Genomic DNA, 57671 nt, shown 5'->3' on the forward strand with positions numbered 1-57671 from the left:
GATAGGAACTAAAACTATCTACTACCATTGCTGGAGTATCGCCAAGCGGTAAGGCAGCGGGTTTTGATCCCGCCATTCCCAGGTTCAAATCCTGGTACTCCAGCCATCTCTTCTAGAGATACCCTGTGCGGGAGTGGCGGAATTGGTAGACGCGCTGGATTTAGGTTCCAGTATCTTCGGATGTGAGAGTTCAAGTCTCTCCTTCCGCACCATGTTCTCGATAAGAACTAAACTAATCACTTACTCGAAAGAGTATTCGTTGGAGTATCGCCAAGCGGTAAGGAAGAAGAGAGAAGGTTTTGATCCCTCGCTCGTTCACCACCAGATTCAAATCCTGGGTTCAACATTGATTTGAGATTTTCGTTGGAGTATCGCCAAGCGGTAAGGCAGCGGGTTTTGATCCCGCCATTCCCAGGTTCAAATCCTGGTACTCCAGCCATTGGCTACGTAGCTCAGCTGGTTAGAGCACATCACTCATAATGATGGGGTCCCCTGTTCAAATCAGGGCGTAGCCACCATGTTTTTTAACATGACTACCAAAACAGTTAATCTGTTGAAAAATACCCATGTGCGGGAGTGGCGGAATTGGTAGACGCGCTGGATTTAGGTTCCAGTATCTTCGGATGTGAGAGTTCAAGTCTCTCCTTCCGCACCATTTTTCAATTATATTTCCCCTGTTATCTCTGTTATCAAAAGCTAACGCTATTCTGTTAACTGTCTAGTCTTAAAAATCAACGTTTACTTCCACCCCATAACGACTCGGTTTTAATTAGATTAAAAACGTTATGCAAAATACCTATTCTTTTGAGATTATGATCATACGTAGTGTTAGGTGAATAAGATTTGGGGTAAGCGGGCTTATCTAAACAGGCATTTTATCGCAAGCGAAAATCTAACGATATTCAGTCCAATAGTGTTTTCAGCGTGGTTAGGGAAATGTGCATAACCATAACGAATGTTACTCTCTAAGGCGCAAAAAATAATACGCCAAGCTAAGCGTAACTAGAACGTTTAATTAAATTTTGCCGAAAGAGAATTGACTTGCTAGTGTCTCTAAAGGACTCATCGAGCCTTAAAAACAAAAAGCATAAAAAAGGCCATTATAAATAATGGCCTACTGCGTATTTTAGCATCTGACTTTTTATCGGACTGACTTTATTGAGTCCAGCAATAGCACCTTGTCGCAGTAGCTTTAACGGTGTTAATTCATTAGAAAATGCAAAATAACACGCATCCATCATGCTCATCATAGCAAGATTAGGTAAACGTCGTTTTTTCTCATAATCTTTTAACGCACTCAATACATCAGCTTCTTTTGATAAACTGCTAGCTAATTGTGCCACATCTTTAAAACCTAGATTTACTCCCTGCCCTGCAAGCGGATTAATTGCATGTGCTGCATCGCCGACTAATACACATCGTCCTTTGCTGTAATTGTTTGCATGTTGACGTGTTAACGGGAACACCGCTGTGTTTAGAATCTCAAAATCCCCCGGTAACTCAGGGTAATGCGTCAAAATCGCGTTTTTAAGTGACGCTTTGCTGCCAGTCGCGAGCTTGTTTAGTGTATCTTCGTGGTTATACCAAATTAAATTCGCATAAGGTGCCTGCATCGGCAAAAATGCAACAGGACCCGTTGGTTGGAACTCTTGCCATGTAATGTCTTGCTCGTGTGCATCTAGCTTTATTAACACACCCATGCAGGCTTGTTGGTATTGCCAACCGGTAGTGCCAATACCCAACAGTTCTCGTGTTTTAGAGCGTGCACCGTCAGCAACAATCACTAAATCAGCGTCTATCGTCTGTGATGAAAAACACACACTCACAGTGTTACTATGTTCGAGTATTCCCTCTAACGGGCCTAAATCACTTTTTACTGAAATCGCTAAATCAGCAAACGCACGCCAGATACTCGCCTGAATAATGCTATTTTCAATAATGTGTCCAAGATGAGTCTCACCAATTTCCTCATTGGAAAATACTAAAGGTGCTTGGTGATGATCTTGTACACTCAAACGATTATACTGCACATTGCGCGCGGCCTTAACATATTGCCATGCGCCTAAGTCTTGCAACAGATTTTCAGGAAAAGATTAAGTGCAGACACGCGAATATCAATTTGTTCATCTTCGAGTGTTTTTACGGCATCTATTGGTTTATTTTCCACTAACGTTATGGTGTGACCTTTTTTTGCAAGCGCCACTGCGGCCGCTGCGCCCACCATGCCGCCACCGACAATACAAATAGATAAACTCATAAGACATAATCCTTCAGATTGATATGCGCCTATTCTAACGTAAGCCTCTAACAAAAGTTTGATTTTGATTCATATTTTTTGAGAAAAATCGCGTTAAATTTAACTCATAAATTGTTTTTCTAAATAAGCACTGATGATTTTGCAAACATATTTGAATCCACCTACGCTTAAGGATAAAATACGCGTCCTTTAAGCTGTAAGTAATTTGTTGAGGCACGAAAACATGGGTAAAAAGCTGCATATCAAAACATGGGGCTGTCAAATGAACGAGTACGACTCGCAAAAAATGGCAGACCTATTAGATGCTAGCAATGGTTATGAATTAACTGAAGAAGCAGAAAATGCAGATGTTATTCTTCTAAATACGTGTTCGATTCGTGAAAAAGCACAAGAAAAAGTATTTCACCAGTTGGGCCGTTGGAAACTGTTAAAAGATGACAACCCTGATCTTGTGATTGGTGTAGGTGGTTGCGTAGCATCACAAGAAGGCGACACAATTCGCCAACGTGCACCTTTCGTAGACATTGTTTTTGGTCCACAAACATTGCACCGTCTTCCAGAAATGATCAAACAAGTGCAAGAAGAAAGCGGCTCTGTAATTGATATTTCATTCCCTGAAATCGAAAAGTTCGACCGTTTGCCTGAGCCAAAAGCTGAAGGCCCAAGCGCGTTCGTATCGATTATGGAAGGTTGTTCTAAGTACTGTACGTTCTGCGTTGTACCATACACGCGTGGTGAAGAAGTAAGCCGCCCACTTGATGACGTATTACTTGAAGTTGCACAACTTGCCGAGCAAGGCGTACGTGAAGTAAACCTACTAGGTCAAAACGTAAATGCATATCGTGGTGAAACGCACGATGGTGAAATTTGTTATTTCTCAGATCTACTGCGCTATGTAGCTTCAATTGATGGTATCGACCGTATTCGTTATACCACATCTCACCCAGTAGAATTTACACCTGACATCATTGAAGCCTATGCTGATGTACCAGAGCTTGTTGACCACTTACACTTACCTGTACAAAGCGGTTCTGACCGAGTTCTTGCATTAATGAAGCGCGGTCATACGGCGCTTGAATACAAATCAACCATTCGTAAATTACGTAAGATCCGCCCTAATCTAAGTATGAGCTCTGACTTTATTATTGGTTTCCCAGGCGAGTCAAAAGCAGATTTTGAAGCGACGATGAACCTTATCAATGATATTGGTTTTGATATGAGCTTTAGCTTTATCTACAGTGCGCGCCCTGGTACGCCAGCCGCTGATTTACCTGATGATGTACCAGAATCTGAAAAGAAAGAGCGTTTATACATTTTACAAAACCGTATTACGCAAATGGCGCAAGATATCAGCCGTAAAATGTTTGCTACTGAGCAACGTATTTTAGTTGAAGGCCCATCGAAAAAGAATCCAATGGAACTTCGTGGTCGTACTGAGAACAATCGCGTAGTTAACTTCGAAGGCCCGCATTCTGTAATTGGTCAGTTTGTTGATGTAAAAATTACCGAAGCCTTACCAAATTCACTGCGTGGTGAGTTAATTCGCACTGAAGCTGAAATGGACCTACGTAAAGACGTAGCGCCAAGCGATATTTTAGGTAAAGCACAAAGCCAAGAAGCGAATGAGCTGGGTGTAGCAACATTTACACCCTAAATGTTAATTTGGTGTGGCAAATGCCACACCAATCAAGGAACCCATTTTGAGTAACCAGTTAAAAACGTTAGAAACTTACCTCGAACCCTCAGACAATAAACGTCTAGCATCACTTTGTGGTCCATTCGACGAAAATATAAAACAAATCGAACGTCGACTTGGTGTGGAAATCGCCCATCGTGAAAACCACTTTAAAATCACCGGCAACGCACATAATGTGATTGCGGCAACAGAGATTATTAAAAATCTCTACATCGAAACACAACCGGTTAAAGGTATCAGCAAAGATATCGAACCTGATCTGGTGCATTTAACGATTCAAGAAACCACGGTACTCGAGCAAGACGATGACTTATATCGTGACGAACTTGTTATCAAAACCCGTCGCGGCGTTGTAAAGCCTCGTAACCCAAATCAAGCAACCTATATTAAAAACGTACTGTTGCATGATATTGCCTTTGGTATTGGTCCTGCAGGTACAGGTAAAACCTATTTGGCGGTGGCTGCGGCAGTAGACGCCCTCGAACGTCAAGAAATTCGCCGTATTTTGCTTACTCGTCCTGCGGTAGAAGCAGGTGAAAAACTGGGTTTTTTACCGGGTGATCTAAGCCAAAAAGTCGACCCATACCTACGCCCACTTTATGATGCACTTTTTGAAATGTTAGGCTTTGAGCGAGTTGAGCGTTTAATTGAAAAGAATGTGATTGAAGTTGCCCCGCTTGCCTACATGCGTGGTCGTACTTTAAACGACGCCTTTATCATTTTAGATGAAAGCCAAAACACTACCGTTGAACAAATGAAAATGTTCTTAACGCGTATTGGTTTTAACTCAAAAGCAGTGATTACTGGCGACATTACGCAGGTCGATTTACCCCGCGGTGCACGCTCAGGGCTTCGTCACGCCATTGAAGTATTAAGCGATGTAGAAGCGATTAGCTTTAACTTCTTTAAGTCACACGATGTTGTGCGTCACCCTGTTGTTGCAGCGGTTGTTGAAGCGTACGAAAAACACGATGAAGTTGAACGCTTAAAGAAAATCGAAAAGAAAAAGCAGCAAGAGCTTGATAAAGCTAACGCGCAAAATGAGTCAGACGCAACATGATAGAACTGGATTTACAAATCGCCCATGAATGTGACAACTTGCCATCATTCGAGCAATTTGAACTTTGGGCAAATAAAGCGCTGGCAAATTTAAAGCCCGACGCCGAATTAACCATTCGCATTAGTGACGCAAACGAAAGCCAACAACTTAACCACGAATATCGCGGTAAAGATAAGCCAACAAACGTGCTGAGCTTTCCGTTTGAAGCACCACCAGGTATTGAGCTGCCGTTAATTGGTGACTTAATTATTTGCCCTGAAGTTGTGTTACAAGAATCTATCGAGCAAGAAAAAGCATTTCATGACCATTTTGCTCATATGGTAGTGCATGGCTGCTTGCATTTAATGGGCTATGACCATATAGATAGCGAAGAAGCATTAGAGATGGAATCGTTAGAAAAACAGTTACTTGCTGATTTAAACATCGACGATCCCTATCGCGACTAATTTTGTTTTTGAAATTCAAACTAAATTTGGTATAACAGGCTTGGATTAGCCAATAATTAATCCTTAATTTTATTTAAATGGAGCTAATAAAGCGCTTATGAGCGACGAAAATTCGCAATCTAGTCAGGGTTCTTCTGGTAAAACTTGGTTAGACAAAATCACCCAAATGTTACAAGGGGAACCCCAGAATAAAGAGCAGTTAGTCGAAGTTATTATCGACGCTGAAGAAAGAGATCTTATTGACCCAGAAACCAAAGACATGATGAAAGGTGTTTTGGGCGTATCGGAACTGAAAGTTCGCGATATTATGATCCCTCGCTCGCAAATGATTACACTGGATGTAGAACAAACAATTGCCGAATTGTTGCCAGTTATGGTCGAATCATCGCACTCACGCTTTCCTGTGGTATGCGAAGATAAAGATCATGTAGAAGGCATCTTACTCGCTAAAGATTTATTACCGCTTATTTTAAAAAATCAAGAAGAGCACCCACCACTTCGCGATTACTTACGCCCAGCTGTTGTTGTGCCAGAAAGTAAACGTGTAGACACCCTGCTCAACGAGTTTCGTCAACAGCGCTATCATATGGCGATTGTAATTGATGAATACGGTGGTGTTTCTGGACTTGTTACCATCGAAGATATTCTTGAAATCATCGTTGGTGAAATTGAAGATGAGCACGACGACGAAGAAGAAACACAAGATATTCGTCAAGTTGCGAAGCATGTATATTTAGTACAAGCGCTCACGCCACTTGAAGATTTTAATCAGCACTTTTCGACGTATTTCGATACCGATGAAGCCGGCACCATAGGTGGTATTATTTTACATGCCTTTGGTCATATGCCATCTCGTGGTGAAACCATTGAAATTGAAGGAATTCAATTTAAAATCACCAACGCAGATAGCCGCCGTATTCTTCAAGTACAGGTTACATTACCAAAAAGTGATGATACCAACGAAGACGAATCAACAGATAATTAAACGTGATCTCATCATCAATGAAAGACAAAATGCTGGCGCTTATCGCCGGCATTTTAATGGTATTTAGTTACTCACCGTTTAACCTTTGGCCAATCGCGCCCTTCGCTATTGCCACTCTTTTTTACCTTAATCGTAATGTCAGCGCTAAAACGGCTGCTAGCCATGGTTTTATCTTTGGTCTAGGTTGGTTTGGTGCGGGCATAAGTTGGGTACATGTATCCATTGCAGAGTTTGGTGGCTTACCGCTAATTGCATCACTCTTATTGATGGTGATATTGGTTTCGTACCTTTCGCTATACCCAACCCTAGCCTGCTGGCTTAGCCATAAATTCAGTAACAAAAACACCTTATCTATAACGTATTTGGCGCTTTTTATTCCGTTATTTATCTTAATGGAATACTTACGCGGTACGCTACTTACAGGCTTTCCATGGTTAAGCTTTGGCTATACGCTAACAGACAGTCCACTTAATAACCTTGCCCCTTGGATAGGTGAAACAGGGTTAACTGCGGTGAGTTTATTACTGGGTTTTGCTATTTACGCACTGAGCCAACGCAGTTTTAAGCCAGCGGTTGTGATTGCATCTGTGTTTTTATTGGCACTCGGTTTAGCGCATTTTTCACCTTCTGTAAGCTACCGAGACAAATCGATTGATGTCGTACTGGTGCAAGGCAATATCAAACAAGAGTTACGCTTCGCACCTGAAAACTTCTGGCCAACCATGGCGAAATATCAAGATATGACTCGCCCAAATTGGCAGGCTGACTTAATCGTTTGGCCCGAGGCTGCTATTCCTGAGATTGAAGTACTAGTAGACGATTACCTTGGTAATCTTGATAAAGCAGCGGCATTTAATAATACCGCGCTTATTACCGGCATTATTGATTATCAGCTCGGTACAAAAACGGTTTATAACAATTTAATTGTAGTAGGCAAAAAGCATGCTAATGACCAACAGGGCCATTACCGTTATTTGCATCACAATCGCTATAACAAGCACCAATTACTTCCCATTGGTGAGTTTGTACCGTTTGAAGAAATATTAAGACCGATTGCACCGCTGTTTGACCTTGACCATTCTTCATTCACTAGAGGCGAAGCGAAGCAAGCTAATTTAATTGCTAATGGTTATCACGTATTACCGGCGATTTGTTATGAAATTGCATTTAGTAGCTTAGTACGTGGTAACTATCAGCAAGATTCTGATATTTTATTTACGGTAAGTAATGATGCATGGTTTGGTAATTCTCACGGCCCCCACCAGCATATGCAAATTGCGCGCATGCGTGCCCTTGAATTGGGTATGCCCTTGGTTCGTGTCACCAATAACGGCGTGAGCGGCGTGTACGACCCAATCGCCAAACACGGACAATATTTAACCCCAATTTGAAGCGGCGTTAGAGCGTTTTACCCTGCCACTCACCACTGGTAAAACATTTTACAGCCAGTATGGCGACCGTGCGTTATACATCGCTCTACTACTTTGTTTTATTGCAAGTTTAATTACCCAACGGCAAAAACAAAAGAGCATGCCATAATCGATGACGACGTTATTGTGTTATCACGCGATGACGTCTAAATTTAATGTGTTACCTTTTTTGTCAGTTACTTAAGGCACACATTTGCTTAAACAGCCCAATTCGCCATTGCGCTTTAGTAAAACTATCGTCATTACGATTTTACTGAGCGCATTTATTCATCTGTTAACCTTTGCTCTAGCAAAGACCACCTTGTCTCAATGGCGTTGGCAACATATTCCATTTCACAGCGCAGTGGAAGTAATCGGTGGCGTTATTGCGCTATTAGTGTGTTTTCTATTAATCAATTTGGAACAAAGTAAACGCGGTACTAGCTTTAATTTAGTTATCGCTGCGGCGATTGGCGCGATGGGTGTCTTCGATATTGCCCATGCTTTAGTCAAACCTGGAAACTTATTTGTTTGGTTACATTCGTTAGCCACATTTTTTGGCGGGCTACTCTTTGCATTAGTATTGCTTAAGCCGAAATTTACAAATGCCATCAGCACACGTTTTGTCTTTGTGGTTTTGCTGTTAAGCCTCATTATTTCCACAGTTTCGATTATCTTTCCTCAGCAAGTACCGATTATGGTGCAGCAAGCGCGCTTCACCTCTTTAGCCACTTTTATGAACATGTTTGGTGGCATTGCCTTGTTATTCGCCGCAATCAAGCTTTTCTTTGTTTATAAGCAATTTAAGAAAAGTGACGACTTACTGTTTATTTTGCACTGCTCAATGTTTGGCTTTGCCGCTATCATGTTTCAGCAATCGTTCTTATGGGATGTTTCATGGTGGGGATGGCACTTACTGAGGCTATTAGCGTATGGCGTGGCATTATGGTTTGCCCTGCAAAACGAGCGATACTTGTTTCTTCAGTTGCAAAGCTCTAACGAGTCGTTATTACAGCAAGAGAAAGCCACACAAGCATCTCTCGACAGCGCAAAAAAACGTATCGCAATCACCGAACAACAGCAAGCCGCGGTACTTGCAAGTCTCTCAGATGCAATTATCGTTATTAACCAAAAAGGCCATATTAAACTCTTCTCAACAAGTGCCGAATCTATGTTTGGTTGGCAATTACGTGATGTGCTTGGCAAAAACGTTACCTTGCTAATGAATAGCGCGTTTGCAGAAAAGCACGACGAGTTTGTTGCCAACTATCGCGTTAAACAATCCCCCTCTGCTATTGGTAAAAACCGTGATTTAATTGCAAAACGTAAAAATGGCGATGAGTTTCCCATTGAATTAACGATTAGCCACCTTTTACTCGACGAAGAACACCACTTTGTAGGCGTAATACGTGATATTACTGAGCGCAAAGAGCAAGAGCGTTTAATAAAGCACGCAAAAGAAGTCGCCGAAAGTGCCAACAATGCGAAAAGTGCCTTTTTGGCCAACACCAGCCATGAAATACGCACACCAATGAACGGTGTGTACGGTAATTTACAACTGTTACATGAAATGCAACTCAATAAAGTAGCAAACGGCTATGTCAAAGACGCGCTCGATTCAACAAAAGCATTAATGACGGTGGTAAACGATATTCTTGATTTTTCTAAGATTGAAGCCGGTAAACTATCGTTAGAGCGCACACCATTTAAACTTAGTGAGCTACTCGCTAATTTACATGCAGATTTGGCCCAAACTGCGCTGGTAAAAAACATCGCGTTTAATATTTTGAATCAGGTAGAGCATGACCTATGGATTGGCGATCCAACACGTATTAAGCAAGTGCTACTGAATATCTGTTCTAATGCGATTAAATTTACCCAACAAGGCAGCGTTACTCTGTCTATTTTGCCAAATGCCAATAAACCATATATCACATTTTTAATTAATGACACTGGCATTGGTATGAGTGAAAAAAGCATTGATAAACTGTACCTGCGTTTTGAACAAGCTGACGATTCCATTACCCGTAAGTACGGTGGCACAGGCCTTGGTATGCCAATCGCACAATCGTTAATAAAACTAATGAGTGGCAGCATAAGTGTTACAAGTGAATTAAATAAAGGCACAAACTTTACCATTGATATTCCACTGACAAAGGCCAAAGAGGATGCACAAAATCAGCACTTGCAAGCCGAAGAAATTATCAACCTTAGTGAAAAGCGCTTATTGCTAGTTGAAGACAATCCAATTAACCAAGTATTAGTTAAGGCAATGTTACAGCCAACGCAAGCGCAACTAACAATAGTAAACAATGGTTTGCAAGCATTAGAGACTGTGAGCGAATCATTTGATTTAATTTTAATGGATATGCAAATGCCGGTTATGGATGGCAAAACTGCAACCACCAAAATCAGAGAAAACGATACCAGAACGCCAATCATCGCGCTTACTGCGAATATTATGCAGTCAGACATTCAAAGTTATCACGAGATTGGATGTAATGACTGGATTGGAAAACCAATAGAAAAAACCCTGTTGCTAGACAAACTACAGCAGTACTTAAAATAAAAAAGCAGCGATTCCGCTGCTTTTACCGTTTTATTAGCTAGGTGTTTATTCTTCAACACCGCCATTAATCACTTCAGCAAAATGGCTTAAGCGACGTAGCGCTAAGTCGTGAATGGTATCCTTACCATAAGTGCCTTTGGCAGAGAGTTCGCCAGCTTGTTTACCCAGTAAGATTTCAAACGCCTGATCAACTGTACTCACCGCATAAATACTAAACAGCCCTTTTTCAACAGCCTCCAGCACTTGTGCATTAAGCACTAAATTATGCACATTAGATTGCGGCACAATCACGCCCTGTGCACCATTTAAACCACGCATCTGGCAGAGCTTAAAGAAACCTTCAATTTTTTCATTCACGCCGCCAATTGCCTGCACTTCACCGTGCTGGTTAATTGAGCCAGTGAGTGCAATACCTTGATTAATCGGTAAACGCGTGATGGCTGAAACCAATGCGCACAACTCAGCAAGTGATGCACTATCACCGTCAATCGAACCATAACTTTGTTCAATGGCAATGTTCGCGCTCAAGGTCAGGGCAAAATCTTGCGCGTATTTATTACCTAAATAGCCCGTAAGTAACATTACGCCTTTACTGTGAATCGATTTACCGAGGTCAGCTTCGCGCTCAATATCAACAATGCCATCACTGCCTGCGTAGACAGTCGCGGTAATGCGCGCTGGCGTACCGAAGCTGGTATCTCCAATATGCAGCACTGTTAAACCATTAACACAGCCCACTTGTGTACCTTCTGTTTGTATAAGCACATGACCTTCTTTAATTTCAGTCATAAAGGATTCGCTTATTTGCCCGGTACGATATTGTTTACCAGCAAGCGCTTCGTCTATGTGCGTCGCTTCAATTGTGGTTTCGCCATCTTGCCGTGCAAAAAACGCGGCTTCGTTGGTTAATTCAATCACATCGGCAAAGCGCGCTGAAAGCTTGCGTTGGTGTTCAGCTTGGCGGTGGCTAAAACGCAGAAGCGCCGCAAACGCATGGGCCGAAAGTGACATTTTTAGTGTTTCTGTCGCATATTTTTGCACCCGACTGATCAGTTGGAACTGATATTTATCGGTTGCCGGAATATGGTAATCAAAATCGGCGAGCACACGAAAAAGTTCATTAAACTCATCATCATACTCTTGCATTACGTAATACAAATCACGAGAACCAAGCAATATTATTTTTACATCAAGCGGAATAAGCTGTGGTTTTAACGTGAAACTTGCACCCACACTTGAATCTTGTGCGGCAAGATCTGTTTTAATTTGCTTACTCTTTAAACTTAATTTTAGTGCGTCCCAAACTTGGCTATTAGCCATCAGTTTTTCCGCATCCATCACTAAGTAACCGCCATTAGCACGATGTAGCGCCCCCGATTGAATCGAGCGGAAACTGGTAACAATGGAACCTGATTGCGAAGTGTATTCTACTTTGCCAAAAATATTGCCAAACGTTGGATTTGGCTCATAGACAACAGGTGCGCCCTCTTCTTTGTGGCTCACTAAAATGTTTGGCGCAATGTATTCCGTTAGCATTGCGCGCTTATCTAAGTCTTCTTTATTATTTTCGTCGCTCTCTTCAGCCAGCCACTCTAATACCGCGTCTATTAACTCAGCTTTAAGGTCTTTTAGATACTTCACAATACCTAAATGGCTGGTGTATTTGTGCTCTAAATCTTTTAGCAGCGGCTTTATTGCGGTTTCTACCGTTTTTTGCTTTAGTTCGCGTAACTTTTCCGATGATTCACGTTTCCATCTTGGCAATTCAATTAGCGCTTCATTAAGTGCATTTTCTAAGCGAGATATTACATCGTAAAAATACTGCTTTTGCTCGTCATCTAGGCTTGAAAACTCAGCGTCATCTAACTGTTTACCATCAATTACCGGGGCAAAGCTGATCACGCCCGACTCTTCAAATAGCGCCACGTTATGTTGGTTAGCAATTTTTTCTACGATCTCGAGCGCTTCATCGTATTTCTCGTTGAAACTACTATCAATGGCTTTCTTTTGACGTTGATAATTAGGGTTATCAAATGCGGCTGGAAAGGTATCTAAAATCTCATCAATAAATGAATCGATATCATCACTAAATAGCTTACCTTCGCCTGCAGCCATAAAAATCGCACTTGGCTGACGATGCTCATCAAAGTTGTTTAAATAAAGCCAATCCGGTGGGGTTTGTTTGGTGCGACTTTGCGCAGCTAGTTTTTCTTGCACCATAGTAAAGCGGCCTAGAGCCGGTTCACCCATCACGTAAATATTGTAACCTGGCAGCTCCATTCCTAGCGCAAAATCAATAGCACTTTGTGCACGCTTTTGTCCAATAATTGTGTATTCATCAGGATATGCTTGCGCCATGCAAGTTTCTATTGCGTGCAATTCTATTTGCGGTGCAAGTACATCAACACCAAGTTTATTCTGTTCGCCAATTTTCATAATACTACCGTCCTTATTAGCGCTTGCTCGCTATAGCTTTTGTGTGAGTCTACTTAAGTCCTTAAAAAATAACATCAGAAAGTTAAAATATTTATGGCGCGCTGGCGATACGATGAAACTCAATGGCATCACACTCTATACACGCGCTTAATTGGCTTGGATGCGTGATGTGTTTCACTTCACCACAGGCTTTACATTGAAACTCACCAAACGATACCCACTCGCCTTGTTTGTAAACACCATTGTGCTCAAAGTCATCAAGTAATAGTGACCATTCTAATTGGGTTTTATCAACTAAATGTGACAGCGCTAACCACCACTCTTCATTAAATTCTTCATTTGCGAAGTCATTGTCTTTTTGCGCCTTTCTGAGCCGGTTAAACTCCTCAATATCGCGTTTTACGTAATAACTGTAATCTGCTATTTGCTCTTTTGAATATTTGCCAAGGGCTGCCAGCTCTTTTTGAAAGTCATAGAAGGCTTTTTGCACGCTTTTAAGCTCATGATCGTTTACATCCTGTAACCACTGTTGAAAGCGCTTTAAATAATTGTCGTAACTGTCTTTCATTTTATTCCTCCTTTTGCTCTTTCTATAAGTATAGTAGCGATATAAAAAATATCTTGTATCAAACAGTTAACTGCTTATTAAAACAACAATCAAGTAGCAAAATCAAATGGCGTTTAAGGTGCGATTAAAGACACAAAAAACTTACTTTTAATACACAGCTAAGGGTGTATTAGCGCCGCAATTTACGCTATGCTAAGCGCCAATTTTTATTTATTTTGCAAGTAGTTTGGAAATTAGAATGCAAGAGCAATACAGCCCGCAGGATATCGAACAAAAAGTTCAAAAATATTGGGATGAAAATCAAACATTTAAAGTAACTGAGCAAGAAGGTAAAGAAAAGTTTTACTGTCTCTCAATGTTCCCTTACCCAAGTGGTCGTCTGCACATGGGTCACGTACGTAACTACACCATTGGTGATGTAGTATCACGTTTCCAACGCTTGCAAGGAAAAAACGTAATGCAACCTATGGGTTGGGATGCATTTGGTCTACCTGCCGAAAACGCCGCAATTAAAAACAACACGGCACCTGCAAAATGGACTTACGAAAACATTGACTACATGCGCAACCAGTTAAAGCAACTTGGTTTTGGCTACGACTGGGATCGTGAAATCGCGACCTGTCACCCTGAGTACTACAAGTGGGAACAATGGTTTTTCACAAAACTGTACGAAAAAGGCCTTGTATACAAAAAAATGTCAACGGTTAACTGGGATCCAGTAGACCAAACCGTACTTGCAAACGAACAAGTTATTGACGGTCGTGGTTGGCGTTCAGGTGCCGTTGTAGAGCAAAAAGAAATTCCGCAGTGGTTTATTAAAATTACTGACTATGCGCAAGAGCTACTTGACGACTTAGACAAACTTGAGCACTGGCCTGAGCAAGTTAAAACCATGCAGCGCAACTGGATTGGTCGCTCTGAAGGGTTAGAAATCGACTTTAAACGTGCTGATAACGGTGAAACATTCACTGTGTACACAACACGTCCAGATACCTTTATGGGCGTAACCTATGTTGGTGTTGCAGCCGGTCACCCAATTGCACAAGAAGCTGCTAAAAATAATCCAGCGGTTGCTGCCTTCGTTGAAGAATGTAAAAACACCAAAGTTGCTGAAGCCGATATGGCAACAATGGAGAAAAAAGGCATCGACACTGGCTTTAAAGCAATTCACCCATTAACTGGCGAAGAAGTACCGGTATGGGCTGCTAACTTTGTACTAATGGACTACGGTTCGGGTGCAGTAATGGCAGTACCAGGTCACGACCAACGTGACTTTGAATTTGCTACCGCCTACGGCCTTGAAATCAAGCAAGTTATTGCACCTGTTGAAGGTTCTGAACTAACAGCAGATATCGCCAATGAAGCATTCACTGAAAAAGGCGTGTTAATTAACTCTGGCGAATTTGATGGCCTTGAGTTTGAAGCAGCATTTAATGCTATTGCCGATAAACTTGAAGGTATCGGCGCTGGTAAGCGTAAAGTTAACTTCCGTCTTCGTGACTGGGGTGTAAGCCGTCAGCGCTACTGGGGTTCACCAATCCCAATGTTAAACAAAGAAGATGGCTCTGAGCTTGCGGCTACAGAAGACATGCTGCCAGTACGCCTGCCGGAAGATGTGGTAATGAATGGTGTTACATCACCAATCAAAGCTGACCCAGAATGGGCTAAAGCAACTGTTAACGGCGAACAAGTATTCCACGAAACTGATACGTTCGATACCTTTATGGAATCGTCTTGGTACTACGCGCGCTACTGTAGCCCGCGCTACGATGAAGGCATGTTAGAGCCAGGTGCTGCTAACTACTGGCTTCCTGTAAACCAGTATATCGGTGGTATTGAGCACGCTATTTTGCATTTACTTTATGCGCGTTTCTTCCACAAGCTATTACGTGATTTTGGCCTAGTAAATTCAGATGAGCCGTTCGAGCGTTTATTATGTCAGGGCATGGTATTAGCAGAAACCTTCTTCCGTAAAGACGAGAAAGGCGGCGACGTTTGGATTGCACCAAGCGACGTTGAGAGCGAAAAAGACGACAAAGGTCGCGTTGTAAAAGCGTGGCACAAAGACGACGGCCAACCAGTTGAATCTGCTGGTATGAGCAAAATGTCTAAGTCAAAAAATAACGGTATTGATCCACAAACGGTAATTAACCAATACGGCGCCGATACAGTGCGTTTATTTATGATGTTTACCGCGCCACCAGAGCAAACGTTAGAATGGTCTGACTCAGGTGTAGAAGGTGCGCATCGCTTTATTAAACGTGTCTGGAAATACGCAACTGAAGTAATGGCAAATGAGCGCACAACGCTTGATAGCGCTTCGCTTTCAAACGAGCAAAAAGTGCTTCGTCGTGAATTACATAAAGCAATTGCGAAAGTGTCTGATGACTTAGATCGTCGTCAAACATTTAACACAGCAATTGCCGCGGTTATGGAGTTACTTAACAAGCTTGTTAAAGCACCATTAAACGATAGCAACGATATCGCGATTGGTTATGAAGCGCTTGAAGCATTAATCGTGATGCTTTCACCTATCACACCGCACGTGTGTCATGAATTATGGCTAAACCTTGGCAAGCAAGGTGAAGTCGTTGATGCACCATGGCCTGTGGTTGATCAATCAGCGATGGTTGAAGACGAAAAGCTCGTTGTAGTGCAGGTTAACGGTAAAGTACGCGGTAAAATTACCGTTGCTGCTGACGCAGACCAAGACGCGGTTGAAAAAGCAGCGTTTGCTGAACCTAATGTGACTAAATTCACAGACGGTTTAACTATTCGCAAGGTTATCTTTATTAAAGGTAAATTGCTAAACGTGGTTGCAAACTAATGTTTGCACCACGCTTTTTACAAAACACAGCATTATTGCTGTGTTTTGTGCTTTTAGTTGGCTGCGGTTTTAAATTGCGCACCGCATCAGTATTACCTGACGATCTGCAAAACTTAGTGGTCACGGCGACAAACCCTGACTCTCAGCTTTTTACCGAGCTACAAAACAGTTTAGCGCTGAGCAATATTAATACTGATTCAAAGCACGCTACCGCAGAGCTAAAGTTACTAAAAGACTCTCTTAACCGTCGTACACTAAGTTTATTTCCAAACGGCCAAGTAGCCGAGCATGAACTTATTTACACCGTCAGTTACCAACTTATTCGTGACAAGCAAAAGCCAATTACCAATAGCTTTGAGCTTACCCGTAATTATCAAGACGACCCTGATAACGCGCTAGCAAAATCGCGAGAAATGGAATTGATCCTGTCAGAATTGCGCCAACAAGCAAGTAACTTGATTATTCGTCAGTTAGGCCAATATTAATGCGTATTTATCCGAACCAATTAGTTGCTCAGTTAAAACAAGGCTTAGCGCCTTTTTACTTACTTTTTGGTGAAGAAGCATTTTTATTAAACCAAGCTGCAAACCAAGTTAAATCAATTGCAAAAGCACAAGGATTTGATGAAGTCATTCGCTTTGCCGCTTCTCCCCAGTTTGACTGGCAAGAAATTGTGCAAGAATATGCAAGCTTGTCACTCTTTGCTAATCGCAAAATTATCGAATTAGAACTTGGTGACAGTAAGCCCAATGCTGCAGCCAGCAAGTTATTACAATCGCTTGCGCAAAACCCAAACCCCGATTGCATTCTCGTTATCAAAGGCGAAAAAGTGGGTAACGATATTCAACGTGGTGCATGGTTTAAAGCATTGGATAAAAACGGGTTATTTGTGCCGTGTTACCCGCTTCAAGGAAAGCAGTTGTTTGCTTGGCTTGAACAACAGTGCCAAAGTTTGCATTTGCGATTATCTGCTGATGCTAAAACTTTATTGGTTGACTACAACCAAGATAATTTGTTCGCAATATCTCAAGAACTTGAAAAGCTCTCTTTACTCAATATTTCCGGTGAAATTAACGCCCAAACCCTAGCACCAACGCTAGTCAATCAGTCGCGTTTAGACGTATTTGACTTAAGCGACGCCCTATTAAAAGGCGACAGTGTTCAGATCAGCAAAGTAATGCTTAAGCTAAAACAAGAAAACGTCGAACCAACCATTATTTTATGGGCACTGGTACGCGAGTTTGAAAGCTTACAAGCAATGCAACAAGCAATAGCAAACGGCGAATCATTCAATGCAATTTTCAGCCAATTTAAGGTGTGGAAAAATAAGCAAGCCATTACAGAGCAAGCATTAAGGCGTTTAACACACGTTGAACTAAACGCGCTCGGTGATGTACTTGCCGAATTTGATTTAGCCTACAAGCAACACCAACATATTGATGCCTACCAACACTTGCTGCATATTGCTCTAATGTTTGTTGGTCCACTGCCCTTTTCTGTACCGTTTAACGCAAAAGTAGAACAATACGCCAACCTATGATTGTTATTTTAGGCGGCACATTTGACCCAATACACACCGGGCACCTTGCATTAGCGAAACAAGCGGCTCAAATACTGGCGCCAAGCAAAGTACTGTTTATGCCGTGCAAGCAACCTGTACATAAAGCCACGTCCGGCATAACAAGCGCGCACCGCATTAATATGATTAAACTCGCAATTAAAGATGAGGCCAACTTTGCGATTGATTTGCGTGAAATAAACCGCGAAACACCAAGTTATGCGCTAGAAAGCCTAATTAGCTTCAGGCAAGAATTCCCGCTAGTACCTTTATTTTTTATTATCGGAATGGATTCACTCAACACCTTGCATAAATGGCATAAATGGCAAGACTGTATCAGCAATAGCAACTTTTTAGTTTTTCAACGACCGGGCGAAACATTTCAACCGAACCCTCAAGTTGCGCCGTTTATTAGTGGCGATATTAACGACGCGTTAAAAGACTTACCGCTTGCCGGTCATATCTTTCTTGCACAGCACCAGCAAGTAGCCATTTCATCCTCGGCACTGCGTACAAATCTTACCCAATACAAAAATGATTTCCTGCCAGAAGCGGTTTCTGACTATATAAAACAGCATCGTCTCTACCAATAAACCCTCTGCACGTGTTAAAATTTAACAATTAAGCCAAATAAACCAATTACTAGGAAATACTTTTGGATCCTCGCGAGTTATTAGACTTTGTAATCGACAAAGCAGACGATATCAAAGCCGTTGATATCACCACGTTAGATATGACTGATAAATCATCAATTACCGACTATATGGTTGTGTGCTCAGGCACTTCAAAACGCCATGTACAGTCAATTGCCAACAACGTTGCACTTGAAGCAAAAGCACAAGGTATTCATATCATTGGTACCGAAGGCCAACAAGAAGGCGAATGGGTATTACTTGATTTAGGTGATGTAGTACTTCATGTAATGCAAGAAAGTGCACGTGAATTCTACCAGTTAGAAAAACTTTGGAGCTAATTCTGTGCGTATTCAGCTAATTGCTGTTGGTACGAAAATGCCAGCGTGGGTAGAAACCGGCTTTCAAGAATATCAGCGCCGGTTTCCGCGCGATATGAGCTTAGAGCTTATTGAGATTCCCGCTGGTAAACGCGGTAAAAATGCCGATATTAAGCGTATTTTACAGCAAGAAGGTGAAAAAACCTTAGCCGCAATTCCTAAAGGGAACAAAATCGTTACTTTAGAGGTCACAGGTAAAGCACTCGATACCCATCAACTTGCTAAGGAAATGAGTAAATGGCAACTTGATGGACGCGATATCAGCTTACTAATTGGCGGCCCTGAAGGTTTGGCACCTGAATGTATTGCCGCATCTGAGCAAAAATGGTCATTGTCTAATTTGACCTTGCCGCACCCACTGGTAAGAATAATCGTCGCAGAAAGCTTGTATCGTGCATGGAGTTTGAATAACAATCACCCTTATCACCGAGAATAAGAATAAAAACAATTAGATGCTAAAACAACGCGCTACTATCAGGGATCACTCAGCGGAGGCTAATTTAGTCGCCCGCCGCGCGTTTGTGGCGTTTGTGTTTGTCATGATTGTTATTGGCATCTTGTTTGTTAACGTGTTTAATTTACAAGTTAATCAACACCAAAGTTACCAAACTCGCTCCAACGAAAATCGCATTAAAGTCATTCCAATTGCGCCAAACCGTGGCCTGATATACGACCGTAACGGTGTACTACTCGCGGAAAACCGCCCTGTTTATAATCTTGAAGTAATCCCCGAAGAATCAGACGACCTCGAAAAAAGTTTAAACGAAGTCTCCGCTCTTTTTGATATTAGCCAAGAGCAGCAACAAGAATTTCTTAAAAACAGTAAACGCAAACGTCGTTTTAAAAGCCAAATTTTAAAGTCGCGCCTAACCCCAGAACAAGTTGCATTGTTTTCTGTTAACCAACACAAATATCCAGGCTTTAGCGTTGAAGCACGCTTGGCGCGTCATTACCCTTATGGCGATGCCCTAACCCATGCCATTGGTTATGTTGCCAAGATGAATAAAACCGAGCACTTTGAGCTTGAGATGGAAGGCCGCGACGTAAACTATCGGGCAACTCGTGATATCGGTAAGTTAGGCATCGAAAAATACTACGAAGAAATATTACATGGCACCGTTGGTAGCGAAGAAGTTGAAATAAATAACCGCGGGCGAATTTTACGCACGCTAAAATCAACCGCTCCGGAACCTGGCAAAGATCTCATTCTGACGCTGGATATTGGCTTACAGCAAATAGCACAAGCGGCGCTTGATGGCATGCGTGGTGCGGTTGTAGTGATGGATGCCCGTGACGGCGGTATTTTAGCCTTTTATTCAAACCCAAGTTACGATCCTAATTTATTTGTTCACGGCATTAGTAGCAAAGATTACAAAGCACTGCTCAACCCCGATAGACCTCTTGTTAACCGTGTAACCAAAGGGGTTTACCCACCGGCATCAACAATTAAACCACACCTTGCAATGTTGGCGCTTGATGAAGACGTTGTTACTGAAACAACCGAATTGTACGACCCTGGCTTTTTTAAATTACCGAAAGCGGATCACCGTTGGCGTGACTGGAAACCTTGGGGGCACGGCAAAGTCGATGTATATCGAGCAATCGAAGAAAGTTGCGATACTTACTTTTATGAAGTGGGTTACCGCTTAGGCATCGATAAAATTAGCGAGTTTATGTATCAATTTGGTTTTGGTCAGCGCACGGGTATTGATATTCACGAAGAAAAAACAGCCAATTTGCCATCGCGAGAGTGGAAAGAAGTCACATACAAGTTACCTTGGTACCCAGGCGACACACCCAATATTTCAATTGGTCAGGGCTATTGGACCGCCACCCCAATGCAAATAGCCAACTCCATGGCCATCATGGTGAACAAGGGCCTGCGCTATCAGCCGCATTTAGTGTCAGCAACTAAATTGAGCGACCAAGTACAAATTATAGCCCGTGATGAAAAGCCACCCGTGCAACTTAAAAATGACGAAAATTGGGATATTGCACTACGTGCGATGTACAACACAGTACATAAAAAAACGGGCACGGCGCATAAAGCATTTATTGGTGCACAATACACGGCAGGTGGAAAAACAGGTACTGCACAGGTAAAAAGTATCGCCCAAGGTGAGCGCTACAACGCAGAGAAACTAGACGAGCGCCATCGCGATAACGCAATGTATATTGGTTTTGCCCCTTATGAAAAGCCTGAAATTGTAATAGCAGTTGCCGTTGAAAATACCGGTGGCGGCGCAACCGTTGGGGCACCGATTGCGCGTACATTAATGGACTATTACTTTTCGAATAAACCAGAATCTTTGGTAGGTAAACCGTGAAGGCGCTCAATCACAATAAAACGATTTGGGATAGATTACACTTAGACTGGCCATTACTTGTGGCAATTTTAGTCTTAATGAGCGGCAGTTTAGTGGTAGTTTACAGTGCCGGCGGTCAGAATATTGATTTAGTATTTCGTCAAGCAACCCGTATTGGACTTGGCCTATTTGTTATGTTCGCCCTTGCCCAAGTATCACCCACAAATATGCGGCGCTGGGCATTGCCCATCTACGTGGTTGGTGTTGCCCTGCTGGTTGCCGTCATGTTTTTTGGTGTATCAAGTAAAGGTGCACAGCGCTGGCTCAATGTGGGCATTCGCTTTCAACCCTCTGAGATTATGAAACTCGCCATGCCGATAATGGTTGCTTGGTATATTAGCCGTTATCATTTGCCACCGAAATATCGTCATTTAGCAATTGGCTTGTTAATTGTCGCTATTCCAACACGTTTAATCATGAAGCAACCCGATTTAGGCACATCAATTCTAATTGCAAGTTCTGGCTTATTTGTGTTGTTTTTTGCAGGTCTTCATTGGCGCCTTATTTTAGGTGCGTTAGCCATTGCACCGGCGGCAATTTACGGTTTTTGGCATTATGGCATGCACGAATACCAAAAAACGCGGGTGCTAACCATGCTCGACCCTGAGAGCGATCCACTTGGTGCGGGATATCACATTATTCAGTCTAAAATTGCGATTGGCTCTGGTGGTGTTGAAGGAAAAGGCTGGACGCATGGCACGCAGTCTCAATTAGAATTTTTGCCCGAGCGCCACACCGATTTTATTTTTTCCGTGCTGAGTGAAGAATTTGGCCTAATAGGTGTCACTATTTTACTGAGCTTGTACTTGTTTATTATCGCTCGCGGCTTATTTATTGCTGTCAGTGCACAAGATGCATTCGGCAAATTATTAGCAGCGAGTATTACCCTGACCTTCTTTGTTTATGTTTTTGTAAACATTGGTATGGTTTCAGGGTTATTACCTGTAGTAGGGGTTCCCCTTCCCCTTATCAGCTATGGCGGTACGTCCATGGTAACCCTGCTTGCGGGGTTCGGTATTATTATGTCTATTGCAACCCATAAGCGTATTCTGGTGAAATAACACAATGAAACACCTACTACTTTTAACAATACTAATTTCTATAACCGCATGTGCGCCGTCTGGTCGCTACAGTATGCGTCATGATGCGGCGCCCCTGCGCGCGCCATTGCCAGAAGAAATGCAAGATGTTGCCGTAACATCTGAAAAAAAAAGCATTTCTGCGAGCAGACCTTATGAAGTGCACGGCAAGCGTTATCAGCCATTGCACAGTGAAGTAGGCTTCAGCCAAACGGGAGTAGCCTCTTGGTATGGGCGAAAATTCCATGGCTACGCCACATCTAATGGTGAGCCTTACGATATGTTCGCCATGACCGCAGCACATAAAACCTTACCGTTACCCAGTTTCGTGCGTGTTACCAACTTAGAAAATGGCAATACTGCAGTGGTACGCGTTAACGACCGCGGGCCATTTCACGATGATCGTATTATCGATTTATCGTACGCCGCCGCATATAAACTAGGCTATCATCGCAAAGGTACCGCGAAAGTAAAAATAGAAGCCCTAGTTCCGGAAACTAATCATCACAAAGCCTATATCCAAATTGCCGCAGCGCAAAGTATCGAGCACTTAGGCGTACTTGCTAAAACGTTAACGGCAGAACATCAGGTAGACAGTAAAATTGTGAAAAAAGATGGAATTTATCGCTTACGCCTTGGTCCAATCGACAATGCGCAAGTTGCGAAAGAATTACTCGATAAAATTAAGGCAAACAGCCATGAAAACGCATTCATGCTTTACAGTGACTGATTGCTTTAGGATAATTAACGCAAAATACCCAAAACTAATACAATTGACCCAAAAAGCCAATGAATCGAATTAAAAAAACAGTTATTGCTGCTATTGCAGCAGCGTCGTGCTTTTCACTACAAGCACAAATCATCCCCGCGCCTCCTCAAATCAATGCTAAGGGCTATTTTTTAGTTGACTTTACAACAGGTAAAGTAATTGCCGAAGGTGAAGCTGATACTAAGCTAGCACCGGCAAGTTTAACCAAAATGATGACCAGCTATGTGATTGGTCTTGAGGTAGAAAGCGGTAATATTTCGCTTGATGATCAAGTTACCATCAGTGAAAGAGCGTGGGCAAAAAACTTCCCTGACTCCTCAAAAATGTTTATCGAAGTAGGTAAACAAGTATCGGTAGAAGACCTAAACCGCGGCATTATTGTTCAATCAGGTAATGATGCGTGTGTAGCAATGGCAGAACACATTGCAGGTAGCGAACCAGCATTTGCTGATTTAATGAATGCCCATGCACAAAAATTAGGTATGAGTAATACGCACTTTATCAACAGCCACGGGTTAGATACTACAGAGCACTATACTACGCCACGTGATATGGCAACCTTAGGTGTTGCACTCATTCGTGACGTACCAGCTGAGTACTCGCTATACTCAGAGAAGTCGTTCACGTATAACGGCATTAAGCAGTATAACCGTAACTCACTGTTGTGGGATGAAAACCTAAACGTTGATGGTATTAAAACAGGCCACACCAGTGAAGCTGGCTACAGCCTTGTAACCTCAGCTAAAAAAGGCAATATGCGTCTAGTATCAGTTGTAATGGGTACTAAGAGCGAGCGTTCACGTGCAACAGAAAGCCGCAAATTACTTAACTACGGTTTCCGTTTTTTCGAAACAGTGACACCATATAAAGCCGGTGACAGCTTTGCCGAGCAGCGTATTTGGATGGGCCACAAAGAAACGGTATCGCTAGGTATTTTAGAAGATACACCGATCACTATTCCTCGTGGTCAAATGAAAAACCTAAAAGCGAATTTCGAGCTAGACCAAACACTTGAAGCACCAATTGAAAAAGGTGTAAAAGTGGGTACTTTGTTCTTACAACTAGACGGTGAAGATATTGCACAATATCCACTAGTAACACTAGAAGAAATTAACGAAGGTAGCTTCTTTAGCAAAATCTACGATTACATTCGTCTACAAATTAACAACTAATCTGTTAATTAATAAAAAAAGCGCCAAATGGCGCTTTTTTTATTTGTAAATTGCCAAAGACAGATAAACATTATTAATAAGCGTTTTTTTGAATTTATGATAGACTAGCGGGCATTTTCTTAGGGCCAGCTAAATGGTCGTAATAACCCTATAATTACTGAGGTGAAATGTGGTTAATCCGGTTAAAAATACTAAATTTGACGAGTTTTTAGAGTTCCCTTGTCCTTTTACTTTTAAAGTAATGGGCCTTGCAAATGTTGACTTAACCTCGCAAGTATTAACTGTGATGCAAAAGTTAGCGCCTGGCGACTACGCACCAAAAACCAAAGCTAGCAGCAAAGGTAATTATGAGTCTGTAAGTTTAGTTGCAACAGTCACCAGCAAAGAACATATCGAAACAATTTACACTGAGCTTGGCTCAATCGCAGACGTACGTTACGTACTGTAAGGCCTATTAATATGCCTAAATTGATCGTTCGACAGCTTAATCGCCAAGATTACGAGCCGGTATGGCAGGCAATGCAGGACTATACCGACACGCGCGACGAAAATGCCGCTGATGAAATTTGGTTGGTAGAACACAACCCTGTGTTTACCCAAGGTCAAGCAGGCAAAGAAGAACACTTATTAATGACCGGTGATATTCCGGTAGTTAAAGTTGATCGTGGCGGCCAAGTAACCTATCACGGTCCAGGCCAACAAGTACTGTATGTACTGTTTAATTTACGTCGTCTCAAAATTGGTGTGCGCGAATTGGTTACGTGGCTTGAAGAAACGGTGATCGATACCCTAAATGATTTCGGTATCAAGGCGTACGCCAAAGCCGATGCACCGGGCGTATATGTCGACGAAAAGAAAATAGCCTCTTTGGGTCTTCGCGTTCGTCGTGGCTGTTCTTTTCACGGTCTTGCGTTAAATATCGATATGGATATGGAACCGTTTTTACGCATTAATCCATGTGGTTATGCCGGAATGGAAATGCTACAAACCAAACAAATTAATGGCCCACAAACGCTAGAAGAAGCGTCAAGCGGGCTGGTAAAGCACCTAGTTAAAAAATTAGGTACCACTGAATATGAGCAAGTAGTAGGTTTTTAATCAATGAGTAAACCTGTAAAAATGCAACCGGGCGTAAAGCTTCGTGATGCAGAAAAAATGGCACTAATCCCCGTCAAGGTTATGCCAACTGAAAAAGAAGAAATGCTGCGCAAGCCAGAATGGCTAAAAATCCGTTTACCTAAATCAAGTGAGCGTATTGACGGCATTAAAAGCGCAATGCGTAAGCATGGTTTGCACTCAGTTTGTGAAGAAGCATCTTGTCCAAACTTGTCTGAGTGTTTTAACCACGGCACAGCAACCTTTATGATATTAGGTGCAATTTGTACCCGTCGTTGCCCGTTCTGTGATGTTGCCCACGGTCGACCGCTGAAGCCTGATGCACAAGAGCCAGAAAAGCTTGCCTTAACGATTAAAGATATGAAGCTAAGTTACGTTGTAATTACGTCTGTTGACCGTGATGACTTACGTGACGGTGGTGCACAGCACTTTGCCGATTGTATTCGCGAAATTCGCAAACACAATCCAGGTATTACGATTGAAATTTTAGTTCCTGACTTCCGTGGTCGTATGGATAAAGCCCTTGAGATTTTAACCGAAACGCCACCAGATGTGTTTAACCACAACTTAGAAACAGCGCCGCGCCTTTATAAGCTTGCACGTCCAGGTGCTGACTACAAATGGTCACTTGAATTACTGCGTCGCTTTAAAGAAGCTCACCCGAACGTTAAAACAAAATCAGGTTTAATGGTTGGCTTGGGCGAAGAAATTAGCGAAATTGAAGAAGTGTTGCGCGACTTACGTGAACATAATGTAGATATGCTTACTGTGGGTCAGTATCTACAGCCTTCTAAGCACCATTTACCAGTTAAGCGCTACGTGCCACCTGTCGAGTTTGATGCATTAAAAGACTATGCTGATGAAATTGGCTTCAGTCATGCAGCTTGTGGTCCGTTTGTACGCTCTAGTTACCACGCTGATTTACAAGCAGCAGGTAAAGAGGTTAAGTAACGAAAGCGTAAGCTAAATTACTTAAATAGATTGCAAATAAAAGCCAGCACATGCTGGCTTTTATGTTTTATATTCGATTCATTTTTAATGCGTAACGAATGCAAAATGGCGCAATAAATCGATGGAATGGCTTAATGATTGCCATATACACTCGCCCTTTTAACGTTCTTAACTCCACCTCTGTCGCAACAATAAATTGACATTGCGACACCCGTTTTACCGTTAGCCAAATTGCCATATTGGGCTCCTCACTGGTACTGACAACTTGCTCATCGCTTACCAATTGATAACGCAAAAACCCAGCGCTCTCGCCTGTTTTCATCGAGGTCAAACTACTTCCCATATTATTATCTGTTGCTAAAAAGCCAAACAGTGAGACGACTTTGTTACGCAGTGTCAAAAGTCCTTTCACCCACTGTGGCAACTCAGCAAAAATAGCAAAATAAACCTGCTGTGCAGTTAAGTCAGCTTTGTTTGCAGTAAACATAAATGCGTCTTTGTAACACGCCCCGCAGCCTTTGCTAATAACACTTGGAAATTGAATTGCCGTAACTTTATTTTTTACCGATCTGCTTTTGTAAAAACGCATCTTTAAACGCCTTTTTTCCATCTTTAAAGCCTAAAATAAGTAGCAACAGCACTACTCCACCAGGCACTAAAACAGCCATAAGCAGCGGACCAACAACATAGCTATAACAAAAGATAAACGGCAGAAAAATAACCGAGCCAAGTAATCGTTTTAAATGTTCCATACTCACTCCTAAAACAAATTGAGCGCGCTCATTTTATTATTGAGCACGCTCAAAAATCAACAACAATTTTTATTGCGTTAATTTATAAAGCTGGTGTAATAGCACGTGTACTGGAGGAAAACGTGTCAAAAAAAGAACAAACAAAACAACTTATTCTTACAACTGCATGGCTGCTTTTTAAAGAAAATGGATACCAAAATACCAGCACGCGCGATATTGCTATGGCGTCTGGTGTTGCCAACGGCACAGTATTTAGTCATTTCAAAAGTAAAATAGACATATTAAAAGCGGGATTTTCAGACCAATTAGATGAAGTACTGTTAAACGCCAGCAAAAAAGATAAAAGCCATACTGCAATTGAACGTATGTCGCACTATGCTAAAGCGCTCTACCCGTTTTACTTATCTCAGCGCGAGTTTAGTCGAGAGTTACTTGGCACGATCATGTGGCAACACAGTGAACTTGCTCCTCAGTTAGCACGATTTAAACACCAGCTAATACACGATAACAACGCAAATGCACATCATGCTGATGTGATCATTGATCTTTATTTTATGACCTTGCTATACGGGCTAAATCACCCTGAAATAAATGAAAATGAATTAGTTACACAACTTGAAAAAAAGCTGAGTTTGCTCAATGTACCGAACTAACATTCAGGTCAACTAAAATAAATTAAGCTACGTAGCATTAAGCATAAGTTAATAATAGCGCTTTAAAATACGCGGTGTTGAACTTGCAAAGAGCAAAGCTCAACACGCACTTGTGTAAGTCCACTTAATTTCGTTAAACAAGATAAAGGAACTACTATGAATCGCTTTGCTAAACCTTTGTTTTTATGTTCACTTATTGCCACCAGCACAATTACATTAACCGCGTGTCAATCTGCCCCTGAAGTACAGCAATCAACAATGCGCACCTTAAATACGGAAGTATTTTATTTAGACCGCAGCATGTTGCCGCCTAATGCCGAGTTAACAGTAACGCTTGAAGATGTATCAAAAATGGACGTTGCCGCGACCGTGATCAGTAGTAAATTAACCACGCTTGATACTGCGCCACCTTATCGCGTTGCACTAACTTATGATGAAGCACTCATTAAAGACAACATGCGCTACAACGTACGCGCACAGATCCGTAAAGACGGCAAGTTATTGTATACCACAACGCAATCAAATAACCCGTTTGCAAATAACAGCGATCCGCTACGACTAAAAGTGACTAAAATCGCCCCAACAATTAAACCAGACGTACCGCTGACAAATACTTATTGGAAAGCCACCATGTTACAAGATGCTCAAGTGAACACACCTGAAGGTGCACGAGAAGTCTTTGTACAGTTAAAAACCGATGGTAATGCACGTGGATTTGCTGGCTGTAATAACTTTATGGGTGGCTATTTAGCAAAAGAGTTTGGCCTGCGCTTTAAAGGCATGGCCAGTACCATGATGATGTGCCAAGGTACGGCGAACACCCTTGAAAGTGCAATGCATCAAGTATTGCAAGATACGTTTGAATACAAAATAAAGGGTGAGTCATTAACCTTATTTAACGAGAAAAAAGAAAAAATTGCTCAGTTTAGTGCCGTATATTTTAACTAACTAAAGCTTGCTTAATACATAAAAAAAGCCGCATTTTGCGGCTTTTTTTTATTCTTCAACGAGTTGTTCGCTACGGTAAAAACCACCGTCATCCGATAACAAGGAAACAAGTTCTGGTAAACATGCGTCCATGGTTTTTTTCAATGTCCATGGTGGGTTTATCACAATCATGCCTGAGGCCGTCATACCTAATTCATCACTATCTGCGCTCGTCGCAAGCTCAAATAACTGAATATTGCGAATACCCGATGCTATAAGCCCCTGCTCCATTTTTTCAATGCGCTCGCGTGTTACTACAGGATACCAAATCATAATAGTGCCACTGTTAAATCTCGCGTTGGCTTTTTTAACGGTTTTAACAACTTGCTCGTAATCCGACTTTATTTCATAAGGAGGATCAATTAATACGCAACCACGTTTTGCTTGCGGTGGTAGTAAACCTAATAATCCTGTAAATCCGTTTTCTTTACGAACGTAGGTTTGCTTGCGACGCGTGCTAAGCTCAGCCATATTGTTTTTTAAGCTTTCGCTGTCTTGCGGGTGCAGTTCGAATAACCAGCGTTTGTCGCTATCACGTAACAAGCTGTCAGCAACAAGTGGCGAACCTGGATAAAATTCAAGTTCCCCTTTATTAAACTGTTTTACACGCTCAACATAATTTGCAATTGCTTGGTTATCACCTATGTATTGCCATAACTTAGCAATTCCATCTAAATACTCTTGCGTTTTTTGGGCGTCTGCATTGGCTAAACGATAAATGCCAACACCTGAGTGGGTATCAATGTATTCAAGTGGCTTATCTTTTTGCGTAAGATAAGTAAGCGTTTCAATTAATACTAAATGTTTAATAACATCAGCAGGGTTACCTGCATGAAAAGAGTGACGATAGCTAAGCATATACAGCCCTAAACGTAAATTTGCTGCATTATAACTCTTTTATACATGTTTTACGGGTAGATTTTGCGCAGTTAAACGATTTTAGCTAAATTTCCTTGAACTTAGCCTTGCTATCGCCATCCAATACCCATATTTACATATTACTGTCACATTTATTAATTATTATTTAAGGCGTGCCATTATGAGCGACAATTTATACTCTACGCTACATTCGTTAGTTGACCAATTAATCTCCCAAAACCAAACCCTAAAAGAAGAAAAGCAAGCGCTTGAAACTGCGTTAGCTAAAGCAAAAGACGAGCTTGAAACATCGCAGCTTGAATTAATGGAGCTTGAAGAATCGAGTAGCTCACAAGCAGCTTCTTTAAACGAACTTGTTACTAAGCTTTCGCAAGCGGCAAGTTAATTTATGGCGCAAGGTGATAATCAAGGCCTCGCAATAACCTTACTTGGCAAGCAACATATGATTGCTTGCCCAAAAGGCAAAGAAGATGAGCTGCTTGCTGCAGCCAACCGTTTAAACGATGAGTTAAACGAATTTAAACAGCGTGCACACACCAAAAGCGATGATAAAGTATTGCTGATGGTCGCGTTGAATCTTTGTCACCAATTACTCAGTGCTGACGCGCAACATACCAAGCAAATGAACCAACTGATTGTTAAGTTGTTGTCAGCAGTCGAATAATATATCTCAGATTGTTCTGGAAATTATTTTACTATTGCGATATTAATGTCACACCTTTAACCGCTAAAAACCGTTGGCCATGCAAAAACCTCAACTATTTGGCATCAAACTACTCGTTATTAGTTTAGTATTTTTTGTCATTTTAATTGTAGATGCAGTGGTTATTTGCCAGCTTTTAAATACGCAAAACTCGGTAACTGTGTTACAAGTTCAATTGTGGGGAAGCTGTTTGGTAGCAGGTGGTATTGTGAGTGGCATTTCGCTTTTACAGCTCAAAAAAATCAGCGCAATGCGTGCATCAAGCTATTTAATTATGGCCTTGATTTTTATAGCCTTACCCTTTGTTTTTGCGACAAGCCCTTATTCTGTAACAAGTTTTTTTAACTTCTTTTAAATCTTACAGTTATCAATTTTTTGCTTTTTTGTCATTTCTGATACTTTTTTCTTGTCTACACTTAAACCAAGTTTTCCTGAAAAGGCATGCTGGTTATGTGTCGCTCACCCGAGTTAAAAGGTCTATTGCTATCGCTGTTACTTGCATTAGTAGCACCAACTGCATCTGCCGTGAGCGACAAATCGAATATTTGGCAACTTATTGCTGAAAATAGACAGCTAGCAAACCTCTCACACCCGCGAATTGACGATAAATTACACTGGTATTCGCAACAATCGTTTTATGCCAGCAATATTTCATTACGTGCAAAGCCATACTTACCCTACATAGTTGCAGAGCTTAAAAAACGTAATATGCCGATAGAATTAGCCCTACTGCCCATTGTTGAAAGTGATTTTCGTATGACTAAATCACAAAAAGGCGCGGCGGGAATTTGGCAACTTATGCCACTGATTGCACAGCATTATAATGTGCCAATTAACGGATATTACGATGGCCGCTTTGACTTAGCGCTTTCAACCCATGCTGCGCTGAGTTATTTAAACGAACTATACGTGACTTTTGACAAAAACTGGTTGTTAGCAATCGCAGCGTATAACTGCGGTGAGGGTAAAGTAAAAGAGGCAATACGTATAAATAAACATAACGCTAAACCGGTAGATTTTTGGCATTTGCCATTACCGCAAGAAACCAAAGATTATGTACCTAAGCTATTAGCGGTGAATAAACTGATTGCGAACAATCCGTCGTTTTTTCCACCTGTGGAAAGCATATCCTCTACTCGTATCATCGATGTAGAGCAGCCCTTTTCCATTATTGTCATTGCAGAACTGCTTCAAGTGCCTAGCGCGGAAATATTAAAACTAAATCGCGCCTATATCGCCGATAAAAGTGCACCAAATGGCCCCTTTCACTTGCTGCTACCAAAAAAGCTCGGCGTCACACTAGAACAAGTATTGTTGTTTAGCCGCTATGGCACAAATAAAGGGTACACAGTTAAAAAAGGGGACTCTTTATACCGCTTAGCAAACCTCACGAACACGTCAATTTCAAAGTTAAAAGCGCTTAATCGTTTAACAACAGATGTATTGTATATCGGGCAGCGTTTAATCTTACCCGCCAGCAGTAAAAGCATGCCGAGTTTAGTGCGTGAATATGCCATTAGCCGGTACATCAAACGGGCAAAACCGGAAATTGAAAGATTAGAAGTATCTTATCAGGTTAAACCGAGCGACTCCCTTTGGCACATTGCCACTTTATTTGATGTTACCATCAAGCAGCTGCGTGATTGGAATGCATTGCCGCGCAAAGGCATTATAAAACCAGGGCAAGAATTAAAAATTATTATTACGCAAGCTAAAGCGGCGCCTCAAAACATACTTACATCTGGCGATATCACCGAGCAACTGCCCTACTTTTCAATTAGCCAAACTGCGACATTAAACAATTGATTTTCGCGTCTTAATCTGAATTCATATATACTGCGAAAAATTGTTAAATTTAGGATTATTATGCAAATCGCAAAAGACGCCGTTGTTGAATTTCATTACACCGTTTTTGAAGGTGACACTCAGTTGGAATCAAGCAAAGATGGCTCTCCACTAGCTTATCTTCATGGCCATGAAGGCATGTTACCAGGTTTAGAAAATGCGCTTGATGGCAAAGCAGCTGATGAGAAATTTAGCGTTGAGCTTGAAGCTAAAGACGCGTACGGCCCACGCCACGATAATGCCGTTCAGCGTATTCCTTTAAAGCACTTACAAGGTGCTAAAGTATGGAAGCCAGGCATGACTGCCGTTGTGCATACCGATCAAGGTCAACGCCAAGTGACAATCATTAAAGTTGGTCGCTTTAACGCTGATTGTGATTTAAACCACCCATTTGCCGGTAAAGATTTAACCTTTAATATCGAAGTTGTATCAGTACGCGAAGCAACAAGCGAAGAGTTATCGCACGGCCATGTGCATGGCGCTGGCGGTTGCGGCCACTAAATTATGAGTAAGGTAGCAGTAGTTACTGGCGGTAGTAAAGGCATTGGCCTTGCTACCGTTTCGCGATTAATTGACGATGGTTATACCGTTTACAACCTGGATATTAGCCATTCAGAAGTCGGGCATTTTATCAATTGCGATGTGAGCAATGTTGATGCGGTTGGCAACGTGATTGCAAATATAGGGCAACAACATCAATCGATTGATGTGGTTGTATCTAATGCAGGTCGCCACCTTTCAGCTAACATCGAAAACACATCTGAACAGATGCTAGACGAGCTATTTTCGTTGAATGTGAAAGGCGCGTTTAGCCTAATTAAGCATGCGCTACCTTTTATGAAACAAAACGGCGGCGCAATTGTGCTAGTAGCGTCTGATCAAGCGCTTATTGGTAAGCGAAACTCCTTCGCATATAACTTATCTAAAGCGGCACTTGCCTCAATGGCACGTACCACCGCGTTAGACTATGCCGAATATAACATTCGTGCCAACGCTGTTTGTCCAGGTACCATTGATACACCGCTTTATCATGCAGCTATCGATAGTTACTGTGAAAAAAGCGGCGCTAACAAGGCCGAAGTACACGCTGAAGAAGAAGCACTACAACCGCTTAACCGTTTAGGTCAGGCAACTGAGGTAGCAGATTACATTGGCTTTTTGGTCAGTGATAAAGCGACATTTATCACCGGTAGCTTGCAGGTTATTGACGGTGGATACACAGCGCAATAACGCTATATTCGACCCTCACCTTCATCTTTTTGATTTAGATGAAGGTGATTATTTTTGGCTCAAAAATGCACTGCCCCCTTGGCCAAAAATTAGTTTAATTCAACGCAATTTCACACCAGCCGATTTAAAACTACCGGTACATCTTCAGCTTGACGGCTACGCGCATATTGAAGCGGGTTTTAATAATACTCACCCCGCGGCCGAAATCGCCTTTTTAGAACAAAAATACAAACGCGCGCATTGTGCGATAAGTTATACGCAAATTGACCAAGACCCTAATACTTTTAAAGAGCAAATTCAGGACTTTTCACGCTATGCTACTTTTGTTGGCATTCGAGATATTAGTGAAGGAGCGGATGCCGAGCGATTATTAAAACCAGAAGTCGTAAGCAATTTTGCCTTGCTTGAAAGCCATCAGTTAATCTTTGAGGCGCAGTTTGAACTTCACCAACACCCTATCACAAAGCGCTTATGTGATTTAGCAAAAGCATGCCCCACTTTAAATATTGTGTTAAATCACGCAGGTCTGGTTACAGCTGAATCGTTTGATGATTGGCACACAGCAATCAAAAAACTGGCACGCTTTGATAATATCGCGATAAAGTACTCTGGGTTTGAAATGATAGACTTGCCATTAAACGATCCATTCAGAAAAACGGTGTTAACCACACTAATTACGCATTTTGGCGAAAACCGCGTTATGTTTGCCAGTAACTTTCCAATTTGTTTAATGACATCAAGTTATGCCTCGCTTTGGCAACAATATTACGACCTGTGCCCTAATAACGCACTGTGGCAAAAGCTCAGTTTTGCTAACGCGAAGCGAATTTATCAGATACAGAAATAGCGATAGCTAGCCAGCTCTCAGGTTAATTATTACGAGATATTTGCTAAAGCCTTATTAGCGTGATGCCACGCATATTCATGTAATTTCCAATGTTTTGGTGACCAGCCCTCTAAAAAGCGCACAAAGTCCGCCCACGCAACGCTATAAAGTGCTAACCAGCACGATAAAATTTGCGTACCGCCCGGCTTAGCAAACACATCACAATACTTTAAAAACGCCGTTTGATAATAACTCAGTAACTCATGCTCAACAGCATATAGTTGCTCACTGGTAAATGCACTACTGAGTAACAACATTACGTCTTGTATACCAATGCCTTTGCCAACATACTGAAAGTCATACCCTGCAACGGTATTTTGCGACATCATAAAGTTAGCAATTTTAGCATCGCCATGAATAAGTGTTTGATAGGGACAACTCCGCAATTGATGATCTAACTCTGGCGCTGCCGCTCTTAACGCTGTATGCGACATTGCGTTTAACTCATCCGGACGCGTCGCAAGATGCCAATAACCACCTTGCTGCCATAGCTTATTGTCACTGACATTAATATTTTGCGCATGAAAACACGCTAACCAATCAAGAATTCCTTTAACCGCTGAGATATCACCTTCGGCTATGGCTTCAAACCCCGCAGATGCTAAATCACTGAGCAGTAAATACTGTGTATTATAGCTTCCAGAAACCCTAAACATTGTGGCGTGACGACATTAAGCTTGTTGCTATAGTAGCGATAAAAATATTGTTCATTGCGATAAGAACTTAGCTTTCGAGCAGATGCAAAGTCACTATTCCAGCCCTTCGGGTGGTGTATTTCAGTTGGTTTGCAAATGGATTTTACTACCACTGATTCATCATGTTGTGCAAACGAAATACGATGCAGCGCACCAAAGCCACTCCAAACTGTTTTGAAGGTATCTACTTGGTGAATATTTGGCTTGCCAAGAGTTTGGCATATTTGCTGTTGAATGGTGTCATTTAGCATAGCGTAACCGGTATTATCAAATCGCGTATACGCTACCATATTGCAAAAAAAAGAGCAGCAAATGCCGCTCTTTTGTTCAACGAGTAACAATTAGAAATTTTGCTTAGTTGCTTTGTAGCGCAGCGTCACATTTGCATACGGTAAAATACCACGCAGACGGAAATACCACTTACCCTCTTCAGGTTTGTCTAGCGTACATGTTTCGTTGCTGCCCCATAAATATGGACGACAATCATATTTAAAGAAGTTAGGCTGTTTACCGTGGCGCACATATAAATCTGCTTCACCATCGCCTTCAATTGACACTTCTAACGTATCAAAACCCGCTGGCAGTTCAATAGTACGGTGATCCCACCAGAACCAACCGGATAGGTTTTCAAATGTACCTTCAATAACTGTTGGCGCTGGGCGTGTATCAAAGTCAATTACGATTGGGTCGTGATCAGATGCACGATAAGCGTGATCGGCATATAAACTTGCTAGGTGCTTATCTGATTTGTATTCCATGTTGTAGTCAAGTGAAACTGGCTCGTCAGCATTAATATGCCAATCTTGAATACCAACTACTTTGTCATACATGCTGCTTGATGCAAATGCGTGATCTAAACTACCAATGCGACCTTGATATACATACGAGTAATCACGTGTATGACCAAAGCGTTGCTTTTTAATGTTTACAAAACCATTGTTAACAAATGCATAGATTGGGTCTTCTTCACCATACGCGTTCATATCGCCAAGAATTACCATATCTTCATCAGCTACAGTAGTTGGGTTAGTCGCTAACCACTCATTCAGTTTATTAACTGCGTTAACGCGAGTTTGGTTCCAACAACCTTGACCATCCTTTTGATCTGCATCTAAACCTTCCGCTTTACTACAACTACCTTTAGAACGTAAGTGAGTAACCACTACAGAGAAGTTCTCTTTGGTTAGCTTATCTGTAAAGGTTTGCATTACTGGTGGGCGGTTTCCGTAATCAAACGGAACTGCTTCAGTGAACGCAGCTGTGCCTATTTCCGCCACTTTATTACTGCGATAAATAATCGCCGACATAATTGCGTCGCCACCGACCTGTTCCGTGTTTAAATTAACAAAGGCATAGGTATCGTTTGCTTGAGCGGCATTTAAAGACGCAACTAAATCAGCAATTGCACTTAAATCAGAAAAACCATCGTTTTCCATTTCAAGTAAACCAATCACATCTGCATCTAGCGCTAAAATTGCACTCACTGTTTTTGCTTTTTGACGTTCAAATTCTTCTGCAGTGTCTGCACCACGAGGCGTTGGGAAACCACCGCCTTGACCGTCACCATTGAAGTAATTAAGTACGTTAAAGCTCGCAATTCGTAAATTACTGTTTTCAACAACGTCTGGCGCTTCGCTACGCTCATTTTCAGGGATAAAGTTTGGTGTTGTTGTTGGGTGAATACGGTACTGGCTATAGCCATAGCCAAGTACACCGGTAAGGCCATTTACTTTATCGCCTAGACGCAATGTATTGTAAGCATCAAGTTCTGGCGTTGGGTATGGGATCACCTCAGGGTTTTGCGCGCTTGAACCATCATCTAATGTAATAGATTTAAGCTTGTTTTCAGCCTCTACTGCATTTGCAGCATCACCAGGCAGTGCAACTTGTGTGCTTTGGAATAAACGTTCTGTGCCAAGTTTTAACTCGCCGTAGCGTGACAGACCATAAGTGTCATTTACAACTAGCTCATTAGATACACTTACAAGCATACCTTCATACGCTTCTAAGCCACCTTCAGCTGGTAGTGTTATTTCTGTCGCGCTATAACTTTCTGTGCCACACACTTTAAGATCACCAACATAAGCAAGTTGAGTTTGCCCATATTTTTCTTCTACTTTTGCACGTAGTTTTACAACATCACCTTGTGCTATTTCAGTTTTGTTGTAATAAACAAAAATACCTTCTGATGTGGTTAAGTCACTATCTTGGTCAAATGACTCTTCTTGTAAGAAAAAGCCTTTTAACTGATCGTCACCTTGCAGGCTTACAGTAACAACTGCTTGCACTTCAACTGTTTCGCCTACAAGCGAGCTCGCATCACCATTCCCTTGGATAGCACTAATAAGAGTTGCATCACCACCGCATTCAACTGGGTCCGGCTCTTCTGTTTGCTGATTGTGGCTACCCACATTTGAAAAATCATCTTTTGGCAATGCCATCCATTCAAGTTCGCCGTCAAACGCCGCATACGCATCTGTACGGCCAGATTTTACAGATTCTAATCTAACTAACGAACGGTCTTGAGTGCGTACATCGCCGCTTACCCAAGCTGAACCTGGATCGACACCAATTTGGCCTAAGCTATCAACCACAGTGTCGCTGTTAGTTAATGTAACCGCGTCATCACCGTTAAACCAACTGCCATCAGTATCAAGCTGCGCTTTTGCTTTTAACGCTTCCGCTGCACGTGAGTGTGCAACAACATAAGTAGTGTTAGGTGCAAGCTCACCAGCAAGCGTAATCGTACGGCCAATTTCCGTCTTACCATTGAAGTAAAAGTTTAGTGCGTAAGTTGATAAATCAACTGCGGTATCGCCTGCATTATAAACTTCAACCGCTTTATTGTAGCTGCCGCCTTCAACGTATTCCGAAATGATCACATTCGCATTGGCACTGGCTGTTGCCAAGGCAATTGCGCTTGCCAAAAGTGTTTTCTTTAACATTAGTATTGTTCCCGATTTTGTTTTACCCGACTAAGGAACATCGTATGCTAGGCATATAAAGTGACAAATCAATTACAAAATAGTGTTTATTTACAGTGATTTACGATTAATTTAACATTTTTGAAACATTTAAAAATAAAAGGACGAATGTCCGGTGTTTTAGCTGTTTTTAGGAATAAGAAAAGAATATTAATTCCCAAATGGAATTAGCGTTACTTATTTTTAATTCCATTCGGACATATGACCTTGCTGCTACCAATGAAAAATTCACGGCGACACTATTAGCCGTTTTATTGTATTTAGCTCGCAAGAGATTAATAACAAGAAGCAGACTTTGCACCGCACCTTTTGTATAAACAAGCTGAAAAAACCAACAACACCTTTCCTCTTTTCGCAGAATAAAATCACACACTGTTGTGACCTAAACCACTAAAGCCCGCTATGTAAAACCAAACTCACTAGCGTGACTCATTTTCTTAAAAGCTTGATAGCACACGCTCTAAAAAAACCCTTTCGGTAAACTGCAGGCATAAAAAACGCCTGAGTACAAACTCAAGCGTTTTCTTTAAATCTATATGGCGGAGAGGGAGGGATTCGAACGCTCCACTTGAGCTATACCCTCCAAAAAAACGAACAACCTATTGTTATTATTTGCTTTTAATTAGGAAAGCAATTCTAATCGATGATTTATTAAATGTCACACATCATTATATAACTACAAAGGTGTTCAATAATCAATTATTTATTAAAATCGAGGGTAGAAAGTAGTTAAATGCCTCTCAGAAATTTTTAGAGAAAGGTTCTCAGAAAAATTCCACGTTAGAAGTAATGAGCTACTTAATATTTAATATCGGTTTAATTATATTGATCAATTCAATTGTAAATTTTGCACTAACTTCTGAACAAAAACCATGATAAGAGTCTCCTTTTTGTTCATTTCCAAAATCACAAACTGACTTATAACCAAGAAATAAGGGTTTAATATGCGACATCACACAAGCACTGTACATACCAAATATTTCCATCTCTAAACCGAGAAGTTTCCTATGCTGAGTTCTCAATTCTGACATTTTTTCAGCGTTTGAAATAACCGAAGAACCAGTAACCATCGGGCCAATATGTAATCTTGGGCTCTTTTCTGGTCGCTTATGCTCAGTTTGTTGCCAAAATTTCTTCAGAATATTTGTTTCTTCTAACTCTTTTGCCTTGTTTATAAGACGTTGATCAACTGTGATTTGATAGGGTTCAATAGCAAATTCCTCTCCTTTCCATTTTCCGGTTTGCCATTCCCAGGAAGGGCTAGCAACAATAAGATCACACTCGTTAACCTCTTCTTGAACTCCTGCGCATATTCCGGGCATTAATATTAACTTCGGCCTCAAATAATTAATAAGTCTAGAAGTTGTAATTGAACTGGAAACGAGACCCATTTTGGGAAGTACACCAAGAGCTACTTTATAGTTAGAATCAGACCCTATCAATGACAGCCTAAAGTCAATATCTTCTATTCCAAAAGTTTCCTCTCTATACCAAGAAAATTCAGAAGCTGATAGTAAAGGAGCTGCTTCCTCTTGTAGTGCTGTCAATATAAGAACGTCTACTCCATAATCAATCTGTGTACTGGTTTTTATAACTCCCTCGAAGTTAGTCTTAACATATTCTTGAATATTTGAGGTTCCATCATAATGATAAATAATTACACCACAATCTTCTAAAGATTGTTTATAATCATTTTTCAGCCCTTCGTGTTGTGTAATGGCAATAGAAAATTTCGGCTTTTTATACCAATCTAACTCGTTAACTTCTTTAATAAGTTCAATTCCCGCATTAGGTACGGGGTCTTCATTTTTCCTTTTTGGAAGAGCAAGGTCTATAACTGCAAAGTCATAAATTTTTTCTGAAAATAAAGTTAATGCTTCATTTACAGTTTTAGCAATATCTAAGTTATATTTAACTCCAATATTTAAACCTTCTTTAATAACCTCTATTTTTTTGGGGCAATCATCTATGATTATTACATTTATCATGTTGAATTTTATCTAACCTATCTAAAAGTTCGCTTTTCCAAGCGTCTGTAGTAACATTAAATTGAACTAAGTCATAAAAATTTTCGGGAAACTCATTTGCTAATTCAACCTTTAAAGCATTCGCATCAAGAGGCCTATTATCAAACATGATAGTTTCATATTGGGTAATGACAATTACACGATTTACTAATTCAAAGTAATCCATGTTTCTAAGAATCTCTATTCCGCCAAAACCTTGAGGTCTTCCACCTGAGTTGCTTTCGTTTAAGTCATATGTAGGAAGAGACATATCTAATAAAACGATTATTTCTTCATCCAACAGCTCTAATTCATTCAAAGCAGATGATACAGACTGCACATGTTTACATTCAAAATCGAAGTATTTTTCCTTTAAGCAATCAACGATTTTCTCTTTTTTATACTCATCATCTTCAATTATTAAAAACTTCATAATTTACCTACATTACTAGTAGTGTGAATATTATTTCTACCTTAAAACGACCATCAGAGTAGCCAAAGTCTAAGTGTTCCTTTCTAGCTATATATGGCAGAGCTAACAACTTATGGAAACCAGATCCTCCTTCCTCACGAGCTTTATGAGTATTCGTAGCAATTTCTTGCCTAATTTGAGCGAGTCTATCAAAATCTACATCTGATTCTAAAACTGGATTCGATATTGCTACTTTGAGCTTTGAGCTAGTTAAATTAGTTGTTTGTTCTAATACTTCTACAAAGATTTCCGTTCTATCATCTTTGCCATGTTCTTGAATATTAGAAAGTAATATTTTAAAAGCATCCACCATACTTTCTAAAACATTCGAGTGAAATCTATTTTTAAGTTCGCAGTCAATAAATTTTAGTTTAGGATCAAATGACTGGTGCACCCTCTTTGTGCTTGCTAGAGCTATCTCTACAATATTCACAAAGCTATAGTTCCTAATTGACTTACGATTCTCACTAGAAATATCAAACCAAGACTCTATCTCAGTAAAGACATTAAACATATCAGTTCGAGCATCAACTACACTATTTACTATTTCTTTGGCTTCCCTATCACCAAGCAAAGTTGTTATATCTTCCTGCAAATTTTTTAGTTTTAGGAAAATACTTCCAGTTAAATTCTGGGAAATTAATACTTTAATTGAGCTTGCGTGCTGTTCTAAAGAAAGTACAAAGCCCTCTAATACAAATGTTAAAAACTCATCAATGGAAGTATCTTCATTCACAAAATCTTCAATTAACGCAACGGTGTATGTAGTAATATCAACGCTAAAACACCCAAGTGGGTTTTCATCCGACTTTATTTGAATATAATCTCTAATAAAGTCCTTTAGCTCTTGGTCTATAGAACGCGAAAACTTATTTAAGATACTACTAAGTTGGGCCCTTTTCCCATGTTCGCTTTCTGAACAGAGCTTGTTAAGCCAATACTTATTTTCAGTGTAGTCGCCAATTTCATCAGAATACTTTGTAATAAGATGATTTATCTCTAAAGGCCCCCTTGTCACTCCGAGAAACCTTCCATGTCTAATTCTCATACTTAAATAGTAATCCAATCCAAACTCATGATTCTTTAGGAAAATATCAGTTAGAGAATAAAGCAGCGATACCATGAGTGAGTATTTCTCTTGGCTAGGTTTTTTGAATAACCCGCTTTCATCTTGGGTAGATAGGGAGAGCTTTTGCAGCACCTCCCCTAGTGAGAGTGTTTTAAGTGTCTTGTATCGCTCAAAAGTTTTTAGGTGTTTATTCTTTGCCTCTTTAAAAAAGCGATCCTGATCAACTGTAAGACCCACGTTATCAACTTCTTTAATTCCCTCAGCAATTACTAATTGCCTTTCCAGTTCATCAATTTCATCTTCTAAATCGTTGTTATTTACATTTAAAGATAGTAGTTTTTTACATATAGCTATTCTTTCAGCTGTAATTTCATTTGGATTACTATACTTTTGCGAGTCTTGAGATAAATTAAAGGTAGAGCAAACTTTATTTAGAAAGAAATAAAACCTTTCGAAGTCATCGTTAAAATGACTGAGTTCTAACTCACTTGGATTCGATAAACCTGAGCTATTTAGAAAAGCTCTTAAACAAGCTTTGAGATTAAATAGCTGCTTCTCATCATTATATATTTTAAGATATGCCTCCAAAGCTATAGCACTATCTTGATAAGACTCTATGCTTTTAAAGAATCTCCAAGATTTACCAAGGAACAATTCCCCTAAATCAAATATATGAACTAATTTCGGATTTTTTATGTAATCTGGAACAAAAATCTCGAATGCGTCTTTGTACCTTTCTGAACTTATTAGCTCTATGAATTTTAACTTCAAAAAGTAGTACTTGATATAATTCGAATAATTTGAGTCTGTATACTCTTTCGCATTTAGTAAAGAGGAAGAGTTCTCTTCCGTTTTAATTAAAACACTATTGAGATCTACTAATTTTTCACCGCCGACTTTGTTAAGAAGTAATTCGATATCTTCATTTAAATACAAAGGGGTGTAGAAATAGCTTAGCATTTTACAATAAGAAGAAAACCTATGAGACAATAATGAATTTGGTAATTGCAAAAATGAGAATACTTGACTGATATGCTTAATATTATAAGTCAGAGATTGGATATACAAATTAGCATCATCAAAATTTGAATCTACTGAAACAAGACTTTTAATTGAACTTAAATAAGAATTAATGAACTTATTTTCTGACTCAAGCTCTATTCCACATTTTAATAGTGTTGGAACAATACATGGGTCTAAATAAGTTATGTTTTTAATATCCAAAGTTCGACTTGAAGAGTGAATAGGCTCGCTTAGAAATTCGACCGACTTCTGTGACAAATTTTCAAGTAAAGGATCTTTAACTTTAGATAGAATCCTCAAAGCCAGTTTTGAATGATTTAGTTTTTCTGCAAAGTGGTTTTCTACTAGAACTCGTGACACAAGTAAATATTGGTCGATGATAGAATACCTTTGGGAAAAAACAAGCAACGTTGATACATCTTTTAAGTCAAAGCAATTGAGTTCATTGAATAGGTAATAGTTAACAATCGTTTCAATTCTATATTTAAAATCTGTATCTTTTAAATCACTAATAACGTTACTTTGTCTAAAACGAAAAAAATCTACATCACAATTATCTTCATTTCTTTCGCTAATTAGATAAGCTAAATAATATGTCCAGTCGAACTCTCCATCGTTAACTTTTAGATTAAAAATTTCGGTAAGAAAATTTTTATTTCCACTAAGCGACTCTAATTTTTGTAAGCAAAAAAACTTAGCCTCTAATGCCCATATTGACCAACCGAAGCTCGAAATAATATGTTCTAAAACTTCAGAAGCTTTTCCAATATCGCCATGTAATATTTCAGATTCATATTGCTTCTTTAAGTTTAGAAACTCATTTAATATTGAAGAATGGTTAGCAATTAGATTACAGGACCAAACCAGCTCAAGCTCAGCTGGCTTTTCCTCAATTATTGGAGTTACACCTAATAAAGATAACGAATCAGGAAAAAATGGGAAAAAACTACTTAAAGGCCCATTTACTATTTCTACCGCCTTTGGGTAATCAGAGATCCTTTTCTTTTTTAGAATTTTACTGATCCTGTTTATATGCCCTTTGTTATTGTTATAAATTCCCATACAAAAATATTCACTGTCCTTAATTATTCTGTAACTATATAAGAGTTAATAAAAAAATAAAGTTTTTATTCCAGTTTTGCTCACGCAAAACCATCATCTATCTTGATATACCAGCTCATAAAACTGCCAATTTGTAGAGTTCTTTCTTTACAGAATTGGTAAACATAATGACGTCTACCTTGGCCTTTAACACTTTCACGTTTAGATATTTGCTTGAATCCGAAAGCCTTAATAGAACCAGTGAAGATAAAGAACCAAGATTTTTGTTATTTTTGGTCTTTGTAACCTCAAAGGTTATATCTGAAATTTTAATGTTAACACCTTCATATTCAAGTTTTCCTTCCTTTAAGAAGTATTCTAAGTCTTGGATTTCTTGCTTAATAAATGTACCTTTTAGAGATTCAGAGTCTAACTTTAAAAACTAACATTGAACCTTGTAACCAGCATTTAAAGGTATTCATACGTATTTCAGGCGGTATATCTTCGAGTAGTTGAGTTATATGAAGTGCTGTTACAAGGTTTCTCTTAAGTGGCAATACTTCGCTTTTTTGTATTGAGAGATACTCTAACTGAAAATGGATATCCTGCGTCCCTAAGCTCTTTAGGAAGAGGAATTCTTGTATAATAAGTACAGTAGCGGTCTTTGCTCAAATACATTGTTCTACTCGATTGTCACACCGAGTAGAATAAAGGAGGGTTTATAGCTTAAATTCATTAAATATCTTTAAATCAATATGGCGGAGAGGGAGGGATGAACTTTAATACATCCCTGTATTTACCCGCTTCGCGGCGCCTTCGCGGTTCAAATTATTCCCGATAATGTGTCGAACCCTAATCGAGGGCCTCACCCTCCTGACATAATGCGGGCATAAAAAAACGCCTGAGCATAAACTCAAGCGTTTTCTTTAAATCTAGGATGGCGGAGAGGGAGGGATTCGAACCCTCGATAGGGGTTAACCTATACACGAGTTCCAGTCGTGCGCCTTCAGCCACTCAGCCACCTCTCCGCATTACACCGACTTGCAATGTGTGGCGTATCTTATGCAAAGCCTTGATTGTAAGCAAGTACTTTTTAGAACACTGATTATGAGCGGCTAAAATTACAACACATTAAGTATTGTTTGTCGTTGCCAACTTTAACGATGCCGAAAAATCTAGCATGCGATTAAGCGAACGTAGCGCGCCTTCACGAAGCTCCATATCAACAAACACTTCTTTACCGCTTGCATCAAGTAATGCTTCTTCAATCGCTTTTAGGCCATTCATCGCCATCCAAGGACAGTGCGCACAGCTACGACATGTTGCACCTTCACCTTGAGTTGGTGCTTCAAAGAATTCTTTTTCAGGGCACAGTTGCTGCATTTTATAAAAAATACCGCGATCCGTTGCCACGATGAACTTTTGATTGTCCATCTCTTGCGCTGCTTTAATTAACTGGCTCGTTGACCCTACCGCATCAGCTAAATCAACAATTTCAGCAGGTGACTCTGGGTGCACTAATACCGCTGCATCAGGGTGCAGGGCTTTCATATCTTTTAGCGCTTTTGTCTTGAATTCATCGTGAACGATACATGCGCCATTCCACATGATCATATCTGCGCCAGTTTGCTTTTGAATATACGAGCCTAAGTGTTTATCAGGGCCCCAAATAATCTTGTCGCCTTGCTCGTCAAGGTGTTCAACAATTTCAAGTGCACAGCTTGAGGTAACAATCCAATCTGCGCGAGCTTTAACTGCCGTTGAAGTATTTGCATACACCACCACTTTGCGATCTGGGTGCTGATCGCAAAACGCTGAGAACTCATCAATTGGACAACCAACATCCAGTGAACACGTTGCTTCTAGCGTTGGCATTACAACTGTTTTTTCTGGCGTTAAGATTTTGGCTGTCTCGCCCATAAAGCGCACACCTGCAACCACAATAGTTTTTGCTGGGTGTTTACTACCAAAACGCGCCATTTCTAACGAGTCTGCAACACAACCACCGGTTTCTTCAGCCAGGGCTTGAATTTCAGGATCGGTATAATAGTGTGCCACTAATACCGCATCTTTCTCTTTTAGAAGTGATTTAATACGTTCTTTATACGCCTGCTTTTCATCGTTTGATAAAGGGGCTGGCTTGGGAGGAAAAATATAATCCTCAGGCATAATTTGTTCAGCTAAGCTCATATTCTCGACCGTGAACTGCTACAGGAAATTGGCGCGCATTATACTGAAAATGGCAACTGAATGACAGTTTTGTGATTGATAAAATAACGCGATGGATATAATTAAGAAATATAAATAAGATATGAATGGTGGGTCATGATGGACTTGAACCATCGACCAATGGATTAAAAGTCCACTGCTCTACCAACTGAGCTAATGACCCGCTCATAGAATGCGTATTGCATATAGAAAGGTCTTTGAATGGTGGGTCATGATGGACTCGAACCATCGACCAATGGATTAAAAGTCCACTGCTCTACCAACTGAGCTAATGACCCGCTCAAAGAGAAGGCTTAGAAAATGGTGGGTCATGATGGACTCGAACCATCGACCAATGGATTAAAAGTCCACTGCTCTACCAACTGAGCTAATGACCCGCTCTAAGCAAGTGCATTTCGAATGGTGGGTCATGATGGACTCGAACCATCGACCAATGGATTAAAAGTCCACTGCTCTACCAACTGAGCTAATGACCCGCTCAATTCCCGTGAGGGAAATACTCGAAGTGCAAAAATCTGAATGGTGGGTCATGATGGACTCGAACCATCGACCAATGGATTAAAAGTCCACTGCTCTACCAACTGAGCTAATGACCCAATCAGATTTTTTGCGCAGCGTTTTTGTCTTTCGTAACAAGCGGCTGCGGGCGCTTATAATACTTATTTAAAAAATGAGTGCAACCTAAAATTACGGTTTTTTTAAGTTTTATGACTCAGTTGGCTAATTTTATACCAACAAATTAAGATTAGCCTAAAAAGTGATAATGTTTTCACTTTTCGTTTACAAATAAGTGGTGTTGCGAGTCTTAATTCAGACTCGCTAATTTTTCAACAGCCAACTTAGCTGGGGTTGAATCAGGGTATTGTGCCACTAAATCATTTAAGATTTTTTTCGCACGTACCGTTTCACCTTCTTTTAAATAGGTGTTTGCAAGTTTAAGCATGGCATCTGAACGCTTATTTGAGTCAGGGAAGCCATTCACTAAACTTTCAAAGTGCGTGAGTGCACCTTTGCTGTCATTTTTAATTGTCAGTAACTGACCTAACCAATAATGTGCATTAGGCACATAAACTGAATCAGGATAGTTTGTTAAAAATGCTTTGAACTCAGGGATCGCATCATCATAGCGTTTATCTTGCATAATGAGTTGTACAGCGCGATCGTAAGCATCATTCTCAGACAAGTTACTGCTCATTGTGCCAGAACTAACATCTGAAGTAGTGTCTGCTACTTGTGTCGGTGCGCTATAACTCGATACACGCGTTTCAATTTCTTGATACAGCTCACGCTGACGTTGCAGCACTTTTTCCAATTGGTAGCCTTGCTCTTCGGTAACACCGCGTAGCTGGCTTACTTCATCTTGTAATGATTCCAATTGCTGCTGCAATTGAAGAAATTGTACGTTTCGATTTGCAACCATGCGCTCTAAAGTTTGTAAACGCGTTTCAAGTGCTGTCGATGACATACTTGAACTTGCGCCTACCTCAGAAACAGGAGCGGGAGCAGCCAGTAACTGACTGCTCCCGCTAAGAAACATGGTTGCCAAAATAACTTTCGGCTTAATCATATTATCTTCTATATTAGTATACTAAAACTGCGCGACGGTTTTTCGCGAAAGCATCTTCAGTACGTGTTTTAACCATTGGCTTTTCTTCACCGTAGCTAACTACTGAGATTTGGCTTTCCGCAACACCTAGGCTTTGTAGGTATTTAGATACAGCTTCACCACGACGCTCACCTAGTGCGATGTTGTACTCAGGAGTACCGCGCTCATCAGCGTGACCTTCTACAAGTACTTTAACACTTGGGTTCTTAACTAAGAAATCAGCGTGTGCTTGAAGTAACTCAACGTAATCACTGCGAACTGTTGATTTATCAAAACCAAAGTAGATGATTTGCTCTTGACGAAGCGCTTCATATTTTTCTGCAAGAATTTCTTCTGGCGTCTTTTCTTTAGCAACAGTTTCAACTTGTACTGTTTCTTCTTGACCTTGGTTGCTTTGATTCGCAGATGTATCTTCTTCAACAGTTGAAGATGAGCTACAAGCAGCTAACGTCATTACAGGCACTGCAATGAGTAGGCTTTTTAGTAGTTTGTTAAGTTGCATTGAGTTGATTCCTTTTTTAAAAGTCTAACCTGTAATCTTTACAAAAATGGCGACCACGCGGGTGCCTTAACTTCACCTTCCGCTACCGGTAGGCGAGCTTTAAACCGTCCATCCATTGATACCAATGCAAGGACCTGTTTATTATTATGTAACGTACTATAGATAATCATTGAGCCATTTGGCGCAATGCTTGGTGATTCATCTAAGCGAGTACGTGTTAAAACACTGAAGTCACCTGATTTTAATTCTTTTTTAGCAATATGGTATCGACCTAAGGTACGATTTACCATCACCAAGCTATTACCATCAGGCGTGATTGAACCCGCTAAATTCATATCACCGTCAAAAGTAAGTCTTCTTTTCTTACCAGTTGCTAAATTTACGCTATAAATCTGAGCATTACCAGCCCTTTCCGACGTAAATATGATTTCTTTACCGTTTGGATGCCAGCTTGGCTCAGTGTCGATACTTCTGTGTCTTGTAATGCGACGTGCTTTCTTACTTTTCAAGTCCATAACGTAGATTTCAGTCGCACCGTTTTTGTCTTTAGACAGCACCATTGCTAGCTTATTACCGTCAGGCGAAAATCGTGGTGCACCATTGATGCCTTTGAAGGTTGTTAAGCGCTCGCGTTTACCTGTGTAAATATCTTGAATATAGATCTGGCTCTGGCGATTTTCGAATGTTACGTACGCCAGCTTTGTGCCATCTGGTGACCACGTTGGCGACATTAGCGGCTCTTTCGAACGTAATAGCGTTTGCTCGTTGTAACCGTCGTAATCTGCAATCACTAATTGATATGGACGATCTTCATTTTCACGTACAATTACATACGCAATTTTAGTTAAGAACGCACCGCGTTCACCAGTTAGCGCTTCGTACACCACGTCGCTAATACGGTGACCGTAACGGCGGAAACTATCGCTGCCAATTACGGTTTGACGCGCATCTAAAATATGATCTTCCGAATTAACTAAACGACCTTTACTTAAAATCTTTGTATCGCCACCCGTAATTTGGCCGCGAATAACATCAATTAGTTGATAGCTCACTAAGTAACGGTCGCCCATTTGTTCGGTAATGCTACCAACTAAAATGGCTTCAACACCTTCAGAAACCCACGCACTGTAATCTACTTCTAAATCCGTTGTTGGCTGCTGCGGCATATTAGCCGGCGCCACTGGATTAAAACGACCACTGCGACGTAAGTCGGCAGCAATCACGTCTGTAATATTGCTTGGCGCGATACCATTTCCGCTATATTTAAATGGCACGATACCAATCGGGCGTGCTGAATCGACACCTTCGGTAATTACAATTTCAAGAGCGGCGTTCGCTGCTGTACTCACTAATAGCACAATCAACAAAGCCCATTTTTGTAATGCGCTAATCATGTTATCCCTTAAATATCTGGTTTAATGGTTAAGTTAATATTTTTAAGTTTTTCAAAAACCGCTTTGTCTTTTGACACTGGTAATGTATCAGCTCTGCGTACCGCACGAATACTGGCTTCACACACTTGTTTATCGCCACTTAGTGCTTCAACCTGTGTTACTAAACCGTTAAACGCAAGGCGCAAGTTAAGACGGCATTGCTTGCCTTTCATGCTGTCTTCCAACAATAAGTTTTGCTGGATTTTGGCGATAATAAGCGCGGTGTATTTTTCTACTTCAGAAAGTACTTGTGCTTGCTTAGCACGACTGCGCGCTGCAGCTTCCGCGGCAAGTTGCTCTTGCATCATTTTTTCAGCGAGTGCTTTTTGACGCGCAGCTTCGGCATCGGCCTTACGTTTAGCCTCCGCTTTTTTCAGCCTTTCCTCTTCTGCTTTGCGTTTTTTCGCAAGCGCTTCGGCTTTCTTCTTCGCTTCTGCCGCTTTTTTCTGTTCAGCTTGCTGCTTTTTCTTCGCTTCTCGCGCTGCAGCTTCTGCTTTTTTCTTTTCTCTTTCTTTACGCACGCGCTCTTTTTCAAGCTTTGCGATACGTCTTGCCTCTTCTTCACGCTTCTTTTTAGCGTTTGCAGCACGACGTTCTAAGTCACGAATGCGTTTTGCCTCAGCGGCTTTTTTATCTGCTTCTTGCTTTTTGAGTTCGTTAATGCGCTTTTCTACGGCTTTATTATCAACCGACACGGCCTCAACGGCTTTTTGCTCTGGCTTAACGGGAGCATTTAAAGTGACTTCCATTACTTGTGGTGTTGATGGCTTTAACCAGTTGCCAATAACAAGCGCGACAATAATGCCAATATGCAAAGCTGATGATTTTACCAGAGCAGATTTAAAGTCGTTTTTCATAATTACTGCTCAAAAGACTCCGTCATTAATCCCACCGACGGTACGCCTGCTTTTTTTAGAAAATCCATTAGCAGTAACACTTCTTGGTAAGTTACCTTGCCATCGCCTTTTAACATTACTGGGGTTTTGGGGTCTTTATCCAACGCCAATTTAACTTGAGCAGCAATATCAACTGCTTCCATTGGCGCTTCAGGATCAATACCAATACTGGCATAGTAATTACCATCAGCATCGATTGATACCACAATTGGTGGTGTTTCCGTTGCTTCAACAAGCTCCGATTGTTCCATCTGTGGTAAATCAACCTTAACACCGTGGGTGATTACGGCCGCTGTCGCCATAAAAATAATAAGCAAAACCAACATAACGTCTATATAAGGTACTACGTTGATTTCGGCGACCGGACGACGTTTTTTACGTTGGTACATTAGTTTGCTTCCACTTTTGCCACAGCTTGGCGATGAAGAATATTAGAAAACTCTTCCATAAAGTTGCCGTAAGACGACTCAACTTTTTCTACTGTGTGTGAAAAACGGTTAAACGCGATAACAGCAGGAATTGCAGCAAATAAACCCATTGCAGTTGCAATCAACGCTTCTGCGATACCAGGCGCTACCATTTGTAAAGTTGCCTGTTTTACTGAGCCAAGTGCGATAAATGCGGTCATAATCCCCCAAACCGTTCCAAACAGACCAATGTATGGGCTAATTGAACCAACCGTTGCAAGGAATGATAGGCTTGATTCTAATTTTTCCACTTCACGAGAAAGCGTTACGCGCATTGCGCGGTGCGTGCCATCTAAAATAGAACCTGGTGATGCATGATTGTTTTTTGCAAGGCGTGCGTATTCTTTAAAACCAGAAGTGAACATTGCCTCTAGGCCATCAAGTTCATTACGGGCAGACAGTTCCGCATACAATTTACTTAAATCGACACCCGACCAAAATTTGTCTTCAAACTTTTTAGCATTCGTTTTTGCCGCTGTTAGCGCTTTTCGACGTTGAATGATCATAGCCCAAGAAAAAATAGACATTAATACCAAAGTCAACATCACAAGTTGCACCAAAAAGCTCGCTTTAAATATTAAGTCAATAATTGAAATTTCGGTGGCCACTGCTCACTCCTGAAATGATTGATAGTCAAGGGTTAGTTCGTTTAGTGCTTGGAAAGTTCCCTTGTTAGTATGAGATTTAGTTTAACCATACTAATACCTGCATACAATGGCTAGACACTAAGAATCGCATCAACTGAACAAAAAAAACACACAAATTAACTTTATGATACTAAATGATGATTTTATAACGCACTAAACATTCAAAAACATAACGTTTATTCACTAAATATGAATAAATACTCAAAACTTTAAATGTAAGAATCACCAAAACAATAAAACTTATAGAACAAATTTTACGCTTTAATAATTTTTCCTTTAAATACAATGGTATAATTATTAACAATTAATTAACTGATGGTTATATGCACAAACAAAAACACCGTCACATTAGTTTTTTTTATATCAAAAAATAATTTTTCTAGTTTGATGAAAACCACACTAATCCGTAATATAGCACCTGTAAACACGAGGACATGCACACACACTGTGCTAACCCTAGTTTCATATACACAGTGATTACTGATTTGTCATTGTGTAGCATTTTTTTAAATGCGTTCCCTGGATTACTTCCTTCAACTTGTTGTTTGCCCGCTCCCTAGCGGGCTTTTTTTTGCCTTAAATTTAGAACAACTCCACTATAAATACGCTCAGATATAAATAACAAATCAACTTCTAACCCACATTTTTGCTAACTGCTATCGTTAATTGATTGGCAATAGACCGCCTTTACATGAAAGGCTCTTTTACAAGTGTTACCTGTTGCAAAGCAAAAGTTACATGACAAAAAAGGCCGCTAAGCGACCTTTTTTAATTATTTAACCCAAACTAACGTTACGTGTATTACGCGTCTTTTATTGGAAAGCCAAAATGTTTATAGGCAAACTCTTGGGCAATACGCCCTCTTGGCGTACGCTGAATAAATCCTTGCTGTATCAAATATGGCTCAATCACATCTTCGATTGTTTCGCGCTCTTCTCCTATTGCCGCAGCAATATTATCAAGGCCAACAGGGCCGCCCATAAACTTCTCAATAAGGCAGAGTAAATATTTGCGGTCCATATAATCAAAACCACTTTTATCAACATCTACCATATCAAGGGCGCTGCCTGCGACTTCGGCTGTAACGACACCATCAGCTTTCACTTCGGCATAATCCCGAACACGGCGTAATAATCGGTTGGCAATACGTGGGGTACCACGGGCACGGCGTGCCACTTCAACCGCGCCTTCGTCTTCCATTTCAAGGGATAAGAAATCCGCAGAGCGACTAACGATGTGTGATAAATCTTCAACTGAATAAAACTCTAATCGCTGAACAATACCAAAACGATCTCTAAGTGGCGAAGTAAGAGAACCTGCACGGGTTGTTGCACCAACTAATGTAAACGGCGGCAAATCTAATTTAATAGAGCGTGCAGCAGGTCCTTCACCTATCATAATATCAAGCTGGTAGTCTTCCATTGCTGGGTAAAGAATTTCTTCAACATGTGGGCTTAAACGGTGAATTTCATCAATGAAAAGCACATCGTTTTCTTCTAAGTTGGTTAGCATAGCCGCAAGATCGCCGGCTTTTTCAAGTACCGGGCCTGATGTTGTTTTAATATTCACATTCAGCTCGTTAGCAACAATATTCGCTAACGTAGTTTTACCTAAACCCGGCGGGCCAAAAATAAGCAAATGGTCAAGTGCTTCTTCACGAGAGCGCGCCGCTTCAATAAAAATTTCCATCTGCTCTTTTACATGGGGTTGACCACGGTAATCAGACAACAGCTTTGGACGTATCGCTCTATCGATAACATCCTCATTTCCTTTTTTCTCGGGCTCTATTAATCTATCTGCTTCAATCATCTTACATCATCGCCTTTAGCGCTTCTTTAATTAGCGCTTCGCTTGATAAGCCACTGCCTTTAATTGCTTTAACGGCTTTTTCTGCTTGATTTGCTTTATAACCGAGTGCCATTAACGCTGCTATTGCATCATCTTGTGCACACCCTTTAACGGTTGGATCTTCCTGCATTTCCAATATTGCACCATCGGTATAAGGAGTAAAGAGATCCATACCCCAATCTTTCAGCCTGTCTTTCATTTCAAGCACTAAACGCTCAGCTGTCTTTTTACCAACACCTGGCAATTTAACAAGACTAGTTGCATCTTCATTATGCACACAGGCAACAAATTGCTCGGCAGACATACCGGATAAAATTGCCAAACCTAACTTAGGTCCTACACCATTGGCTTTTAATAATTCACGAAATAGTGCGCGTTCCGTTTTATTGTTAAAACCAAACAATAATTGTGCATCTTCTCTTACCACAAAATGGGTGTAAACAACCGCTTCTTCACCTTCTTTCGGCAAGTTGTAAAAACAGGTCATTGGCATATTCACTTCATAGCCAACACCACTCACTTCAATTAAGATTTCCGGTGGCTGTTTTTCTACTAATGTTCCGCGTAATCGCCCTATCATCGTCTTAATCGTCCTCTTACTGTTTTACTCGCTTGCCCTGAAAGCTTGATTAAATGTTGTTGTGAATGGCCATGACAAATGGCGATCGCCAACGCATCGGCGGCATCTGCTTGTGGTGTGCCTGGCAGTTTTAAAAAACTCTTTACCATATGTTGTACTTGCGATTTATCAGCACCACCGGTGCCAACAACGGCCTGCTTAACTTGCCTTGCAGAATATTCAAACACCTCAAGTGACTGAAGCGAAGCCGCCACCATGGCAGCGCCGCGGGCTTGGCCAAGTTTTAATGCAGAATCGGGATTTCGCGCCATAAATACTTGTTCTATCGCAAAGCTATCTGGCTGATATTGTTCAATTAGCTGCGTCACACCTTGAAAAATTATTTTAAGGCGCTCGGCCATTGGCTTTTCGCCCATTTTAATACAGCCGCTACCTAAGTATTCAAACTTCATACCTTGCTGTTTGATTAAACCATAGCCCGTAAAGCGAGAGCCAGGGTCGATGCCAAGTATTATTGCCAATGCACACCTTTTGCGATGTTTTCTTGTGATAACTAATAATGACTAATAACTGTATGGATTACCAGTAATAGTTTTTAAACTGCGCGCACTTGCACAAAATTTAACTTATTTTGCGCTATATGCTTTGCGCCAAAGCCACTCTATTGGACCTGACTTGAAAAGTTTTAAATAGAAAAACGCAAATACCAGCTGAAAAACTGAGAATATTAAACACAAGTAGATATAGTCTAAACGCGTTGCACTATGCACAAATTCAGGTGAAAAGTAGCGAAAGAAGAGCGCAAATACGATTGATTGCAAAATATAAAGCGTAAATGCCATACGTCCCGCAGGCGCAAAAATACTGTTTAATACGGTAAGCTTTTCATTTAGCTTAATAAAAACATGGCAATACATTAACGCACATACTAGTCCTGAAAATGTGGCAATGGACATGGTGAGTTCAACCAAGTGAACGTAATTAACACGCAATAGCGCATCGATACTCGATATGGTTATCACCACCAATAAAGATGCAAGTAATTGCTTTGTTGATAAACCTGTATTGAAAAAATCGGCGCGATATAAATAAACACCAAGCAGTACAATGCCTGCGGTAATCCAAATAAAACACACCCAGCTAAACACAAACATAATAATGGTAAACACTATTTGCTGAATTAATTGCTCGCCATAACCTGATTGCCAGGTATTAATAATTTCGAAGTATTCATCGCTATCGCGGTAGATGGGTTCGTTTGGGATCAACGCAAACAGCAATATTAATGAAAAGCCTATAGAAAAATAAGTTTTTGCTTTTTTTAAGAGCACTTCTTGGCTACTGCCTATTTCCCGATAAACAATCAACCCCGCTAGTGCATAGTTAACCAAAATATCGCCAGAAAAAATAAACACGCTATGGATAAAGCCAAAAATAAGAAGCCAATTTAAACGCGACTTTAACAACGTAAGGGCATCGTCTTGACCATGCTTATCATACAAAATAGCTAAGCCAACACCGAACAATAAACAAAATAAGGCCCTAAAACGACCATCAATAAAAAAGGCATTTATCACCTCAATCACATTATCGCTAAGCGGTGTAACTTGAAGCGGCACATAACCTAATTCAAAAACGCTATGATAGTAAATATTCATAAACAGAATACCCAACACAGCAAAACCTCTCTGTACATCTAGCGTTTTAATACGTGGCATACATACAACCTACATTCGAGAAAACTAAAAACGCAGCCATAGTGAGCGTCAAGTAACTGTTGGTAAAGTGTTAAATGATAAACGGCGAGATTAAAGGATAACAGCTATACGCTCATAGCTGTCCGTATCAAAACAATAATACGCAGTGATGTGCGAACTTCTCATATTTCCAATGGAGCGATGGAAACACCCTATGTTACCTGAACGCGGGTTAACAAATTTATTCGCCATTTGAAATCTATTAGCCTTGATAAAGGTGATTTATTCGCTCGGTTCAATTATTAGAGCAAGATTTAAAGCCGCTAATATGACATTTTTGTGGCAAGAATTAAAAACTGATCCTAGCATTATTGATAGTTAAATATCGTACTAAATTACGAGCAATTCTACTGATGAATAAGGAGTGTTCATGTCTATCAAACGATCATTTTTGTCACTATCGGCGCTAATTATTTTAGCGATGGCAGTAATGGCGAGTCTTATTTGGTATTCAACAAATCAAATGGCAGAACTCGGAAGCGAACTAGCGCTAAGTAAAGAGTTGAGTAACAACATGTTGATGTTGCGACGTCATGAAAAAGACTTTTTACTGCGTAAAAACGAAAAGTATGTTGATAAGTTTAATCAGCGCATTGTGTTAATTAAGCAAAATATCCATGCATTACACAACGCGCTCGATACCATTCCATCGTTAAAGCTACAACTTAGCGATACTCACGATTTAATCGAGCAATACGAAACTCAGTTTCTTACCTTAGTGGCACTCGACAAGCGCATTGGCTTATCAAAAGATCAAGGATTGCGACAGGCATTCAATTTAGCCGAAACGCAATTAAAAGAAGCGGTGCTAACAACGGGCGACACCAATGCAATAAGCTCTATGGTACGGCTCGTACTACTTGAAAATGACTTTCAATCATCGTTAGATATTGCAGCCAAAAATCAAGCGCAAGAAAAACTAAGCACGGTCAAAACCTATCTCACTACTTATGACACGGTAAGCGCCACAGCCACCCTTGCAAACTTTGAAAATGCCGCAGCAAACCTTGCGGATGCGTTAAAACAGCGAGGTTTATCAGAAGAAGAAGGATTACGCGGTGCATTACGAGGCAGTATTCACCAAGTAGAATCCACGCTCAACCAATTAACAACGGGTATTAACGCTGAAATTTCCGACACATTGCAAGTCAGTAAAAAACAAGGCGCAATGGTGTCTGGACTTATCACAGTGGTTATTTCAATTATTTTATTGTGGCAAACCTATCGCATTATTCATCGCCTACACAGTGCCAATGAAAAAATGGCAGATATTAGCCACGGCAATGGCGATTTAACCCAACACATTGAGCTAGACGGTGAAGATGAATTGTCAGAGTTTACCGATAGCATTAACGAGTTTATTGATACCACAGCAGAAATAGTACGTGAAATTAAACATAAAGGTGAAGCCGTAGAAAAAGGCGCACACCACTCTGCCGAGTTAAGTTTACGTTCGCAAACCGCAATTGAAGATCAAAAAAACAATACGCTCGCAGTCAAGCAAGCGGTGTCAGAACTAGTTAAAGCCGTTGAACTCATTGCCCAAAGCAGTGTTGACGTAGAGGCAAGTGTAGAGCAAGCGGAACAAGATATGCGTGAAGGCACAGATGTAATGAGCCAAACACACACCAATATGGGATTATTAAAGTCACAAGTTGAATCCACCAGCGAGATTATGAGTGAATTAACCCTATCAAGTCGTGAAATTGAAGGGGTAACGAGCGTGATAAGTGATATCACTGAGCAAACCAACTTGCTTGCACTTAATGCCGCAATTGAAGCTGCGCGTGCCGGCGAAACAGGCCGAGGATTTGCCGTTGTTGCCGATGAAGTGAGAACGCTTGCCAAACGCACACAGCAATCAACAGTAGAAATCGGAAAAATGATTAAAACATTGCAAGATCTAGTGGTTCGTTCTGAACAGGCAATGGAACAAAGTTTAAGTCTCACCAGTGAAATGAACGACTCTCTTGATACTGCGAGGGAAAGTATGGACCGCAATAAACAGTCGCTCGATGCCATTCGGGATCGCGTTATTCAAATTGCAGGTGCCACACAAGAACAAATGTACACAGTGAAGGAAGTAGAAAGTGCAACCGAAAATATCTCTGTGTCGGCTGAGCAATTGTTTATTGATTCATGCGAAAACAGTCAAAATTGTCATGCACTTGAAACCGATGCGCAAAATATGAAGCAAGATGTCGC

At 40.7% G+C, this 57671-nt stretch carries 50 protein-coding genes, 11 tRNA genes and 2 pseudogenes (1 of these 63 only partly in view); 34 read left to right on the forward strand and 29 right to left on the reverse strand.

What is annotated here, in order from left to right:
* The first annotated feature begins 31 nt into the window (after positions 1–31).
* The 5 genes from C2M30_RS10530 (at position 32) to C2M30_RS10550 (ending at position 655) form a co-directional block, all read left to right on the forward strand.
* Positions 32–106 (forward strand) — tRNA-Gln (locus C2M30_RS10530).
* A gap of 21 nt (positions 107–127) precedes the next feature.
* Positions 128–212, forward strand: a tRNA-Leu gene (locus C2M30_RS10535).
* 152 nt (positions 213–364) lie between these two features.
* Positions 365–439: transfer RNA gene (locus C2M30_RS10540), tRNA-Gln, on the forward strand.
* A gap of 2 nt (positions 440–441) precedes the next feature.
* A tRNA-Met gene (locus C2M30_RS10545) sits at positions 442–518 on the forward strand.
* Between the two features lie 52 nt (positions 519–570).
* Positions 571–655, forward strand: a tRNA-Leu gene (locus tag C2M30_RS10550).
* A 445-nt stretch (positions 656–1100) separates the two neighbouring features.
* Here the strand turns inward: C2M30_RS10550 and C2M30_RS10555 are convergent.
* Positions 1101–2257, reverse strand: a pseudogene (locus C2M30_RS10555) (FAD-dependent oxidoreductase).
* Positions 2258–2480: 223 nt separating this feature from the next.
* Here C2M30_RS10555 and miaB point away from each other — a divergent pair.
* From miaB to C2M30_RS10585, 6 genes and pseudogenes are all read left to right on the forward strand, one after another.
* A complete protein-coding gene (gene miaB, locus C2M30_RS10560) occupies positions 2481–3911 on the forward strand; it encodes a tRNA (N6-isopentenyl adenosine(37)-C2)-methylthiotransferase MiaB (RefSeq protein WP_105171598.1) in 1431 nt (476 codons plus the stop codon).
* 46 nt (positions 3912–3957) lie between these two features.
* A complete protein-coding gene (locus C2M30_RS10565; protein ID WP_105171599.1) occupies positions 3958–5013 on the forward strand; it encodes a PhoH family protein in 1056 nt (351 codons plus the stop codon).
* Entirely contained in the window at positions 5010–5459 is a 450-nt protein-coding gene (gene ybeY, locus C2M30_RS10570) for an rRNA maturation RNase YbeY (RefSeq protein ID WP_105171600.1), read from the forward strand. Before C2M30_RS10565 ends, ybeY begins: the two co-directional genes overlap by 4 nt.
* Before the next feature lie 97 nt (positions 5460–5556).
* Positions 5557–6444, forward strand: coding sequence for a CNNM family magnesium/cobalt transport protein CorC (corC, locus tag C2M30_RS10575; RefSeq protein ID WP_105171601.1), 888 nt, complete (start codon positions 5557–5559; stop codon positions 6442–6444).
* Between the two features lie 29 nt (positions 6445–6473).
* A pseudogene (lnt, locus tag C2M30_RS10580) lies at positions 6474–7983 on the forward strand (apolipoprotein N-acyltransferase).
* An 84-nt stretch (positions 7984–8067) separates the two neighbouring features.
* Positions 8068–10422, forward strand: a complete 2355-nt coding sequence (locus C2M30_RS10585; RefSeq protein WP_105171602.1) for an ATP-binding protein — start codon at positions 8068–8070, stop codon at positions 10420–10422.
* Between the two features lie 45 nt (positions 10423–10467).
* Here C2M30_RS10585 and C2M30_RS10590 read toward each other — a convergent pair whose 3' ends face one another.
* Complete coding sequence (locus tag C2M30_RS10590) at positions 10468–12858, reverse strand: Lon protease family protein (RefSeq protein ID WP_105171603.1); 2391 nt, start codon at positions 12856–12858, stop codon at positions 10468–10470.
* A 91-nt stretch (positions 12859–12949) separates the two neighbouring features.
* A complete protein-coding gene (locus tag C2M30_RS10595; protein ID WP_105171604.1) occupies positions 12950–13426 on the reverse strand; it encodes a zinc ribbon-containing protein in 477 nt (158 codons plus the stop codon).
* A 238-nt stretch (positions 13427–13664) separates the two neighbouring features.
* On the opposite strand from C2M30_RS10595, the gene leuS reads away from it, so the two are divergent.
* The 13 genes from leuS (at position 13665) to lipA (ending at position 26276) form a co-directional block, all read left to right on the forward strand.
* Entirely contained in the window at positions 13665–16253 is a 2589-nt protein-coding gene (leuS, locus tag C2M30_RS10600; RefSeq protein WP_010560405.1) for a leucine--tRNA ligase, read from the forward strand.
* A complete protein-coding gene (locus C2M30_RS10605; RefSeq protein WP_054978456.1) occupies positions 16253–16738 on the forward strand; it encodes an LPS-assembly lipoprotein LptE in 486 nt (161 codons plus the stop codon). The genes leuS and C2M30_RS10605 overlap by 1 nt, the downstream gene beginning before the upstream one ends.
* Positions 16738–17793, forward strand: a complete 1056-nt coding sequence (holA, locus tag C2M30_RS10610) for a DNA polymerase III subunit delta (protein ID WP_105171605.1) — start codon at positions 16738–16740, stop codon at positions 17791–17793. The genes C2M30_RS10605 and holA overlap by 1 nt, the downstream gene beginning before the upstream one ends.
* Positions 17790–18404, forward strand: a complete 615-nt coding sequence (nadD, locus tag C2M30_RS10615; protein WP_105171606.1) for a nicotinate-nucleotide adenylyltransferase — start codon at positions 17790–17792, stop codon at positions 18402–18404. The genes holA and nadD overlap by 4 nt, the downstream gene beginning before the upstream one ends.
* 62 nt (positions 18405–18466) lie before the next feature.
* Complete coding sequence (gene rsfS, locus C2M30_RS10620) at positions 18467–18784, forward strand: ribosome silencing factor (RefSeq protein WP_105171607.1); 318 nt, start codon at positions 18467–18469, stop codon at positions 18782–18784.
* Between the two features lie 4 nt (positions 18785–18788).
* The gene (rlmH, locus tag C2M30_RS10625) at positions 18789–19259 is read left to right on the forward strand and encodes a 23S rRNA (pseudouridine(1915)-N(3))-methyltransferase RlmH (RefSeq protein ID WP_010560410.1); all 471 of its coding nucleotides are present in this window, start codon (positions 18789–18791) and stop codon (positions 19257–19259) included.
* 16 nt (positions 19260–19275) lie between these two features.
* Entirely contained in the window at positions 19276–21150 is a 1875-nt protein-coding gene (gene mrdA, locus C2M30_RS10630) for a penicillin-binding protein 2 (protein WP_105171608.1), read from the forward strand.
* Positions 21147–22250, forward strand: a complete 1104-nt coding sequence (gene rodA / locus C2M30_RS10635; RefSeq protein WP_105171609.1) for a rod shape-determining protein RodA — start codon at positions 21147–21149, stop codon at positions 22248–22250. The genes mrdA and rodA overlap by 4 nt, the downstream gene beginning before the upstream one ends.
* A gap of 4 nt (positions 22251–22254) precedes the next feature.
* Entirely contained in the window at positions 22255–22998 is a 744-nt protein-coding gene (locus C2M30_RS10640) for a septal ring lytic transglycosylase RlpA family protein (protein WP_105171610.1), read from the forward strand.
* Positions 22999–23057: 59 nt separating this feature from the next.
* The gene (locus C2M30_RS10645; protein ID WP_054978450.1) at positions 23058–24209 is read left to right on the forward strand and encodes a serine hydrolase; all 1152 of its coding nucleotides are present in this window, start codon (positions 23058–23060) and stop codon (positions 24207–24209) included.
* A 169-nt stretch (positions 24210–24378) separates the two neighbouring features.
* Entirely contained in the window at positions 24379–24657 is a 279-nt protein-coding gene (gene ybeD / locus C2M30_RS10650) for a DUF493 family protein YbeD (RefSeq protein WP_010560415.1), read from the forward strand.
* Between the two features lie 11 nt (positions 24658–24668).
* A complete protein-coding gene (lipB, locus tag C2M30_RS10655; protein WP_239031301.1) occupies positions 24669–25307 on the forward strand; it encodes a lipoyl(octanoyl) transferase LipB in 639 nt (212 codons plus the stop codon).
* Between the two features lie 3 nt (positions 25308–25310).
* Positions 25311–26276: a lipoyl synthase gene (gene lipA / locus C2M30_RS10660; RefSeq protein WP_054978448.1), complete on the forward strand. Its 966-nt coding sequence runs from the start codon at positions 25311–25313 to the stop codon at positions 26274–26276.
* Positions 26277–26343: 67 nt separating this feature from the next.
* Here lipA and C2M30_RS10665 read toward each other — a convergent pair whose 3' ends face one another.
* Together C2M30_RS10665 and C2M30_RS10670 are read right to left on the reverse strand one after the other, a co-directional pair.
* Positions 26344–26865 carry a DUF2867 domain-containing protein gene (locus C2M30_RS10665; RefSeq protein ID WP_158683374.1) on the reverse strand — a complete coding sequence of 174 codons (522 nt, stop codon included), beginning with the start codon at positions 26863–26865 and terminating at the stop codon, positions 26344–26346.
* Complete coding sequence (locus tag C2M30_RS10670; protein ID WP_105171613.1) at positions 26831–27028, reverse strand: hypothetical protein; 198 nt, start codon at positions 27026–27028, stop codon at positions 26831–26833. The genes C2M30_RS10665 and C2M30_RS10670 overlap by 35 nt, the downstream gene beginning before the upstream one ends.
* Before the next feature lie 122 nt (positions 27029–27150).
* On the opposite strand from C2M30_RS10670, the gene C2M30_RS10675 reads away from it, so the two are divergent.
* A complete protein-coding gene (locus C2M30_RS10675) occupies positions 27151–27681 on the forward strand; it encodes a TetR/AcrR family transcriptional regulator (protein ID WP_158683376.1) in 531 nt (176 codons plus the stop codon).
* Positions 27682–27837: 156 nt separating this feature from the next.
* Positions 27838–28629, forward strand: a complete 792-nt coding sequence (locus C2M30_RS10680; RefSeq protein ID WP_105171615.1) for an META domain-containing protein — start codon at positions 27838–27840, stop codon at positions 28627–28629.
* 48 nt (positions 28630–28677) lie between these two features.
* On the opposite strand, the gene C2M30_RS10685 is transcribed toward C2M30_RS10680, so the two are convergent.
* The gene (locus C2M30_RS10685; protein WP_105171616.1) at positions 28678–29526 is read right to left on the reverse strand and encodes a 23S rRNA (adenine(2030)-N(6))-methyltransferase RlmJ; all 849 of its coding nucleotides are present in this window, start codon (positions 29524–29526) and stop codon (positions 28678–28680) included.
* Positions 29527–29707: 181 nt separating this feature from the next.
* On the opposite strand from C2M30_RS10685, the gene C2M30_RS10690 reads away from it, so the two are divergent.
* The 7 genes from C2M30_RS10690 to C2M30_RS10720 all read left to right on the forward strand — a co-directional run bounded on the left by C2M30_RS10690 (position 29708) and on the right by C2M30_RS10720 (position 34172).
* The gene (locus C2M30_RS10690) at positions 29708–29932 is read left to right on the forward strand and encodes a hypothetical protein (protein WP_010560423.1); all 225 of its coding nucleotides are present in this window, start codon (positions 29708–29710) and stop codon (positions 29930–29932) included.
* A 3-nt stretch (positions 29933–29935) separates the two neighbouring features.
* Positions 29936–30211: a cell division protein ZapA gene (locus tag C2M30_RS10695; protein ID WP_010560424.1), complete on the forward strand. Its 276-nt coding sequence runs from the start codon at positions 29936–29938 to the stop codon at positions 30209–30211.
* A gap of 79 nt (positions 30212–30290) precedes the next feature.
* Positions 30291–30605 (forward strand): hypothetical protein, encoded by a 315-nt coding sequence (locus C2M30_RS10700; protein ID WP_105171617.1) that lies wholly within the window; start codon positions 30291–30293, stop codon positions 30603–30605.
* A 95-nt stretch (positions 30606–30700) separates the two neighbouring features.
* Positions 30701–32056: a LysM peptidoglycan-binding domain-containing protein gene (locus C2M30_RS10705; protein WP_158683378.1), complete on the forward strand. Its 1356-nt coding sequence runs from the start codon at positions 30701–30703 to the stop codon at positions 32054–32056.
* Positions 32057–32116: 60 nt separating this feature from the next.
* On the forward strand, positions 32117–32596 hold the full coding sequence (locus C2M30_RS10710) for an FKBP-type peptidyl-prolyl cis-trans isomerase (RefSeq protein WP_010560427.1): 480 nt from the start codon (positions 32117–32119) through the stop codon (positions 32594–32596).
* A gap of 3 nt (positions 32597–32599) precedes the next feature.
* On the forward strand, positions 32600–33325 hold the full coding sequence (locus C2M30_RS10715) for an SDR family NAD(P)-dependent oxidoreductase (RefSeq protein WP_105171619.1): 726 nt from the start codon (positions 32600–32602) through the stop codon (positions 33323–33325).
* Complete coding sequence (locus C2M30_RS10720) at positions 33306–34172, forward strand: amidohydrolase family protein (RefSeq protein ID WP_158683380.1); 867 nt, start codon at positions 33306–33308, stop codon at positions 34170–34172. The genes C2M30_RS10715 and C2M30_RS10720 overlap by 20 nt, the downstream gene beginning before the upstream one ends.
* 29 nt (positions 34173–34201) lie before the next feature.
* Here C2M30_RS10720 and C2M30_RS10725 read toward each other — a convergent pair whose 3' ends face one another.
* The 23 genes from C2M30_RS10725 to C2M30_RS10835 all read right to left on the reverse strand — a co-directional run bounded on the left by C2M30_RS10725 (position 34202) and on the right by C2M30_RS10835 (position 55427).
* Positions 34202–34867, reverse strand: a complete 666-nt coding sequence (locus C2M30_RS10725; protein ID WP_105171621.1) for a phosphotransferase — start codon at positions 34865–34867, stop codon at positions 34202–34204.
* Positions 34813–35196, reverse strand: coding sequence for a hypothetical protein (locus tag C2M30_RS10730; protein WP_105171622.1), 384 nt, complete (start codon positions 35194–35196; stop codon positions 34813–34815). Before C2M30_RS10730 ends, C2M30_RS10725 begins: the two co-directional genes overlap by 55 nt.
* Positions 35197–35247: 51 nt before the next feature.
* Positions 35248–37851, reverse strand: coding sequence for an ExeM/NucH family extracellular endonuclease (locus C2M30_RS10735; RefSeq protein ID WP_105171623.1), 2604 nt, complete (start codon positions 37849–37851; stop codon positions 35248–35250).
* Positions 37852–38684: 833 nt separating this feature from the next.
* The gene (locus C2M30_RS10740; protein WP_105171624.1) at positions 38685–39878 is read right to left on the reverse strand and encodes a 5'-methylthioadenosine/S-adenosylhomocysteine nucleosidase family protein; all 1194 of its coding nucleotides are present in this window, start codon (positions 39876–39878) and stop codon (positions 38685–38687) included.
* On the reverse strand, positions 39853–40329 hold the full coding sequence (locus tag C2M30_RS10745) for a response regulator (RefSeq protein WP_105171625.1): 477 nt from the start codon (positions 40327–40329) through the stop codon (positions 39853–39855). Before C2M30_RS10745 ends, C2M30_RS10740 begins: the two co-directional genes overlap by 26 nt.
* A 7-nt stretch (positions 40330–40336) precedes the next feature.
* Positions 40337–43522 carry a hypothetical protein gene (locus tag C2M30_RS10750; protein WP_105171626.1) on the reverse strand — a complete coding sequence of 1062 codons (3186 nt, stop codon included), beginning with the start codon at positions 43520–43522 and terminating at the stop codon, positions 40337–40339.
* Positions 43523–44439: 917 nt separating this feature from the next.
* Positions 44440–44529 (reverse strand) — tRNA-Ser (locus C2M30_RS10755).
* Positions 44530–44632: 103 nt separating this feature from the next.
* Positions 44633–45691 carry a quinolinate synthase NadA gene (gene nadA, locus C2M30_RS10760; RefSeq protein WP_010560434.1) on the reverse strand — a complete coding sequence of 353 codons (1059 nt, stop codon included), beginning with the start codon at positions 45689–45691 and terminating at the stop codon, positions 44633–44635.
* A gap of 126 nt (positions 45692–45817) precedes the next feature.
* Positions 45818–45893, reverse strand: a tRNA-Lys gene (locus C2M30_RS10765).
* Between the two features lie 39 nt (positions 45894–45932).
* Positions 45933–46008: transfer RNA gene (locus C2M30_RS10770), tRNA-Lys, on the reverse strand.
* 23 nt (positions 46009–46031) lie between these two features.
* Positions 46032–46107 (reverse strand) — tRNA-Lys (locus C2M30_RS10775).
* 23 nt (positions 46108–46130) lie between these two features.
* Positions 46131–46206, reverse strand: a tRNA-Lys gene (locus C2M30_RS10780).
* Between the two features lie 44 nt (positions 46207–46250).
* A tRNA-Lys gene (locus tag C2M30_RS10785) sits at positions 46251–46326 on the reverse strand.
* A gap of 209 nt (positions 46327–46535) precedes the next feature.
* Complete coding sequence (gene ybgF / locus C2M30_RS10790; protein WP_100914506.1) at positions 46536–47294, reverse strand: tol-pal system protein YbgF; 759 nt, start codon at positions 47292–47294, stop codon at positions 46536–46538.
* A gap of 16 nt (positions 47295–47310) precedes the next feature.
* On the reverse strand, positions 47311–47838 hold the full coding sequence (gene pal / locus C2M30_RS10795; RefSeq protein ID WP_010560436.1) for a peptidoglycan-associated lipoprotein Pal: 528 nt from the start codon (positions 47836–47838) through the stop codon (positions 47311–47313).
* Positions 47839–47876: 38 nt separating this feature from the next.
* Positions 47877–49232 carry a Tol-Pal system beta propeller repeat protein TolB gene (gene tolB, locus C2M30_RS10800; RefSeq protein ID WP_105171627.1) on the reverse strand — a complete coding sequence of 452 codons (1356 nt, stop codon included), beginning with the start codon at positions 49230–49232 and terminating at the stop codon, positions 47877–47879.
* Positions 49233–49240: 8 nt separating this feature from the next.
* Positions 49241–50128 (reverse strand): cell envelope integrity protein TolA, encoded by an 888-nt coding sequence (gene tolA, locus C2M30_RS10805; protein ID WP_105171628.1) that lies wholly within the window; start codon positions 50126–50128, stop codon positions 49241–49243.
* Between the two features lie 2 nt (positions 50129–50130).
* Positions 50131–50556, reverse strand: a complete 426-nt coding sequence (tolR, locus tag C2M30_RS10810) for a protein TolR (protein WP_010560439.1) — start codon at positions 50554–50556, stop codon at positions 50131–50133.
* Positions 50556–51242 (reverse strand): protein TolQ, encoded by a 687-nt coding sequence (tolQ, locus tag C2M30_RS10815; RefSeq protein WP_010560440.1) that lies wholly within the window; start codon positions 51240–51242, stop codon positions 50556–50558. Before tolQ ends, tolR begins: the two co-directional genes overlap by 1 nt.
* An 840-nt stretch (positions 51243–52082) precedes the next feature.
* Positions 52083–53090, reverse strand: a complete 1008-nt coding sequence (gene ruvB / locus C2M30_RS10820; RefSeq protein ID WP_010560441.1) for a Holliday junction branch migration DNA helicase RuvB — start codon at positions 53088–53090, stop codon at positions 52083–52085.
* A gap of 1 nt (position 53091) precedes the next feature.
* Complete coding sequence (gene ruvA / locus C2M30_RS10825) at positions 53092–53709, reverse strand: Holliday junction branch migration protein RuvA (protein ID WP_010560442.1); 618 nt, start codon at positions 53707–53709, stop codon at positions 53092–53094.
* Positions 53706–54230, reverse strand: coding sequence for a crossover junction endodeoxyribonuclease RuvC (gene ruvC / locus C2M30_RS10830; protein ID WP_010560443.1), 525 nt, complete (start codon positions 54228–54230; stop codon positions 53706–53708). The genes ruvA and ruvC overlap by 4 nt, the downstream gene beginning before the upstream one ends.
* A gap of 105 nt (positions 54231–54335) precedes the next feature.
* Positions 54336–55427, reverse strand: a complete 1092-nt coding sequence (locus C2M30_RS10835) for a DUF418 domain-containing protein (protein ID WP_105171629.1) — start codon at positions 55425–55427, stop codon at positions 54336–54338.
* A 409-nt stretch (positions 55428–55836) separates the two neighbouring features.
* Here C2M30_RS10835 and C2M30_RS10840 point away from each other — a divergent pair, with 409 nt between their 5' ends.
* Positions 55837–57671: the 5' portion of a methyl-accepting chemotaxis protein gene (locus tag C2M30_RS10840; RefSeq protein WP_105171630.1), read on the forward strand. Its footprint extends 16 nt past the window's final position; only the first 1835 of its 1851 coding nucleotides appear in the window; it begins with the start codon at positions 55837–55839; the stop codon falls past the right edge of the window.

It is taken from the genome of Pseudoalteromonas sp. T1lg24 (genome assembly GCF_002964745.1).
Taxonomy (GTDB): domain Bacteria; phylum Pseudomonadota; class Gammaproteobacteria; order Enterobacterales; family Alteromonadaceae; genus Pseudoalteromonas; species Pseudoalteromonas spongiae.

Excerpts from the sequence above, each read along its gene's own strand:
- miaB (WP_105171598.1), top strand. The coding sequence starts at position 2,481 with ATGGGTAAAAAGCTGCATATCAAAACATGGGGCTGTCAAATGAACGAG.
- ybeY (WP_105171600.1), top strand. The coding sequence starts at position 5,010 with ATGATAGAACTGGATTTACAAATCGCCCATGAATGTGACAACTTGCCA.
- corC (WP_105171601.1), top strand. The coding sequence starts at position 5,557 with ATGAGCGACGAAAATTCGCAATCTAGTCAGGGTTCTTCTGGTAAAACT.
- C2M30_RS10590 (WP_105171603.1), bottom strand. The coding sequence starts at position 12,858 with ATGAAAATTGGCGAACAGAATAAACTTGGTGTTGATGTACTTGCACCG.
- C2M30_RS10595 (WP_105171604.1), bottom strand. The coding sequence starts at position 13,426 with ATGAAAGACAGTTACGACAATTATTTAAAGCGCTTTCAACAGTGGTTA.
- leuS (WP_010560405.1), top strand. The coding sequence starts at position 13,665 with ATGCAAGAGCAATACAGCCCGCAGGATATCGAACAAAAAGTTCAAAAA.
- C2M30_RS10605 (WP_054978456.1), top strand. The coding sequence starts at position 16,253 with ATGTTTGCACCACGCTTTTTACAAAACACAGCATTATTGCTGTGTTTT.
- holA (WP_105171605.1), top strand. The coding sequence starts at position 16,738 with ATGCGTATTTATCCGAACCAATTAGTTGCTCAGTTAAAACAAGGCTTA.
- nadD (WP_105171606.1), top strand. The coding sequence starts at position 17,790 with ATGATTGTTATTTTAGGCGGCACATTTGACCCAATACACACCGGGCAC.
- mrdA (WP_105171608.1), top strand. The coding sequence starts at position 19,276 with ATGCTAAAACAACGCGCTACTATCAGGGATCACTCAGCGGAGGCTAAT.
- C2M30_RS10640 (WP_105171610.1), top strand. The coding sequence starts at position 22,255 with ATGAAACACCTACTACTTTTAACAATACTAATTTCTATAACCGCATGT.
- C2M30_RS10645 (WP_054978450.1), top strand. The coding sequence starts at position 23,058 with ATGAATCGAATTAAAAAAACAGTTATTGCTGCTATTGCAGCAGCGTCG.
- lipB (WP_239031301.1), top strand. The coding sequence starts at position 24,669 with ATGCCTAAATTGATCGTTCGACAGCTTAATCGCCAAGATTACGAGCCG.
- lipA (WP_054978448.1), top strand. The coding sequence starts at position 25,311 with ATGAGTAAACCTGTAAAAATGCAACCGGGCGTAAAGCTTCGTGATGCA.
- C2M30_RS10665 (WP_158683374.1), bottom strand. The coding sequence starts at position 26,865 with ATGCGTTTTTACAAAAGCAGATCGGTAAAAAATAAAGTTACGGCAATT.
- C2M30_RS10670 (WP_105171613.1), bottom strand. The coding sequence starts at position 27,028 with ATGGAACATTTAAAACGATTACTTGGCTCGGTTATTTTTCTGCCGTTT.
- C2M30_RS10680 (WP_105171615.1), top strand. The coding sequence starts at position 27,838 with ATGAATCGCTTTGCTAAACCTTTGTTTTTATGTTCACTTATTGCCACC.
- C2M30_RS10685 (WP_105171616.1), bottom strand. The coding sequence starts at position 29,526 with ATGCTTAGCTATCGTCACTCTTTTCATGCAGGTAACCCTGCTGATGTT.
- C2M30_RS10690 (WP_010560423.1), top strand. The coding sequence starts at position 29,708 with ATGAGCGACAATTTATACTCTACGCTACATTCGTTAGTTGACCAATTA.
- C2M30_RS10695 (WP_010560424.1), top strand. The coding sequence starts at position 29,936 with ATGGCGCAAGGTGATAATCAAGGCCTCGCAATAACCTTACTTGGCAAG.
- C2M30_RS10700 (WP_105171617.1), top strand. The coding sequence starts at position 30,291 with ATGCAAAAACCTCAACTATTTGGCATCAAACTACTCGTTATTAGTTTA.
- C2M30_RS10705 (WP_158683378.1), top strand. The coding sequence starts at position 30,701 with ATGTGTCGCTCACCCGAGTTAAAAGGTCTATTGCTATCGCTGTTACTT.
- C2M30_RS10710 (WP_010560427.1), top strand. The coding sequence starts at position 32,117 with ATGCAAATCGCAAAAGACGCCGTTGTTGAATTTCATTACACCGTTTTT.
- C2M30_RS10715 (WP_105171619.1), top strand. The coding sequence starts at position 32,600 with ATGAGTAAGGTAGCAGTAGTTACTGGCGGTAGTAAAGGCATTGGCCTT.
- C2M30_RS10725 (WP_105171621.1), bottom strand. The coding sequence starts at position 34,867 with ATGTTTAGGGTTTCTGGAAGCTATAATACACAGTATTTACTGCTCAGT.
- C2M30_RS10730 (WP_105171622.1), bottom strand. The coding sequence starts at position 35,196 with ATGGTAGCGTATACGCGATTTGATAATACCGGTTACGCTATGCTAAAT.
- C2M30_RS10735 (WP_105171623.1), bottom strand. The coding sequence starts at position 37,851 with ATGTTAAAGAAAACACTTTTGGCAAGCGCAATTGCCTTGGCAACAGCC.
- C2M30_RS10740 (WP_105171624.1), bottom strand. The coding sequence starts at position 39,878 with ATGATAAATGTAATAATCATAGATGATTGCCCCAAAAAAATAGAGGTT.
- C2M30_RS10745 (WP_105171625.1), bottom strand. The coding sequence starts at position 40,329 with ATGAAGTTTTTAATAATTGAAGATGATGAGTATAAAAAAGAGAAAATC.
- C2M30_RS10750 (WP_105171626.1), bottom strand. The coding sequence starts at position 43,522 with ATGGGAATTTATAACAATAACAAAGGGCATATAAACAGGATCAGTAAA.
- nadA (WP_010560434.1), bottom strand. The coding sequence starts at position 45,691 with ATGAGCTTAGCTGAACAAATTATGCCTGAGGATTATATTTTTCCTCCC.
- pal (WP_010560436.1), bottom strand. The coding sequence starts at position 47,838 with ATGCAACTTAACAAACTACTAAAAAGCCTACTCATTGCAGTGCCTGTA.
- tolB (WP_105171627.1), bottom strand. The coding sequence starts at position 49,232 with ATGATTAGCGCATTACAAAAATGGGCTTTGTTGATTGTGCTATTAGTG.
- tolA (WP_105171628.1), bottom strand. The coding sequence starts at position 50,128 with ATGAAAAACGACTTTAAATCTGCTCTGGTAAAATCATCAGCTTTGCAT.
- tolR (WP_010560439.1), bottom strand. The coding sequence starts at position 50,556 with ATGTACCAACGTAAAAAACGTCGTCCGGTCGCCGAAATCAACGTAGTA.
- ruvB (WP_010560441.1), bottom strand. The coding sequence starts at position 53,090 with ATGATTGAAGCAGATAGATTAATAGAGCCCGAGAAAAAAGGAAATGAG.
- ruvA (WP_010560442.1), bottom strand. The coding sequence starts at position 53,709 with ATGATAGGGCGATTACGCGGAACATTAGTAGAAAAACAGCCACCGGAA.
- C2M30_RS10835 (WP_105171629.1), bottom strand. The coding sequence starts at position 55,427 with ATGCCACGTATTAAAACGCTAGATGTACAGAGAGGTTTTGCTGTGTTG.